Here is a 52,884-nt window from a genome sequence, read left to right as displayed (position 1 = left end):
AGCGGCACCAGCCGTTTCTGGTGTAAAAAGCGTTGTGCCTGCTGCACCAGCGCCTGCTCTTCGTCGGGTTGCAGTGAAGCAAAGATCGGCACTGCCAGCGCCTGTTCCCAGGGAAGCGGAGCAGAAGAAACCTTTTCTTTCCAGGGCCATTTGATCATCGCAATACTCATTCAGCGAAACTTTATTAACGGCGTACCATGCCGCAGCCTGAAAATTCTCGCAACCGTTGAACGCGTTAAAGCGGCGCACCGTCACAGCCTGATTGATCAGACACGGCGAAATTCAATCACCCACACCCAGGGATTTACCTCCCAGCTGGTGCCGCCATACTGTTTTTCCCAGGCCTTGCGATAGGCTTCTTTCGGCGCGATGGACTCGCTGTTCATGGTAAAGAAGTGATTCAGAAAGTGTGAATCGGTTTGCACGCCTTCCGCCATCACGTCGTCATCGCTGATCGCCTGGATACGTTCCGCCCGTACGCCGGTAATCAGCAGATCGATTCGGCTGGCCCAGCGCGGCATATGAATGCCGGTCTGCCAGCCAAAGGTTTCGCTCTCTTCATCATGCAGCTGACCCAGCTCGCGGCTGTCGGCGCGGTATTGGCAATATTTTGCCTGGCGAAAGCTGCCCGGCGAACGTTCATAGGCTTCCAGTTCGGCCGCCGGCACGATCGGGCCGCGCCAGGTTTCGCGAACCCACAGCCGGTCACCTGGCTGCCCGTAAGGGCACTGGTAATTCAGGCTGGTCATGCTCATCATTTTTTTGCCGTGTAAATAATTACTCGTTACATCAACGGCATAACAACCTTCATGATTATCCTGTCCTGGGCCAAAGGGCTGAGACTTCATAATTCGCCGGGTTTGGGTTTGCTGACCAGCCAACAGGGCGCGCACACGTTGTTCAGAGAACAGTATTGGCTTTTCTTTCATATCTACCTCGTTCTTCTTCTTTTCTTAAGTACCCGGTAATGACTGTATCAAACAGGCAATAAGATAAATCCTAACATTACTCATGATAAAAGGGGCAATCATTTGCACAATTATTGATGAGAACATCTTATGAAACGGGCGTCTGTTTCCTGAAACGCCCGTGGTGCCATTTCTCATCAAAAAGCATTACCGATTATGGAAAATGATATTCGTGTCTCATTGATTTATTGTATATTTTTACAGGGTGTTAAGACCCCGTAAAGTCTTCAGACGCGTTTTTAGTTAATAAGTTTGACTTAAGGCATAACCGCTTCAATATGGCATAAGCTGGTCGGACTTGCAGTACGCTTGTTGTCTGATTTATCGGTCATTCATTAATATTTATGATATTTAGAGATTTATCTGGATGAAAAGAGAGAAACTGCCTGTTGCATTTGTGTTGTAGTTTTGTTTGCAGGCGCTATAACTTGATAGAGATCCCACTTTTAAAAAAGTGCTTTCATAAATTGCAGCGGTGATGCACATCATCCGGCTGTCATATAACGACGGTATATCCGCAGAAGGAGCGATGACTCCTGTCCCGCACACGGCCCTGCCATTTAAGCGTGCTAATAATAAAAAGGAGAAGACGATGTCCCTGACTCTCTGGCAATCCCGTTTCGAAAACTGGCTACATGCCACCTGGCCACAAGATGATAAGGCGCATGACATCGCGCATCTGCGACGCGTCTGGCAAAGTGCGCAGCGCATTATGCAGGGCACCGAGGCCGATCCGCTGGTGGTGATGACCGCCTGCTATTTCCATGATGTAGTGAACTTGCCAAAAAACCATCCGCAGCGGCATCTTGCGTCCAGCAAGGCAGCGGTAGAAACGCGGCGAATTTTAAGCGAGGAGTTTCCTGATTTTCCACTGGGACTGCATGATGCCGTCGCGCATGCGGTTCAGGCGCACAGCTTTAGCGCAGGCATTAAGCCGGAAACGCTGGAAGCACGCATCGTACAGGATGCGGATCGGCTGGAATCGCTCGGTGCGATTGGGCTGGCGCGGGTGTTTTATACTTCCGGCGCGCTGGGCAGGGCACTATTTGACAGCGAAGATCCGTTGGGCCGCGATCGGCAGCTTGATGACACCAGCTGGACGCTGGATCATTTTCAGAAAAAACTGCTGCGCCTGCCCGATACCATGCAGACCGCTGAAGGGAAACGGCTGGCTCGTCATAACGTCGCTTTTTTGGTGACCTATATGGCAAAGCTCTGTGCCGAGCTGCAGGGCGATCTCGTCTCGCTGGATGAATCAGTACTGCGTGATTTCACGCCTGCATTGGGTGAATATTAAATTTTTGTGACAGTATGTTAAAACTCGTTCCTTTCCGCTACGTTGAGCCAAACAATCAGGAGGAACGGTATGACTGACACGGTTAGCTTAACGATTAAAATTGATCCTAATTTAAAGGAAACCTTAAAAACGCTGGCGCTGGAAAACCAGCTCTCGCTGAGCCAGGAAGTAAGCCAGCGCCTGCAGGCCAGCCTGTTTGCCCAGTCGCAGCCCGCCATCGACAGCCAGGATACCCAGGAAACAGAAAGCCAGGAAGAGGAAGCGCCGCAGCTGACCAGCAGCGAACTGAAGCAAATTCGTTCGCTGCTGAAGAAAAGTAAAAAGAAAAAATAATCTACAGGCTAAACTGGCGCACGCTGTGTGAAAGGCGCTGCGCCTGTTGAATAAGAATTTGTGAGGCGCTGGCGCTCTGCTGAGACAGCGCTTCATTATCTCCTACCTGCTGCGCCATCCGTGAAATTTCCGCCGCCAGCTTACTTACCCGCTGGCTTTGCGCCGTCGCGTTCTGTTCCAGCTCCGCCAGCAATACCACCACGCCGGAAACCTCTTTACGGATTTCATCATACAGTGCCTCCAGCGCCTGTACGCGTTCTGAACCGGTAGCAATATGTTGATGCGTATGCTGAATACGACGATCGATCTCGCGCGTGGAGTGACTGCTTTGATTCGACAGCAGCCCAATTTCTTTAGCCACAATAGAAAACCCGCGCCCGTAAGCGCCAGCGTGCGCCGATTCAATGGCTGCATTCAGCGCCAGCATACGCGTCTGTAGCGATAAGCCTTCCAGCAGGCTGACAATGCCCGCAATTTCGCCCGACGCCAGCACAATATCGCGCATATGCGTATCCACCTGGCTGACCATGGCGCCGCAGCGCTGCGTCAGCGCATCGGTTTGCTGAACCTGGCGCGTTGCATGCTGGGTAAAGCGGCTGCTGCTTTCCACTTCCTCGGCCATGCGCGACAGCCGGGCTGAAATCTGGATGAAGGCGCTGGTCTGCTCCTGATTACTCAAATTGAGTGTATCGCTGTGCCGGACAATGCCCTCGGCGCTCTGCATAACCGCGTCGGCAATGGCGTTAATTTCGCTGACAATATGCTGCAGGCCCTGCTGCATTTGCCGCATCGCCTGCCACAGTCGCTGCATTTCCTGAGAGTGGCGACCGACCTGAGAGAGCGGCTGAGTCAGATTGCCCGTTGCGATATGTTTTAGCTCAACCGCCGCCTGTTTCAGCGGCTGTAATACGCCGCGCAGCAGCAGCCGTCCGGCGACCATCAGCATCAACAGCAGCAATAAAGAAAAGCCTAACAGCAGATTGCGGCTTTCGGTTAAGGAGTGCAGCGTCGCCTGACTGGTGGCGTCCGCCTGCCGGTCAGCCTGCATCCGCGCGCTGCGCCAGGCATCGTTAAACTGCTGCTGAAAAGCTTCCATCGGCACCATAAAGAATCCGTCGATGCGGTTATCGTGCAGGCTTTTTAGCTGCTCCTGTAAGCCTTCCGCCAGCTGGGTAAAACTTTGCGCCAGCGGATCGTCGGCAGGCGCGCCGTAGCGGGAGAAGGCGGTCTGCGCCTGTTTCAGCGCCTCGGCGGCGCTGGCCGCCAGCGGCTGCCAGCTATCAACCGAACCGGTTTCTTTATCCTGCATAAACCAGATCCCGGCGCGATGGCTGTTATCGCTGGCGGTCAGCAGCGCAACGCGTGCGTTTTCCAGTCGCGCTTGACGTTCATGCAGCTGTTGCGAGGCGGCGACCGTGCCGTACGTATGGCTGACCGAAAGCGTAAGCATCCATACGCTGGCGCATTGCAGCAGGCAAAATAAAACCAGAAATAACCAGAAAGCGCCGCTCAGACTAAATAAAAAGGCGGGCAGATGAAGGCGAGGGCGCCTCAGGCGCAGCGGAAGCACTGAAAGTAACGACATAATCCTTTCCGTAAAAATAAAAAGGATTATTGGCGCGACTGATGTCAATTTTGTGACAGTCGCCGCGCCTGATGCGGTTTCGGTAGTTTTCGCGGTATTAAGACAAATCTCAGGAGAAGTCGGCGGCGTTAGCTCTCCTCGTCACCGTAGTATAAAACGCCCAGCTTGATTAACGGACGGCCCTGGGATTTACGGTGTAAATTGCTGTCGCGCAGGGAGTAGACGCAACCGCAATATTCCTGCTGATAAAAGCGTTCGCGTTTGCTGATTTCGATCATACGTGCGGAACCGCCTTTTTTTCGCCAGTTGTAGTCCCAGTAGCGCATTCCCGGATAAGGCGCCGCCGCGCGCTGGCCGCAGTCATTGATTTGCTGCATATTTTTCCAGCGGGAAATGCCCAGCGAACTGGAAATCACCTGAAAGCCATGCTCCCAGGCATAGAGCGCGGTGCGCTCAAAACGCATATCGAAGCACATGGTACAGCGCACGCCGCGCTCCGGCTCCCATTCCATACCTTTGGCGCGTTCGAACCAGTTATCGGTGTCGTAATCCGCATCAATAAAAGGAACGTTATGCTTCTCCGCAAAGCGGATATTCTCCTCTTTGCGCAGCAGATACTCTTTTTGCGGATGAATATTCGGGTTGTAAAAGAAAATAGTGTAATCGATGCCGGAAGCGTGCAGCGCTTCCATCACTTCACCGGAGCAGGGGGCGCAGCAGGAATGCAGCAGAAGCTTATCGGCGCCGTCAGGCAGCTGTAGCCTGGGACGTTCAGTTTCGCTCATGGTCGCTCTCCTGAAAGTTAAAAACGGTCAGTGTAGGCGGCGCGCGCTGGCTTGTCATCCCGCTCAGAGGAGAAATCCAGCGCGCTAATCCATAGAGCGCTGGGTCAAACAGGTGATACACTTGCGCCACTTTTCCCAAAACAGCATAGTTATGAGCGAATTTGACGAAGTGGTGCTTCAGCTGGCTCAGCAGGCGCAGGCCGATGAACAGCAGAAGCGGGTGGAGGATAGCCAGCTGCTGGAGCAGGTGCTGGCCGTTTACGATCGAAAAACCGTGGCGGCCTGTTTGCGGCAGCTCAACCAGCATGAATGGACGCGTGAATCGCTCAGCCGCTGGCTCACGGGCAAGGGCAGCCAGCGCGCGCTAACGGCCGCAGAAACGGCGCTGCTGCGCCAGATGCTCCCTGCGCCGCCCGCGCATCATCCCAACTATGCGTTTCGCTTTATCGATCTTTTTGCCGGTATCGGCGGCATTCGCAGCGGTTTTGAAGCGATCGGCGGCCAGTGCGTTTTTACCAGCGAGTGGAATAAACACGCGGTACGTACCTACAAAGCCAACTGGTATTGCGATGAAAAACAGCATCGCTTCAATCAGGATATTCGTGACGTCACGCTCAGCCAGCGAGCCGATATAGACGAGCAGACCGCCTGGCAACATATCAACGCACAGATCCCCGATCATGATGTGCTGCTGGCGGGTTTTCCCTGTCAGCCATTTTCGCTGGCAGGCGTGTCTAAGAAAAATGCGCTGGGACGTGCGCACGGTTTCGCCTGTGAAGCGCAGGGCACGCTGTTTTTTGACGTCGCGCGCATTATCGCCGCCAAAAAACCGGCGATTTTCGTGCTGGAAAATGTGAAGAACCTGAAAAGCCACGATAAGGGCAATACCTTCCGCATTATCATGCAGACGCTGGATGAGCTGGGCTATGAGGTTGCTGATGCCGATGCACCGTCGGGCGCCGATCCAAAGATTATCGATGGTCAGCATTTTCTGCCGCAGCACCGCGAACGTATTGTGCTGGTCGGTTTTCGCCGCGAGCTGGGGCTTAAGCCGGGCTTTACGCTGCGTGATATATCCCGCTTCTGGCCGCAGCAGCGCCGCACGCTGGCGGAATTGCTGGAGCCGCAGGTGGATGAAAAATATATCCTGACGCCGACGCTGTGGAAGTATCTCTATAACTATGCGCGCAAACATCAGGCGAAGGGCAACGGCTTCGGTTACGGGCTATTCGATCCCGCCAGCACGCGGGGCGTGGTGCGGACACTTTCGGCGCGCTACTACAAAGACGGTTCGGAAATCCTGATCGATCGCGGCTGGGATCGCGCGCTGGGCGAGGCGGATTTCGATCACCCGGAAAACCAGTTGCGCCGTCCGCGCCGCCTGACGCCGCGTGAATGCGCGCGTCTGATGGGCTTTGAAACGCCGGAAGGGAAAAAATTTCGTATTCCGGTGTCCGATACCCAGGCCTATCGTCAGTTTGGCAACTCGGTCATCGTGCCGGTATTCGCGGCGGTGGCGAAGCTGCTTGAGCCGTGGATTGCCGAGGCGGTGAAGAAACGCTGATGAGGGCGGAAGCGCGCTTTTCGCCTTAACGCCGCTTACGCGTCGCGCCTGCGGCCTGTTTACCTGGACGGCAACTTTTATTGCATTTAGCCAGCGCGCTACTCCACTGTTCGCCTGCAGTTTGCCGGTTTTCACCATCGGCACTTACACTGTTAACAGGTCACAAGGAGAAAAAATATGGCTGATGTGCATTCTGCCGCTGTGCGTAGCAAGAATATGCGCGCAATTCGCACGCGTGATACTGCCATTGAACAGCGACTGGGCAACCTGCTGACGGATCGCGGTTTTCACTTTCGGGTACAGGATAAAAATCTGGCGGGCAGGCCCGACTTTGTGCTGGACGAGCAGCGGGCGATTATTTTCGTGCATGGCTGTTTCTGGCATCACCATGACTGCTACCTGTTTAAAGTACCGGCGACCCGCACCGCGTTCTGGATGGGAAAAATCGGCAGCAACGTAGAGCGTGACTGCCGCCATATCCAGCAACTCACACAGCAACAGTGGAAGGTGCTGGTGGTTTGGGAGTGCGCGCTGCGCGGAAAACTTAAGCTGGATGATGAAGCGGTTATCTCGCGTCTTGAGGAGTGGATCCTTGCCAGCGACAGCAACGCGGCGATCGATCATCAGGGCATCCATCCGCTTACGCTGCCAACCGCCTGAAACGGCTTCCCGCCCGTTAGCAGGCGGGGCGAAATATTTACGCTTTGGCGCGTCAGCCTCAATGCTGACGTTTTCCTCACGCGCCGGGAACAGCGTTTTGCCCAGCGTCACCAGCACCACGGCGAAAATAATAATCGCCAGTGCCAGCCATTCTATTGGAGAAAGCGACTCGCCGCCGAAAGAGGTGCCGAGCAGCACCGCCACCACCGGATTGACATAGGCGTAGCTGGTGGCGACCGCAGGCGTAACGTTGCGGATAAGATACATATAGGCGTTAATCGCAATAATCGATCCGAACAGCATTAAATAGCCCAGCGCTAAAAAGCCCTGTAAATCAGGTATGGCGGTCAGCCGCTCTCCGCTAAACAGGCTGGCCAGCAGCAGCACGACGCCCGCCACCAGCATTTCAACTGCGCCCGCCATCGCGCCCTGCGGCAGGGTAATGCGCGATCCTAACACCGAACCAAATGCCCAGCTCAGCGCGGCAATCAGCACCAGAACGGCCCCCAGCGGATTGCCCGCCAGGTGGCCGCCGCTGTTTAGCAGCACGATGCCGCACAGCCCGACCAGAATACCCAGCCATTCGATTTTACGGGTGCGAATGCCAAACAGACGGCTGAAACACATGGCAAACAGCGGTACCGTCGCCACCATCACCGCCGCCAGGCCGGAGGGCACCTGCTGATGTTCGGCAAGCGTCACCAGCCCGTTACCGATAGCCAACAGCAAAATGCCAATCAGACAGGCGTTAATCACCGCCCGACGCCCAGGCAGCGGCTGGCCGCGCCAGATCAGCACGGCAAACAGAATTAAACCCGCGAGTAGAAAGCGCAGGCCAGCCATCATCAGCGGCGGCCAGCTTTCGACACCAAGACGAATCGCAAAATAGGTAGATCCCCAAACGATATACAGCACAAACAGGGCAAGAATTAAGGGCAGCGGCGAAGCGGCGGAGCGGGACATTTTTTCCATCCGGTTGTAACAGAAGGCGTTTAATCTGCCATGAAGCCCACAAAATTACCTGCTTTTTTAGTAAATCGTTATCAGCCTGTAACGTGAGCTGGCGCAAAGTTTGCTAATTCAGGCCATAATTGGTTAGATCGCTGTTTTAGCCTCATCGGTCCAGGAGGACAGCATGTCCAGCATAAAGCTTACGGTACGGCGACTTTACCAGCTCCAGGGCGAGCGCATGGTTAATACGCGGGCAACGGCGCGGGTTTACGTGGGAGAAACCCTGGTGGCGACGGAAGAGATCACCGGCATGACGGAAAGTTCGGTCAGTAAGTATTTGCATCATCACGTCGGCGACGGGCCGGTTCGTGTTGAGTGGGACTGTGAGGGCATTGCAGATATGACGGTCAGCGAGATACAGGTTTGCCCCTGTTGTCAGCATGATGAACTGTAAAAAAAGGAATCTAACTTGGCTGGAAGTAGCTTACTGACACTGCTTGATGATATTGCCACTTTACTGGATGACATTTCAGTAATGGGAAAAGTGGCGGCAAAGAAAACGGCTGGCGTGCTGGGCGATGATTTATCGCTGAACGCGCAGCAGGTGAGCGGCGTAAAGGCGAACCGCGAACTGCCGGTGGTATGGGGCGTCGCCAAAGGCTCGTTTCTTAATAAACTGATTCTGGTGCCGCTGGCGCTGGTTATCAGTGCTTTTGCGCCCTGGGCGATTACGCCGCTGTTAATGATCGGCGGCGCCTACCTCTGCTATGAAGGGGTGGAGAAGGTGATGCACAGCCTGCATCATGATAAGAATGCGGAAACGCCGCAGGCGCGTCAGGCGCGGCTGAAAAAGCTGGTGGAGCAGGATCCGGTCGGCTACGAAAAAAAGAAAATCAAAGGCGCGGTGCGTACTGATTTTATTCTGTCAGCGGAAATTGTCGCCATCACCTTGGGGATTGTTTCTGAAGCGCCGTTGTTAAACCAGGTATTGATCCTGGCGGGCATCGCGATTCTGGTGACCATCGGCGTGTATGGTATCGTTGCCGCTATCGTTAAGCTGGACGACCTCGGTTACTGGCTGAATGAAAAGTCATCGGCAATCGCCCGTGGCCTCGGCAAAATGCTGCTGGTGATGGCGCCCTGGCTGATGAAAATATTGTCGGTGGTCGGCACGCTGGCGATGTTTTTAGTGGGCGGCGGTATCGTGGTACACGGCATTCCGCTGCTGCATCACGCCATTACCCATTACAGTAAAGGTTTTCATGGCGTTATTGCGACGCTGCTGGAAAACGGGGCCAACCTGGTTATCGGCTTTATCATTGGGTCGATCGTGCTGTTGGCGGTAAATCTGATTGCGAAGCTGCGCGCTTAAGGTATAAAGGGCGGCGAAATTAGCTAACGGGAGCATGCCATGAACGACGATATGTTTGAATTTGACATTGATGCACAGCTGGAAGAGGCGCAGGCCAACGCTGAGAAGAAAGCCAGCGAGGTTCCTGCTGAGCTGAATGATGAAGCAGATTGCGAAGGCTGCAAAATCTAATCGTCAGCATTCTGCTGGATGACGCGCGGCGGAACGGCTTCCGTCGCGCTATTCAGCCGCTTCTGTCATCATTATCCAACGGACGCCGCGTCCGTTTTTTTACGCCTGTTTCCCCTCAAACGCTGATTTAACTTTTACGCGCTTTGTTTATTTTCCTTATTTTTCACTGGTTGCCAGCGGCTGACGCTGATTTTCTCACTGGCTTGCAGGAAATTTCTGAACGTGCCTGCTATACATAATGGGTGCTTTTTCACCTAACTATGGAGGCCGCATTATGTTTATCAGCGTCAGTGATGAAGTGAAGCATAAAGAGGATGGTCAAACGATGATTGTCACCGGCATTGCCAGCGGTATGGTGGAATGTCGTTGGTACGACGGTTACAGCGTACGACGCGAAGCCTTTCGCGAAGATGAAATTATGCCCACGCAGATCGCTCGCCAGCTCGCCAGCTAATCCCCTTATTCGATCCGTCAGTATTGACTGGCGGATCGGGATTTTGTACATTTGGTTCATTATTTTTCCATTTAGGCGTAATATTGCGCTAAAAGTGAACCAGGTGAACCATGTCAGAAGAAACTCTTCGTCACGCTTTCTCCGCACGGCTTATTGAAGCCTGCAATCGTAAAGGGCTGGAAGCGCACGGGCGCGGCGTGGCTCTCGCACGGGCGCTTTCGGTAACGCCGCGCGCCGTAAGCAAATGGCTTAATGGCGAAGCGCTGCCGCGCGACGGTAAAATTCAGGCGCTGGCCGACTATCTCGATGTCAGTCGGGAATGGCTTCAGCTTGGCAGCACGGCGCTGGATAATAACGTGCGTATGGTCGCGCAGGCGCCCGCCTGGAACAGCTACCCGCTGATCAGCTGGGTCAGCGCCGGTCTCTGGAGCGAAGCGGTCGAACCCTGGTCGCGTGCGGAAATCGATCGCTGGCCCGCGACCACGCGCCACGTCAGTGAAAACAGCTTCTGGCTGGAAGTGAAAGGGGATTCCATGACCTCGCCGGTTGGCCTGAGCATTCCGGAAGGGATGATGATTTTAGTCGATCCTGACCTTCCCGCTACGTCAGGGAAACTGGTGGTTGCTCGCCTGGTAGATGCCAACGAAGCGACCTTTAAGCGCTATATCGAAGATGGCGGACGCAAATACCTTAAGCCCTTGAATCCTGAATATAAAATGCAGGAAATTCACGATGACTGTCGTATTATCGGCGTGGTTGTCGAGGCAAAATGGGAAAATTTAGCTTAAGCGATTCCGTTAACAATGTGAACTAATTGTGCTTGTTATCAATGTACTTTTAGTTCATTATCATTCTATCCTTTTATCTCAGGAGAAGAGAGATGGATATGATAATGAACAGCGTATTGCTGGTGTTGGGTGTGGTAAAAGGTTGTATTACTCAACTGACGTTACAGGAGTGGGGCTACCTGCTTGGCGTAGCTTTTACCGTACTGCGCGGAATCGCAATCTGGCATGATAATCGTATTGAACAGCGGCGGCGTACCGCCATTTTTGAGCGTTATGCCAGCTAGCTGGCGAAGCGAGGCGTGCGTCAGGCCTGGAAGAAACTGCGTCACCTGGAAACCAGTCCACCGAAACGGCCAAAAAAGTAATCGCGTCGTCTGTCAGGCCAGCCTCTGGTCTGCCGCGACGGCAGTTTTTCTGGCTACACTGCTAAGAGACGTTTTACATCGGGAGTTCAGGCGTGATCATTAATCCGTTGCTTCGCCGCCTGAGATCGGAACGGCATCCGCACACTATTGTTCATCTCTGCTTTATTGCCGTGCTGCTTTTTTCTACCGTTTTGACCTAGCGTGAGGCGCTAATCCTTAAAGAAACCTATGAAACCGATCGGCAACTGGACCTCTCTGCTGCGGTCGTCGGACTTGAGCGACAGTTTCAGTACAGCCTCGATAGCCTGCTGTTCTATCGCAATATGCTGCAGTATGCGCTGGCGAATCCGCTTGATTCGGATAACAGCCGTAATGCTATTCAACTGTTCAACCAGCTGCGTCAGCAGCCTGCCTGGAGCCTGAATGCCAATACCCAGCGCAATATGCCGCTCAGCGGCGTATCGGATGCCTGGGTGCAGGCGCATCCGCCGCTCGACCGCAGCAACTGGCCGCGCATGCAGAAAGAGATCCGCGCCGCGCTGGAGTTCAGCTTTATTTTGCAGTTTAACGAGCCGCAAAAGGATTTCGAACAACGGCTCTGGTATATCTCACGCGCTGGTTATTTTGTCAGTTCGCTGCCTCCCGCCAATAAACAACAGACGCTGGATAGCTATCGTACCCTGCTGCAGCGCGGTTATTTTACCCATATGGCGCCAGAAGCTAATCCGCATCGACGGCTGCGCTGGACGGCCACTTATGACGGCATTCTGAATGAAGGTTCGATGGTGACCGTCAGCGTGCCGGTCGATAGCGAAGGCTACTGGTATGGCGTACTGGCGATGGATTTTACCAGCGATCGTATTCACGCCCATCTGCAACAGGCGATGCCGCATCAGGGCAGTATTATGCTGCTCGATCACGCCATGCATACGCTGGCGGTGTCCACCAATTCGTCGCGACAGGAGAACAGCAGCCTGAGCGCGGATGAGATGCGCCAGCTAAAAACGCTGATTAAGGAAAAACCGATTGGACAGCTGCGCGTCGGCAGCCGCTTCATTAGCTGGACGCGAATGAACGACTTTGATGGCGTGATGCTCAGCATTCAAACCCTGAAAGAGGGACTACAGGGTGAAACGGGGCGCGTTGCGATTATTCTGCTGCTGACCTGGCTGGTGTTTACACTGCTGCTGCTGCTCGCCTGGCTGACTATCTATCGTTTAATTGATCGCCTGTTAACGCTGCAGCGCTCGCTCTATCAGCGGGCAAACTACGATCCGCTGACGCAATTACTTAACCGTGGCGCGTTTTTTGAGCGGGCGCGTGCGCTGATTGTCCTCTGCCGCCGCTATCAGCATCCTGTGACGCTGATTCGGCTGGATGTCGATTATTTTAAAGGCGTTAACGATACCTGGGGACACCATGCTGGCGATCTGGCGCTGGCGCACGTTGCCGGATTGATTAAGCGACAACTGCGCGAAAGCGATCTTTGCGGGCGCATCGGCGGCGAGGAGTTTTGCCTGCTGCTGCCGGAAACGCGGCTGGAAGAGGCGGTGCAGGTGGCGGAACGTATTCGGCACCAACTGGCGGCGGAAGCGTTGGCAATTAGCGCTGAGCAACAGATTCTGCTCAGTGCCTCGCTGGGCCTGGCCAGCAGCGAAGAGCAGGGCTGTTATCAGATAGAACACCTGCAAACCATCGCTGACCGCAGGCTCTATCTGGCCAAGCAGAACGGACGTAACCAGGTCTGCTGGCAGGATTAAATCGGGCAGGGCGGTAAACCGCGCCTGCCGTCAGGGTTAAACGTGGCCTTCGTTATCTTCTTCCACCGCCTGGTAGATACGTTGCAAAATATCCGGGAAGGCAGACTGCACGCGGCTCCAGCTGGGAATAAACGGCTTATCGTTAGGCCGTTCCATAAAGGCCTGGCCTGCGTCGAGGATCGCCTGGGTAAACATCTCAACCGCCGCCTCTTCGCTGTGCTGATCGAAGCGCAGACCGTTCATGGTGGCCTCATGGCTGTAAATTTCCATCATATCCAGCGCATTACGATAGTAGGTGGCCTTCAGCACCCGGAACGAATCGCTGGTAAGGCTGACGCCCATTGTCGCCAGCTTACGCAACAGCGACTGCACAATATCGTTGCTCATGCGGCGCAGGCCGCCGGTGCCGTCCTCCTCCGAGAGCGGCTGATGTTTGTGATCGTAATTATGCGCGATCTCCACCTGGCAGCTCTGGCGCGTGGTGTAATTACGATAGATCTCCGACAGTACGCCGATTTCCAGCCCCCAGTCGCCCGGGATTTTAATATTGTTCAGCACGTGCGTCCGCATCGCGAATTCGCCGGAAAGGGGATAGCGGAAGCTGCTGAGATACTCAAGGTATTCGGAATGCCCATAAACCTGCTGTAGCGATCGCAGCAGTGGCCCCACCAGCAGGCGGCCCACGCGTCCGTTAAGCTTGTTATCCGCTACGCGCGCATAAAAGCCTTTACAGAACTCATACTGAAATGAGGGATTGGCCAGCGGATAGAGCAGGCGCGCCAGCATACCGCGTTCATAGGTGACAATATCGCAGTCGTGCAGCGCGACACAGGTGCTGCGATCGGAGGCCAGCGTATAACCGGTGCAGAACCAGACATTGCGCCCTTTACCCGGCTCGGTAGGCGACAGGCCCTCTTTATCCAGCTCGGCGTCCAGCGCTTTCAGACGCGGGCCATCGTTCCACAGAATGCGATGGCGCTGGGGCAGGCGTGAAAAAAACTCGCGGGCGAACAGAAACTGATCGCGATCGGCGCGATCGAGGCCGATGACGATCTCCTCCAGATAGGGCACTTTTGCCAGCTCATCGACAATATGGTTCAGAGCTGGCCCTTCCAGCTCAGAAAACAGCGAAGGCAGAATCAAGCCCATTTTGCGTTTACGCGCAAACTGAACCATCTCTTTTTCCAGCGCCTCCGTCGGACGCCCGGTCAGATTATGGAAATTGGTGATAACGCCGTTCTGGAAAAAATCACTCATATCTGGCTCCCCATAAGCAATCGGGCAAGAGTGCCGCGATTGGGTTATTCCTGCGCAATAAAATAGTCGAGGCCTTCGCTCCAGCCTGCCGGACCATATTCCATGGTTTGATAGACGTGCCGCTCATCGCGCCGCGTTAGCTCAACCGGATACTTGCTGTAGCCTTTGATCACCACGGCGTAATCGACGCTGTCCAGCATCGGCGCATCGTTTGGGCCGTCACCAAGCCCTACGGTAATGAAGCGTTTTCCGCCGTTGGTGGTCATATTTTGCAGTAGCCAGCGCAGCGCTTCGCCCTTGCCGCTACCTTTCGGCATTACATGCCAGAAGCGCCCGCCCTGTACCAGCATCAGCGATTGCTGCTCCAGTTGTTGTCGGAACAGCGCAAACTGCTCCTCGGTATCGCGCCAGACCAGCGCCTCCGAGGCTTCACGCATACGCGCCATTGCCGCATCAGCCGGCGGCAGGCCGGTAATATTTACCAGTTCCTTCTCCGTAAAATCAGCAAAGCCGGTGAAGCGAAACTGATACTGCTGTTTTAGCTGCTGCAGAGTATGGCAAATTTCGGCGTAATTTTTTCCGGCGTGATGGCGCACCATCTCGCCCTGGGCATCATCGATCTGCACCAGCGCGCCGTTTTCCGCAATAAAAGGCGCGCCAGGAAAGCCCAGCTGTTGCTGTAAAGGAATCACCTCCGCCGCCGTTTTACTGGTGCAAATTACCAGCGGGATATGCTGGTCGCGCAGTTGGGTAAGCCAGCGCTCTGCGGGCTGCCAGCTATAGGTATGATGGTCTAACAGAGAACCATCCAGGTCGGTGACAATCACTAACGGGTCGTGCAGATGCGGCATGCAAAAATCCTCATAAGAACGGAGGTCCGCTCCGATAAATGCTGATGCCTAAGTATAACGAGAGATGTTAATTATGACGGGAGATTGCTGTAAAAGGCGCAGGCGTGGATTGATCAGATTATTCTGAAAAAATAACCATTCTGAAGCGGGTTAAACGGGGATAAAACCGTGCCAGGTTAATGTTAAACCAGTAATTTAGGTTAACCAGCGCGACGGGCTGTATAAAAGATAATCGGGTTTATTTCGAAATGAGATTTTTCTTAACCTTAAATTAACGTACTCTGCGGGCGTTAGGGAATTTCCTGGTGTAACGAATTTCATTGACGACTCTGTCATCCCGGCCTGATCAGGTCGGGATTTTTTTGCCGTTTTAACGATTCATTTCGTTCACTGAGCAATCATGAATATCCAGTTCAAACGCCTCCGCCAGCTCCTGACCACGCTCCCGGCGCTGCGCTTCCCATTCGTCATCAACGTCCATTTTATCAAACAGCGCGTTATCGGGGCGGACTGAACGCTCAGAGATTGGGGGGTTGCCATGACTATTCTGGTTCATCATCGTCTCCGAAAAGCAGGCGGCCGCCTAAGTATAGGTGAAATGCGGCAACGTAAAGCCATCGGGATCGCAAAGCGGAAAAAAACAAAAAAAAGGCCCGCGCTGCGCGGGCAAAATCCTTGTTACTTTTAGGTTGACTGCGCCTATGGGGTTGGTGCAGTGGAAACAGTGTAGATAATCCCACTGTCAAAAGTCTCGCCATGAAACGTTAAGAAAATGAAAATTTCCCCGTCAGCAATCTACTTTTAGCCAACCTTATGCAGACACATTCACTAACTTTACCCAAGCTGACAGGCGCTAAATAACACTTCTGCTACACTTAACCGCTGGAAAAATGAAGAAAATAGGAGAGGTTATGGATTTATTGCGCATCATTATTGCCATTTTGCTACCGCCGCTGGGTGTATTTTTACAGGTGGGTTTTGGCGGCGCATTCTGGCTAAACATTCTGCTTACGCTGCTGGGCTATATTCCCGGTATTATTCATGCGGTCTGGGTTATTGCGCGTCGTTAATTCGCCGTTTATGCTCCGCTCTTATAGTAACGGCCTGATTAAGAGAGCATAAAAGATGAAAGTAAACGATCGCGTCACGGTAAAAACCGATGGCGGCCCGCGTCGGCCAGGCACTATTCTGGCGGTCGAGGATTTTAATGAAGGCACCATGTATCTGGTGGCGCTGGAAGATTATCCGCTGGGCATCTGGTTTTTTAATGAAACCGGCCATCAAGACGGCATCTTTGTTGAGCCGAGCGCGGACAACAAATAAAAAAAGCCCACCTCCGAAAAGGTGGGCTTTTTTATTGTCAGGCGTAATCCCTTCTCAATACGTTAAAAGGTTTCCCAGTTATCCGTTCCGGCCAGCGCCGGGCGCGGTTTTTCCACAGCCGGTGTTCTAGGTGGCGTCAGCGCTTTGGCAGGGGAGGCGCTCTCCTGCTGCGACAAGCGGAACGCGGCGACCGCCTGCGTCAGGCGTGCGGCCTGTTCTTCCAGCGAGGCGGCGGCGGAGGACGCTTCTTCCACCAGCGCGGCGTTTTGCTGCGTGACGTTATCCATCTCCGTAACGGCCTGGCTTACCTGCTGAATACCGCGGCTCTGCTCATCGGAAGCGGCGGCAATTTCCGCCATAATATCGGTTACGCGGCGTACCGCATCAACAATATCAGTCATGGTGGAACCAGCGTGGGTGACTTGCGCCGAACCCTGGCCGATCAGCTGCACCGATTCGGAGATTAACCCTTCAATCTCTTTCGCTGCCTGGGCACTGCGCTGCGCCAGACTGCGCACTTCGCTGGCCACGACCGCAAAGCCGCGTCCCTGTTCACCGGCACGGGCTGCCTCAACCGCCGCGTTCAGCGCCAGAATATTGGTCTGGAAGGCGATACTGTTAATGACTGTTGTAATCTCGGCGATTTTTTTCGAGCTGCCGGAGATATTGTTCATGGTATGAATCACGCCGCTAACAATATCGCCGCCTTCGCGCGCCTTGCCGGAGGCATCAGCCGCCAGCTGGCTGGCATGATGCGCGTTATCGGCGTTCTGCTTCACCGTCGCGGTCAGCTCTTCCATACTGGCGGCGGTCTGCTCCAGCGCGGAAGCCTGCTGCTCGGTGCGGGAAGAGAGATCGGTATTGCCGGCGGTAATTTCACCGGAACCCTGATAGATCGCCACGGCGCCTTCGCGCACTACGCCGACGGTTTGCACTAAGGCCTGCTGCATTGCCTGCAGGTTAGCGCTCAGCACGCCAATTTCTCCGCGTCCCCAGTGACGAGACGGTGCGGTAAGATCGCCTGCGGCAATGCGCGCAATGCGCTCGCCCGCCTGATGCAGCGGATGGATCACCACCCGACGTAAAAAGATAAAGGTCATCAGCGTCAGCACCAGCGCCACGGCGAACGCTGCGCCCATAATAATAAAGCCGAGATGCAGCTGCGCCGTCGCCTGCTGATTGATCGCTTCGGCGCGGGCGGTACGGATCTTAATCGCCTTTAATAATACTTCGTTATAGCTGTCGTCCAGCTTGCGGGTCACATCGGTTTCCTGCGCGATCACGCCCTCAAAGCTTCCCTGTTTGGCCGATTTCACCATTGGAACCAGCCCCTGATTAAGGTAGGCGTTGAAACGTTCTTTTAAGGGCGCATCGAGTTCGCTGTCGGCGGCACTTTTATTTGGGCGATTAAGGTAGGTATCAAAATTCTGCTGTGCCTGGCCGAGACGCTTTTCTACCGCGCCCAGAATAGAACGAAACTCATCCATTTCACCGATACGGGCGGCGGCGGCGGCATGAATAACCAGCAGGCGGGCAGTGCGCAGATGGTTGGAGCTATTCGATAAGCCCATGCGGACCTGGATTTCTTGTGTTGCCTCATCCAGCGAGCCGTTGCTCTGTAGCAAAAACCAGCCGGAAAGGCCGATGCACAGGGCAAACAACACTAAGATACCGGCAAATATGGTGGTAAACATGGGAACCAGGCGCAGATGTTGCCAAAAGCTGACGCGATCCTGGGCCTCATCAGGGGAGGTGGTTTTCATATCCTTTTGCTCTCTATAGGTAGGGTTAGCGATAGCCGATCTGATATAAGCATCGGCATCCCTGGCAAAAGGCTTAGCGGGATAATTGAGAGGCGTGTCGCAAAAAACAAAACAATTATGGCCGACAAGGTCGGCCATAATCATTATCTTACATTGACATAGATACCGGACGTCACATTATCCGTCAGGCGTACCACATGATAAATCACCTGTTTATTATGGGTTTTAATTTTGCGTTTAATATTGCCTTTATGGGACGAAACCGTCTTGGCTTTTATTTGCATTTTGTCGGATATCTGAATGGTATCGTGCCCGGACATCCACATTTTTAACATATTTGATTCAGTCTGGCTGAGCGTCAATGGATTCGCGTCAATGCCAGAGGAGATGCGTGTGTTAGCGCTAGCTTTCTTCTGTAAATAGCTGCTTAATAATTTATCCAGCGTGGCGGATTTTACCGACTTTGATGTAATAATCAGGTTCTTACGAACGTAGAGATATTCCTCAAAGTGGATATTAGCGATCGCCATAAAGATAAAAAATAACGTATCGGGATGCTGCAAAATAATATTGCGGATACGTTCACTGGAATCAGCTTCATGAATGAAGCACTCTTCGTTAATAAAGACGACGCCAGGTTTTAACTGCTGGCACTTAATTTGTAGCTGCTCAATATCGTTAACGGATGAGATATTTTTCTTTTTAATCCCTTTTGTAGCCATGTAATCCATTAAACCCAGACGTGTGTAGCTGCATGAATCCATAATAATCGTTGGCATGATAGCGACCCTCACCAATTTGTTATCCGTTAAATCAACGATGAATACGCGTTTGCGGTACGGGAAAGATTTCTATTAACAATCTTGTAATTTTACTCAGCTGTGCTGAATTCGAAACGAAGCATTGCTGAGGTCATCTTTCTTCCTTGTAAATACAGCAGGTTTTTCGCAGGGCAGCATAAAAGACTGCCTTAAGCGCAGCAGAACGCGAGCGGCAACCTGTCGGGATGACAATTTGCCCAGGCTCAGCGTCAGACGCAACTTTTGAGAACGTTTCCACTATCGCGCACAACTCAGATAATCCTGATAGGACAAATCTTAAAATCATTTGTTTTGCGAATGTGTATTGAACTCGGGAGCGTTGACAATGCCGTAAAAATCCATTTTAGACAAGAAAAAACAGCAGAAAAATTTTCCTTTCGAAAACATTCATTTGCGAACTTGTCTCAGACCAGACCCAACAATAAATCCGTTGCGAAGTCCGTTTTAAAATACGCGATGCGGCATTTTATGCGAATAATTTTCATCGCCAAACGCAATTTATCAGATTTTCCTCAGTGAAATTCTGATAAAAATGGTTCGAAAAGTACGCAGAAACATTGTGGTCGCTTAAGTATTGCTTTAGTGCGGCTTAAGAAATGTTGGAGTTTAGTTTTGCGGCATTTCAGAAAGTATGTCAGAAAGTAAATCAAATACTTCGCTGAACAGATACTCGCAGAAGGGGGCAAGAAGCGGCATAAGTATACCGATTGTTAAAATTCCGATCGATAAGGTTACAGGGAACCCTATAGCGAAAACGGATAGCTGAGGTGCAACACGGTTTAACAAACCCAGGGCCAGGTTAATCGTGAGCAATAAAATGATTAGCGGCAGTGCAAGTCTCATGCCGTTCAGGAAGATTAAACCCCCCGCTTTGGCAAGCGTCAGGAATGCATTGGCATTAAGGGGGTCTCCGCCAATCGGTAATGTATGAAAACTGTCCGCCAGCAGCGAAATTAACCACAAATGTCCGTTGAAGGTTAAAAACAGCAGCATCGCCAGCATATCCAGGAAGCGGGCCAGCACCGGCATATTGAGTCGGCTGCCGGGATCAAAGAAGGTAGCAAAAGAGAGCCCCATCTGTAATCCGATCAGTTCGCCCGCCATCCGTACGGCAGCAAAAGCAAACTGCATCGTAAAACCTAACGCAATGCCGATCAGGATCTGCTGAATCAGCAGCCAGAAGCCGCCCACGGAAAAGAGCGTGACCGTTGTGGGTGGCAATTGCGGTGCCAGAATCCAGGTAATCATTACCGCCAGGCCGATTTTGACCTTTTTAGAGACAGAACGTTCACTGAAAATCGGAGCGGTACTGAACAATGCCAGCAAACGCACCAGCGGCCAGAAAAACTGACCGATCCAGAGCAGAAGTTGGTTGCTGTCCAGCGTTAACATAACGATCTCTCAGGAATGGCGCGAAGCAGGGCCAGCCTTGCGGCTAGCCAATCATATAAGGCAGGTTGCTGAACAGGGTGCGGATATAGTCCAGCAGCAGGTTCAGCATCCACGGCCCCGCCACCACGACGGTGGCGGCAACGGCCAGAATTTTGGGAATAAAAGAGAGGGTTTGTTCGTTCACCTGGGTTGCTGCCTGCAGCAGGCTGATAAACAGACCGCTTACCAGCGCGGCCAGCAACAGAGGGGCGGCCACCATCAGGGCGACTTTCATCGCGTCGTGGCCAAGGACCATTACCGATTCTGGGGACATGATTTGCTCCGGGTATCAGGAATAAAAGCTCTGCGCCAGCGATCCGACCAGCAGTTGCCAGCCGTCCACCAACACAAATAACATCAGCTTAAAGGGCAGGGCGATGGTTGCTGGCGGGACCATCATCATCCCCAACGCCATCAATACGCTGGCAATCACCAGATCGATAATCAAAAACGGAATAAATACGGTAAAGCCAATCTGAAAAGCGGTTTTCAGCTCGCTGGTCACATAGGCGGGCAGCAGAATGCGCATCGGCACCGCTTCCGGCCCGGCGATCGGCGCGGTATTTGCCAGACGGGCAAACAGCGCAAGATCGGCTTCGCGCGTCTGGCGCAACATAAATTCGCGCAGCGGCTGCGCGCCTTTATCCAGCGCCACATCCATTGAAATCTTGTCCTGACTGAACGGCAAATAGGCATCCTGATAAATCTTGTCGAACACCGGCGCCATGATAAAAAAGGTCAGGAACAGCGACAGCCCCAGCAGCACCTGGTTTGGCGGCGCGGAGGGCGTGCCCAGCGCGTTGCGCAGCAGGCCAAAGACGATAATGATGCGCGTAAAGCTGGTCATCATCAGCAAAATGGCCGGCAAAAAGGTCAGCGAGGTAATAAAACCAGCGTCTGCACCGGCAAAGACCAGCTCTGACCGCCGTTCGGCAGCGGTTGAGTGACCAGGCCGCAACTGAGCGTGTACCTCTGGCGTTAACAGCAGCAGCGGCAACAACGGAAGCAGACGACGAATCATTGGGGTTTTCCGGGACGTTTCACTAACGTCTGTAAAATCTGACGGAAGTCAGGTGCCGCCTGAGCGGGCGGCGCATCCTGTTGTTCGGGATCTTTCGGCGGCAGCGTATGCAGATGGGTAATCTGCTGCGCGGTCACGCCCAGCACCAGGCGGGCATCTTCCACATCGACAATCACCACGCGCTCGCGCTGGCCGACCTGCACGCTGGCGCTGATTTTCAGCGCCTGCGGGCCGCCCAGACGTTTTGGCGTAAAGCCGAGACGTTTCGCCAGCCAGGCGAAGGCCAGGATTAGCAGTACGATCCCGGCCAGCACGCTGCTGACCTGCGTCAGCGCCGAGCCGGTAGAGAAGGCGGGCTGCGCGGTGTGTTGTGATGTTGCCTGCTGGGTGCTGTTATTCATTATTAACGGCTCAAACGGCGCATACGTTCAGACGGCGTAATGATGTCGGTAATGCGCACGCCATATTTATCGTTCACCACCACCACTTCACCCTGCGCAATCAGGTAGCCGTTAATCAGGATATCCAGCGGCTCGCCAGCCAGACCTTCCAGCGCCACCACTGAACCCTGCGTCAGACGCAGCAGTTCTTTGATGGTCATCTTGGTGCGGCCCAGTTCGACCGTCAGCTTGACCGGAATATCCATAATCAGATCGATGTCCTGCAACGATCCGCCGATATCTTTGCTGTCCAGCGACTTGAACACGCTTTCGGTGGATGACGCGCTCTCGGTCGAGGCTTGTTCACTCATCGCCTCAGCCCACAGATCGTCCGCAGAGATGCTGTCATCGGACGTTTTTTTGCTGTCACTCATCGGGCTGTTCCTCATTCAACGAATTCAATATCGGGTTAATCAAGTGTTCTACACGCAGCGCGTATTGTCCATTTTGGGTACCATACTGGCTGGTCAACACCGGAACGCCGTCCACGTGGGCGATAATGCGATCCGGTTTTTCAATCGGTAATACATCGCCGGGTTTCAGCTGCAAAATACGCGACAGGCGCAACGAGACATCGGCAAAGTTGGCGATCAACTCCAGTTCGGAGTGCTGCACCTGCTTCACCAGCGTTTCGCGCCAGTGCTTATCTTCCTGCCGCGAGTTCTCCAGCGGCGGGTTAACCAACAGTTCACGCAGCGGCTCGATCATGCTGAAGGGGATACAGATATTAAATTCCCCAACCAGGTTGCCGATCTCCACCTGAAACGGCGTGGTTACCACGATGTCGTTCGGCGAGGTGGTGATATTGGTAAATTTCACCTGCATTTCCGAACGCACATATTCGACATCCAGCGGATAAATCGCTTTCCATGCGTCGCTGTAGCCTTCCAGCGCCAGCTTCAGCATGCGGCGAATCACGCGCTGTTCCGTATGGGTAAATTCGCGTCCTTCTACCTTGGTCGGAAAACGACCGTCGCCGCCGAACAGGTTGTCCACCGCGATAAACACCAGGCTGGGCGAGAACACGAACAGGGCCGTGCCGCGCAGCGGTTTCAGATGGATCAGGTTCAGGTTGGTCGGCACCGGCAGGTTGCGGGCAAATTCATGGTACGGCTGAATTTTAATCGCCCCAACGCTAATATCCGGGCTGCGACGCAGCAGGTTAAACAGTCCCATACGGAACTGACGCGCAAAACGTTCATTGATAATTTCCAGCGCCTGCAGGCGCTCGCGCACCACGCGACGCTGGGTATTCGGATCGTAGGGGCGAATATTGTCATCGCCCACACTTTTGTTCTTATCATCTTCCGCGCTTTCACTGTCGCCATTGAGAAGCGCGTCAATCTCAGCTTGTGAAAGAATGCTATCGCCCATTAACTCACCTCAAAATGAAGGCGGTAAACAGTACATCGTTTACGACCTGCGGAGGTTGACCTTTAACCAGCGGCGGTGCCAGCGACTGCTTGATCTGTTCTACCAGCGCCTGCTTACCCTGTTCCGAAGCCAGTTTCAAAGAATCCTGGCGTGAGAGCAGCAGCAGTAACCGGCTACGAACTTCAGGCAGATAGTCGTTCATGCGGGCACGGGTTGCCTCATCGGGCAGACGCAGGGTAAAGCCTACGTACAGCACGCGATCGGGATCGTTATCCGCATTGACCAGGTTAACCGTAAATGTATCAAGAGCAAAAAAGACCGGTGCGGCAGGCGGTTCCACTTTCGCGGCCGCCTGATGACCGTCGGTTTTATTCATTATTCGCCAGACTGCATAGCCTGCCACGCTGCAAGCGGCCAGCGTTACAACCAGTAACACCGGGATCAGGATGGAACGTTTGCGGCCTTTGGCTTTCGCGTTATCAGACATTTTGCAGAAATACCCTGTGAATTATCTGGGGCAGGCCGTAGTGGCGAGCCGAGAGTGATTATCCCGCGTCTCTCGCCGATCAATGGGGGGAAAAGACGCGCCTTTTGCTTTTACCTTTGGCGTTTGTCGCCATCAGGCGAATGTATCTACTGCGCTACTGCCCGCCGCGCGCGCCTGTAAAGCGGCGGGAACGGCCAGCGGCGTTATCTCGTCATCCCGATCCGCCGTCAGCGAAAATCCGCTCTGCGGCTGGTCGCGGCGTGCTTCCTGTTGGCCGTTATTTTGGCTTTGCGGGAAGGCATCGCTGCTGACATTGCTCTGGGTCAGGTTGATGCCGCTCTCCGCCAGCGCGGTGCGCAGATGCGGCATGGCGGCTTCCAGCGCGGCGCGCACCTGGCTGTGGCCGGACACCATATTCAGCTGCGCCTGGTCGTTATCCAGCTTCAGGCTGATCTGGATGGCGCCCAGATCGTCCGGGTGCAGACGCAGCTCAGCGTTCTGCTGTCCGTTGCGGCTGAACATCAATACCTGCTGGCTTACCGCCTGCTGCCATTCCGGGCTGCCGAGCTGCGCGTTAATCTGCGACGTTACCGGCGTCATGGTCGTGGCTGACGCGGTGGGCGCGGCGGTTGCAGCGCTGGCATTATTCATTACCGCCGACAGCGCGCTCAGCGCGTGGGTCGGCAGGCTCTCTTTATTCTCGTTGCCCTCATCCTGACGCATGCCGTTCAGCAGGCTCTGGAAGCTGGCGGTCTGGCTGCCGTCATCGCTGCCGGTTGCTGGCGCGGCGGTAGTTGTCGCCGCCACGTTAAGCGATGCGCCCGTGGTCAGGCTCGGCTTCTCTGCGCCAGCGTCCGCTGTCGCGGCAGGTTGCTGAGCGGTTAACGCCGCCAGCGCGGCTTTCAGATTGCTGCTCTGGCCGCCAGCGGCGCTCAGCGCGACGCCGTCAGTCTGTAATTCATTACTTTTTGCTGCCTGCTGTACCAGTGGCGTTTGCGGCAGCATGGCGAACAGCGCCTGTAACGACTGCTGATCCGTCGCGCTTAGACTGTCACGTTTCAGCTCATCCTTATCATCGGCGGCCTTCAGGTTCTCTTTAGACTTTTCCGGCATTAACAGCGCATTAAGCGCACCCGGTTTGTCCAGCGCGCTCAGCAGCTGATTCAGTTCGGTCGTCGGAACATTGTCCGCCGTCGGCTTTTCCGTCACGCCGGGCAGCGCGGTTTTCGCATCGCCCTGTTTCGCCAGCGTCAACAGCCGGTTGCCGAGCAGGGTCAAAAACGCTTCCGGCAGCTGACCGCTCGTGGCGGCATCGCCACCGGTAGCGCCAGCGCTGATGCCGGCAGAAAGATCGTTAGCGCTCTCGACGCTGACGGTATTGACTGATGTGGGCAACTTAATCATTAGCCTTCCTCAAAGATGCCCGCTGGGCATACTCATCCATCCGTTTCTGATCGAGACGGTTTTCCTGTAGTAATTCATTAGCCTGCGAACGCGCCTGCAGCGTTTCCCAGGCGTGCAGCCGCTGCTGTTTGTTGCGCCAGACGTTAAGCGCCTGCTCCACTTTCTGTGTGCATTGCGACAGCTGGTGGCGGTGCTGCTCAATGGCTTTTTCCAGCGTCTGGATAAACTGGTGATAATTGGTCCAGCGCGAACTGGCGATCCCCGCTGACATGTTGTTATTCAGCTTGTTGCGATATTCATCCTGATAGTTGAGCAGCATATTCAGCTGCTCATCCGCCTGCTGTTGGGCGCGGCGCATCACGCCCAGCCGGATCGCCGCGTCTTCTACCTCTTTCTGCGCCAGGTCGCGCAGGGTTTCCATCGCACTGTTGGGTTTCGCCATCGTCAGGTGACCTCATTCCGTACGTCGAATATCAACCAAAAATCGCCTGCAGATGCAGGCAGGCATCGTCATAGCTGCTGCGCTCGAAAATGCCCTGCTGCAGAAAAGATTCCAGCATCGGCCAGAGCTTAATCGCCTTATCCAGCATCGGATCGCTACCGGCGGCGTAGGCGCCGACGCTAATCAGATCGCGGTTGCGCTGATAGCTGGAGAGCAACTGCTTAAACTGGCGCACGCGCGCATAGTGCGTTTCATCGATCAGCGCGGTCATTGCGCGGCTGATGGATGCTTCAATATCAATGGCCGGATAGTGGCCCGCTTCCGCCAGCCGACGCGACAGCACCACGTGGCCGTCAAGAATGGCGCGCGCGGAGTCGGCGATCGGGTCCTGCTGATCGTCGCCTTCGGTCAGAACGGTATAAAACGCGGTAATGGAACCGCCGCCGTCGATGCCGTTACCGGCGCGTTCCACCAGTGCCGGCAGCTTGGCGAAGACCGAAGGTGGATAGCCTTTGGTCGCTGGCGGCTCGCCGATCGCCAGCGCGATCTCACGCTGCGCCATCGCATAGCGCGTTAACGAATCCATAATCAGCAGCACATGCTGCCCGCGATCGCGAAAATCTTCGGCGATGCGCGTGGCGTAGGCCGCACCCTGCATACGCAGCAGGGGAGAAACATCCGCCGGGGCGGCAATCACCACCGAGCGCGCGCGGCCTTCGGTGCCCAGAATATTTTCAATAAAGTCTTTTACTTCGCGTCCGCGCTCACCAATCAGCCCGACCACGATAACGTCCGCTTTGGTGTAGCGCGCCATCATGCCGAGCAGTACCGATTTGCCGACGCCGGAACCCGCGAACAATCCCATACGCTGGCCGCGACCAACCGTCAGCAGCGCGTTAATGGCGCGCACGCCGGTATCCAGCACATCGGTAATCGGTGTACGTTGCAGCGGGTTAAAGGGCGGGGTGATCAGCGGAGCGCGATAGCCGGTTTCCGGCGCGGGCAGGCCATCCAGCGGACGACCGCTGCCATCCAGCACGCGGCCCAGCAGCTGCGGGCCCAGCATCAACTGTTTACCGCTCTGCGCACTGTCGCCGTTGCCGCGCGCAAACACGCGCGCGCCAGGCAAAATGCCTTCTACTTCTTCCAGGGGCATTAAAAAGAGTTTCTGACCGTTAAACCCGACCACTTCGCTTTCCACTTCCGCGATCTGTTTGCCGTCGTTACGTTCAATAACGCAGGTGGCACCCAGCGGCAGCTGCAGGCCGGTCGCCTCCAGCACCAGACCGGTGGCACGTGTCAGTCGGCCATAGCGGCGCACATTTGGCACCTCCGCCAGACGCTGTTCAAAGGCGTCCAGCGATCCCAGCCAGCGTGAAAGACGGGTGGTCATCAGAGTTCTCCCGGCGCCGCCAGGCGGCACAGTTCATGCCAGCGCGTCGCCACGCTGGCGTCCAGATCGCCATCTTCGGCGCTCAGCTTACAGCCGCCGGGATGCAGCGAGCTGTCGGCCAGCAAACGCCAGCCGTGCAGATCGAGCGTCGGGCCGAGCGTTTGTTCAATGCGTTGCAGATCGTCAGGATGGACGCGCAGCTGCGGCTTGCCGCTGAACATGGGCTCCTGTTGGATCATCTGCTGAATCTGACGCAGCAGGGCAGAGCCATCGACCGCCGTCGCCTGGCCGATGACCTGACGCGCCGCTTCCAGCGCCAGCTGCAGCAGCCGCGAAGCGATAACGCTATCCAGCGCCTCCAGCGTGTGCTGAAACTCAGTCACCAACTGCTGCATACGCGCCTGCAACGGCGCCTGCTGCTGCTGTGCTTCCGCCAGCCCCTGCTGAAAACCGGCATCGAAACCTGCCTGTTTACCTTCGTTAAAACCTTTCTGCTGACCTTCGGCGTAACCCTGCGCGTGAGCATCAAGGCGCGCCTGCATCTGCATCTGCTCCAGCTGCGATTGCTGGATTGCCTCTTCTGACATCTCGCTTTCATCAAAGCTGAAGTCAGGCTCGGCGGCAGGCTTCGGCTCAGGCTGATCGAAGCGCGCTAAATCGTCAGGCTGCCAGAGCTGCCACGGACGAGAAGAAAAGGCATCAGACATAGGTTTCCTCGCCGCCGCCAATGACCATTTCGCCGCTCTCCGCCAGACGACGGACAATCAGCAGGATCGCTTTCTGTTCGTTCTCTACCATCGACATACGTACCGGGCCACGGTTGGCAAGGTCGTCGCGCAGAATATCGGCCGCACGCTGCGACATGTTTTTGAGGAACTTCTCGCGCAGCGGCTGATCGGCGCCTTTCAGCGCAACCAGCAGCGACTCGGATTCCACTTCCTGCAGCAGACGCTGGATACTGCGGTCGTCCACATCCACCAGGTTTTCGAACAGGAACATCTCGTCGATAATTTTCTGTGCCAGCTCGCCGTCGAACTCGCGAACCGCTTCCATAACCGCTTCTTCCTGCTGCGTTTTCATCAGGTTGATGATTTCCGCCGCGGTTCTTACGCCGCCCATCTTCGCGCGCTTGAGGTTCTGACCGTCGAGCAGCGAGTTGAGGACTTCGGTCAGTTCCGCCAGCGCCGCCGGCTGGACGCCGCCGAAGGTGGCGATACGCAGCATCACGTCGTGACGCAGACGATCGTCGAACTGGGCCAGAATATCCGCCGCCTGAGAACGCTTCAGATGCACCAGGATAGTGGCGATGATCTGCGGATGTTCGTCGCGGATCAGATCGGCCGCCGCTTGCGGCTCCATAAAGTTGAGCGTTTCCATACCGGTAGTGGTTTCGCGCGTTTCCAGAATATCTTCCAGCAGCGTCGAGGCGCGCTCTTCGCCCAGCGCCTTGACCAGCACCGAACGCAGATACTCGTTGGAGTTCAGGCTCAGCGCAGCAAACTGCTCGGCATCCGCTTCAAACTCGCGCAGGACTTCCGCCAGCTGCTGGTGGGAGACCTGGCGCATATTGGCCATCGCCGCGCTGAGGTGCTGCACTTCGCGTGTGCTGAGGTGCTTGAACACCTCGGCGGCGCGGTCTTCACCAATCGTCATCAGCAGGACGGCGCTTTTTTCAGTACCGGTCAGACTCATAGTTCGTTACTCATCCATTGGCGGATAACCAGCGCCACAACGCGCGGATCGTTTTCAGACATATCGCGGATGCGCTGGCTCATCACTTCGGCGCTCACGCGATGTTTAGATTTACGTTCCTGCTCCAGCTCATCTTTGCTGAGCGAAACAGAGTAGGCTTCTTCTTCCTGGCGCTCTTTGGTCTGCTGAGCCGCCTGTTCGGTCGCCAGTTTGGCGATTTCCTGCTTACGTACCAGCTGCGGACGAACCAGCTTGCGGTAGAGGATGAAGGCGACCAGCGCGACCAGCAGCCAGCGTCCGGCATTCATCATCTGCTCGAAGAAGGACTGCTGCTGCCAGAACGGAAGGTCGCCGCCGGTTTCATCAGTCTGGGTAAACTGCGAGTTCACCACGTTCACGCTGTCGCCGCGATCGCTGGAGTAGCCCATCGCTTCACGTGTTAAATCTTCAATCTGCTTCAGCTGTTTCTCATTCAGCGCCACCGCTTTGCCTTTATCATCGGCGCGATAGTTCACCACCACCGCCACCGACAGACGCTTCACGCTTCCCACATTCATTTTGGTATGACGAATGGTGCGATCCAGCTCGTAGTTGGTCGTGTCGTCGTGATGCGTATTGGACGGCACCGGACGCGCGTTGTTGGTGCTGGCCGTCGTCGCGTTCGCGGCTGCGTTCGCGTTGTTACCGTTCGCCGCGTTCGCTTTCGGCTGTTCAATCGGCGCGTTATTGGCAGGGGCAGGCTGGTTAGAGAGCGCGCCCGGAACGCCGCCCGGATACTGGCCGCCCAGTTGCTCGCTGCTGCTGCTCTGACGTGAACGTACGGCGGCGTTAGCCGGGTCGCTGTTCGGTTTGTACTGTTCTTCAGTCTGTTCACGGGCGTCGAAATCGATCTGCGCGGTCACCTGCGCATGTACGTTGCCGTTTCCGACAATCGGCCCGAGGATCGCTTCAATACGCTGCTGATAGCGGCTTTCCACTTCGGTAGCGTATTTCAGCTGTGCGTCATTCAGATCGCGACCGGCAGCGTCGGAACGGGTCAGCAGGCGGCCGCTCTGATCGACCACGGTTACGTTGCCTGGCGGCAAACCGGCCACGCTGCTGGAAACCATATGCACGATGGCGCTGATTTGGCCTTCATCCAGCGCGCGTCCCGGTTGCAGGTTCAGCGTGACGGAAGCGGAAGGGGATTTTTGCTCGCGCACAAACAGCGTCGGTTTTGGCATCGCCAGGTGGATGCGCGCGCTTTTTACCGGACCGAGGGTTTCGATGGTACGTGACAGCTCGCCTTCCAGCGCGCGCTGGTAGTTAACCTGTTCGCTGAACTGGCTGATGCCGAACTTCTCTTTATCCAGCAGCTCAAAGCCGACGGCGCCGCCTTTCGGCAGCCCCTGCTGAGCGAGGCGCAGGCGCAGCTCATGCACCTTTTCTGCGGGCACCATCAGCGCGCCGCCGTTTTCCTCGAAGCGGTAGGGGATGTTCATCTGAGTCAGCTGCGTCACGATCGCGCCGCCATCCTCATTTGAAAGGTTGTTATAAAGGACGCGATAATCCGGTGCTTTCGCCCACAGCACCATCGCCACAATGATGGCGGTGGCGGCGGCTGCAGCGATGATCAGCGGGATCCGCGGATTGGCGCGCAGGCGAGCAACAAGGTCATTTAAGCCTTTCTTATTTGTTGTTTCCTGAGTTGCGGTAGCATTCATGACCATTTCCTGCCTGACAGTTGACCGGACTGTGTGTTAAGTGGTGACAAAACTGACTCCCTGATACGGCTTAGAAAAGTTCCACTTCTAATGGCTGCCATTATTTTCTGAATCCCAAATTTCGATGGGTGAATAAGCCATGTTTTTTGCTGTCATTTACACCCTTTGTCCTATTGACTTTGTGTTAAGTTTTACTCCGTCAACTAAGCGAGCCGCCAATAAAGAGGGTAAACATGGCAATCCAGGGGATAGAAAGCGTGATTCAACAGCTGCAGCTGGGTTCGCTGCAGGCCAGCAACAGAAGCACCGATAACGTTGCGCAGGCTGACTTCGCCGCGCAGATGAAAGCCGCGCTGAATAAAATCAGCGATACGCAAAACCATGCGCGCGCACAGGCACAAGATTTCGCGATGGGCAAACCGGGCATCCAGCTGAACGATGTGATGGTCGATCTGCAGAAATCGTCGATTTCGATGCAGATGGGCATTCAGGTACGTAATAAGCTGGTATCGGCCTATCAGGAAATCATGAATATGCAGGTGTAGTGGGGTAGGTTACTGAAAAATATTAAATAACTTGATCTGCTGTTCTCCTGTAGGGCATATGTAGGACAAATTCGTTCAACTTGGCGTTGAGAAGATTAACTTGCTCGTTATTATTCTCCGGCATCCACGCCCTGTACCTGGTAAACCATCTGGGAATTTGAGTGGCCCATTTGGTTTGCTGTAAGGTTCAGGTTAGCGCCTGGGCGACAAACCAATTATCCCATCGGCCAGCTGAGCAACGCGCCATCCTGCATCAGGGCAATTTTTAAATTTGCGACGCCAGACACATTTGACTGCTTAATGGTAAAAAGCCTTCCACTCCTCTCCATCATGAACAGAAAACGCAGTATTACATGCTGCAAAACTGCTAATGCCCGGGATTGTTGTTATGTTGCGTTGAGGTGTATCGGTCATGACAAAATTGATAAACAACTATTTAAATTCATGACATTTGCGCCGTGAATATATGATGCGTCTCTCTTTTTACGTTGAGCCAGCCACTTTTTTATTTTTCTATTTTAAAAATTACAAAAAACGGTAATTAAAATATTGGTTATTTATTCAACGTTAATTGCCTGAAATATAGCCGCTGGTAATGTTTATTGAGTCGAAAAGAACGACAGAATTATCGCCACAAAGTTAATTCATCTTCACTTCTTTTATTGATTTAAATCAGTAACACATTGGTCATTATTTTCCTACCTCTATGAATTTTCTGTTTCTATTGATGTATTCTTATTAGTGGTCAGCGTAAAAAGGTAATTTGTGAGTAATAGCACATCTCCCTTTAAATAATGTTGAGTAGAATCCGAACTGTCTTAGGGAATAGGCGAAGAATATTATGCACACGATTATTCTACCGAAAACGCAGCATCTCGTTATATTTCAGCAAGGCATTACAAGTAGTTCTGGCGCCCGACAGCCAGACTTGACGCAAGCGGCCATGAACAAAATCATTCAGGCTAATGAATGGCCTGACGTAGAGCAGGCTTTACGTAAGAAGCCGGGCATCACGCTTACCAGCGCAGAGCAAAACCTGCACATTCACGCTAATAAAAACCCGCCTCAATATATGTCGTTCTGGCGCAGCACTATGCCGCGCAAAATGCCAGTAGATGAAAGACGCTGGCATCGTTGAATAAATAAACAGAACGTTGCGGTTTTAACTTACCCGGCGGTTTTAATAACGCGCCGACGTTCAGGCTTTGTTTTAACAAAATGATGTTTAATGCTTAAAAGAGGAATTTATGCATATTACTTACGATCTCCCGATAACGATTGAAGATATTCAGGCCGCCCGTCAACGTCTGGCTGGCAAGATTTATAAAACCGGTATGCCGCGTTCGAATTATCTCAGCGAATGCTGCAAAGGCGAAATTTTCCTCAAGTTTGAAAATATGCAGCGCACCGGTTCGTTTAAAATTCGCGGCGCCTTTAATAAATTAAGCTCGCTGACGGACGCTGAAAAACGCAAGGGCGTGGTGGCCTGTTCCGCGGGCAACCACGCTCAGGGCGTCTCTCTCTCCTGCGCCATGCTGGGCATTGACGGCAAAGTGGTAATGCCGGTGGGCGCGCCGAAATCCAAGGTTGCCGCCACGCGCGACTACTCCGCTGAGGTGGTGCTGCACGGCGATAACTTCAACGATACCCTGACCAAAGCGAGCGAAATCGTTGAGATGGAGGGGCGCATCTTTATTCCACCTTATGACGATCCTTACGTGATCGCCGGGCAAGGCACTATCGGACTGGAAATACTGGAAGACCTGTATGACGTCGATAACGTGATTGTTCCGATCGGCGGCGGCGGCCTGATTGCCGGTATCGCCACGGCGATTAAATCCATTAACCCCACCATCAAAATTATTGGCGTGCAGTCGCAGAACGTTCACGGCATGGCTGCCTCATATTACGCCGGAGAAATTTTAAGCCACCGTACTACCGGTACTTTAGCCGACGGCTGTGACGTTTCCCGCCCGGGCATTTTAACCTTTGAAATCGTGCGTGAGCTGGTTGATGACATCGTACTGGTCAGCGAAGAGGAGATCCGCAACAGCATGGTTGCGCTGATTCAGCGAAATAAGGTCATTACCGAGGGCGCAGGCGCGCTGGCAACCGCCGCGCTGTTAAGCGGCAAGCTCGATCAATATATTCAGGGCCGAAAAACCGTCAGCATTATCTCTGGCGGCAATATCGATCTCACCCGCGTTTCACAAATTACTGGCTTCGTTAATGCATAAAAGGATCGCTTATGAGTAACTCAGAAAGCATCGCCGTCAGTCAGACGAAAGAGTCGTCCTGGCGCAAATTCGATACTACCTGGACACTTGGGCTGTTTGGGACGGCCATCGGCGCCGGGGTATTGTTTTTCCCCATACGTGCAGGCTTCGGCGGGTTAATCCCCATTTTGCTGATGCTGCTGCTTGCCTACCCAATCGCCTTTTACTGCCACCGCGCGCTGGCGCGTCTCTGTTTGTCCGGAAGCAATCCGTCGGGCAACATTACCGAAACGGTAGAAGAACACTTCGGCAAAACGGGCGGAGTGGTGATTACTTTCCTTTACTTCTTCGCCATTTGTCCGCTGCTGTGGATTTACGGCGTAACCATCACCAATACCTTTATGACTTTCTGGGAAAACCAGCTTCATCTGCCAGCGCTCAACCGCGGCTTCGTTGCGCTGTTCCTGCTGCTGCTGATGGCGTTCGTCATCTGGTTTGGTAAGGACCTGATGGTGAAAGTGATGAGCTTTCTGGTATTCCCGTTTATTGCCAGCCTGGTGATTATCTCATTGTCGCTGATCCCCTACTGGAACTCCGCGGTCATCGATCAGGTAAACCTGAGCGACATTTCGTTTATCGGGCACGACGGGATCCTGGTTACCGTCTGGCTGGGCATCTCCATCATGGTCTTCTCCTTCAACTTCTCGCCTATCGTCTCTTCTTTCGTGGTGTCACAACGTGAAGAATATGAAGGCGAATTTGGTAAAGCCTTTACCGAGCAGAAATGTGCCAAAATTATCAGCCGCGCCAGCATACTGATGGTGGCAGTCGTTATGTTCTTCGCCTTCAGCTGCCTGTTTACGCTCTCCCCGCAAAACATGGCGGATGCCAAAGCGCAGAATATTCCGGTACTTTCTTACCTGGCTAACCATTTTGCCTCGCTCTCCGGTACGAAATCGACCTTTGCCACCACGCTGGAATATGGCGCCTCGGTTATTGCGCTGGTCGCCATTTTTAAATCCTTCTTCGGCCACTATCTGGGCACGCTGGAAGGGCTGAACGGCCTGATCCTGAAGTTCGGCTACAAAGGCGATAAGCAGAAAGTCTCCGTTGGCAAACTTAATACCATCAGCATGATCTTCATCATGGGATCGACCTGGGTCGTGGCCTATGTCAATCCCAACATTCTCGATCTGATCGAAGCCATGGGCGCGCCAATCATCGCTTCTCTGCTGTGTCTGCTGCCAATGTATGCCATTCGCAAGGTGCCCGCGCTGGCGAAATACAAAGGCCGGCTGGATAACCTGTTCGTAACGGCGGTTGGCCTGCTGACCATTCTGAACATCGTCTACAAACTGTTCTGATTTAACGCTCAGGAAGAGTGGAGTCACGATATGACTGAATTTCCGGTTGTACTGGTAATTAACTGCGGATCGTCATCGGTGAAGTTTTCCGTACTGGATGTGGCAGACGGTGAGGAGCTGGTGACGGGCATGGCGGACGGTGTTAACACTGAAAATGCCTTTATCATCTTGAATGGAAGCGAGCCAGTCCCCCTGGCCCGCCGGGATTACGAGGGGGCGCTGGCCGCCATCGCCCTGGAATTGGAAAAGCGTGACCTGATGAGCAGCGTGGCCTTAATTGGCCACCGTATCGCTCACGGAGGGACGCTTTTCAGCGAGTCCACCCTGATTACTGCAGAAGTGATCGAGCAAATTCGTCAGGTTTCCCCGCTGGCACCGTTGCACAACTACGCCAATCTCAACGGCGTGGAGGCGGCCCAGCAGCGATTCCCGGGCGTGCGGCAGGTGGCCGTATTTGATACCAGCTTCCACCAGACCTTGCCGCCCGAAGCCTATCTGTACGGTTTGCCGTACCGTTATTACGAAGAGCTGGGCGTGCGTCGTTACGGTTTTCACGGCACCTCGCATCGCTACGTTTCACAACAGGCCCACAGGCTGCTGAGCCTTACACCGGACGACAGCGGTCTGGTGATTGCTCATCTCGGCAATGGCGCATCGGTCTGCGCGGTGCGCAACGGTAAAAGTGCGGATACCTCGATGGGAATGACGCCGCTGGAAGGGCTGATTATGGGCACCCGCTGCGGAGATATTGATTTTGGCGCTATGGTATGGCTTGCGCGGCAGACCGGTCAGTCGCTGGACGAACTGGAGCGAGTCGTTAACAAGGAATCCGGTTTACTCGGTATCTCGGGCCTCTCTTCCGATCTGCGTACGCTGGATAAAGCCTGGCATAGCGGCCACGGGCGCGCGCAACTGGCAATTAAGACTTTTGCGTACCGTATCGCAAGGCATATTGCCGGACATGTGGCCTCACTGCATCGGCTGGACGGCGTAATCTTTACCGGCGGCATCGGCGAGAACTCCGCATTGGTTCGCAAACTTGTGACGGATCGCCTGAAGGTGTTCGGCATTGAGTTGGACTACGCTAAAAATAATCTGCCGAACAGCGAAGGTGAACATGTCATTACCCCTTCTGCGTCGCGTACAGCCTGTGCGGTGATCCCTACCAACGAAGAAAAAATGATTGCGCTGGACGCCCTCCGGCTTGAGGAGGTGTGTCTGGCTGCGATCTGCTGATACGCAGGAATAATCATGAAGGCTGAGATCAATAGCCGCAGCGCACCTGATAAAACAAGCGAGCGGCTGGCGAATATATCGACAATGTGCAGCCTGATGATGGGCGGGCTACGGTGGCAAGGTGCGTGTGAAAGCTGTTAAGTTGCCTATACATTAGCAACGCCGGGCAGGAAATTTCTGCCCGGCATTATGGCGGTGCGAAGGCAGCTAAGGAAATAAAAGTTGTTAATATACTTAACCTGAAAAGTACATTGGGCATGAATTTAGATCATTTCATTAACAAGAGAAACCATATAAAAACTTATTGTAGACATGATGTTTTTAAAATTAATGCGCAGCCTTTAAGTTTTATCGGGCCGGATTCGCCCATTCATCGGTGTCGCGCTAATGCCACTTCGTTTCGGTGGGATTTTTATATTATTTAATAAAGCCTTATAAAAGGTGTCGGTAAATTTGGCGAGTTTAAGTGCAAGTGAATAAAATTAATTTCCTTAGAAACTAATAGCATGATTTTAATTTTAGCTGGGCGTTTTATTTTTAAATTAAAAATAAACTGCGTAACAGTGCCAATTAAAAATAAAGTATTAATTTTGATGTTTTTTTACAGCACTTTAAAATAGATTGGTACTTTTTTATTGATTTTACATTCTGCGCTACAAATTTTTTCTCTTTGAAACCCATCTGCTTTCTTTCTGTTGATCAAATTTCACGCTAAAAACGCATTCATATCAGGGGTTTTGGCTAATTATTAATGATTTTTGTTCAATGAATCGCCAGTATTTATTCAGGCCAGGGAAAATCTGAATTTATAAAAAATAGCCTGACAGGAAGAATTAGGGCCAATAGTGTCCTTTTATTCTTGATTTTGATCATGTTAAAAGTTGCAGCCATTCGTTAATAATAGCGGCCTTCTAAATTCAACAGATTAGAATTTATATATTGTTTTAATTACACAGCATATTACCAGGGGTATTTATGAACAGATTTAACTCAGACTGGTCACCGGAACGGATAAGCGCATTACTTAGCTGGATTGAAAAAAGGACGCCTGAAACCGTAACGCTGAATGCCAACGATTTTTCTTCTTTAATGCTTTATTGCGAACAGCTGCAAAAAAGCGAAGGTACCACGCTGCTAATGGAAAATGAAAAACTAAAACAAACTATTGCCGTGCAGGCTAAAAAAATAAGAATGATTAGTCAGGCACCGGGAAAAGCGAAGCGTCTTGCCGTGGCGATAGCGCGCATTCACAGCTATGCCGATGAAGCATTAAAAACCAGTGAGCCTAAAGTTTCTCTTTAGGCCAGAACTGCACCGGCGTGTATATTTTTGCCCGGCGCAAAGCCTGTACTGGAAAATCGAACTCAGCCAATGGTCACGCAAGCTGGCCATACAGAAACGAGCCTGGCCGAAATATTCAAAAATCCGGGAGCCAGGCCCATCGTTTTAACAGGATTGCGTTTTATTATAGGCTCACCGTTCAACAGCATGAAGACCTTTTCAGGAGGGCATAATGGATAAACGTTATATTGCGGTTGCGATAGCCGCTGCGGTACTGACCGGATGCAGCTCATCTTTTTCAGTTCCGGGCAGAGGCAACACGGAAACGTCGCAGCTTGTATATCAGTGCGAAGATGGTCAGCGGCTGGATATTACCTACTATAACAACGATCCCAACCGCCTTGCGGTAATAAAAAAAGCAGGTGAACCGGCAATCGTTATGGCAAATGTTATTTCAGGCAGCGGAGCCAAATATAACGGCAATGTATATCAATGGTGGAGTAAAGGGCGCAGCGGCAGCTTTAGCGATCTAATGAAAGACAAAACTACCGAATGTCAGGCGGTTAATTAAGTATTGACTATCGCAGCCGCAAAGCCGGATCTTTTCCTTTGTGGCTGCGTTAATATCTGTTGAGAGCCGCGCGCAACAACTTATCATTCAGCGCAGAGGTAATTCCATTGATCTTCTGCCTGTTTACTATTTTATTGCGTCTGATTTTTATCCATTAAACCGCTGCGGCTATTTGTTTGATCCTGTTTTACAGCCTAACGGCTCACGCCTGTTAAATCCCTGCTAATCTTTATTAAGCTAAGAGAAAAGGGGGAGACAATGAACAAACGCATCCTTTTTGCCATTCTGGCCGTTGCATTTTTGGCTGGCGCCGTTTTGCGACTAATGTCAGGCGCAACCGCTTTTGGGTTAATGTTATTATTCCTGGCCGGGGCTGCCGCCTGGTTTAGCCTCAAATCGAAACGGCAGTAATGCTTTTTGGACAAGACGTTCTGAAACGGTTTTATGCCAGCGCGGGAAACAAACATTATCGCCTGTGCCTATACGTTTCTTTACATATATAGCTGTCGGACCGCTTAGTTAGCGCTGCGTTTTTAATTTTCCCGCTATCAGAAAATAATTATAAAATAACGCTTGCGCTCAATGTGGTTCCATGAGTAAATAGCGCATCGGTTTGGAAGACAGACCTTATGAAAGCAGTTTTAGTAAAGCAGTCCTCATTTAAAGCGTTATCTCAGATACCCCTTCTTCTTGAGTCTTTTCTAAGTGCCCAGTAAGTATTCTCTGCAATACAGACCTTGTACGCCACAACAGCTGGCTCTCTACTATTAAGAAGGAAGTATCATGTCTAACAAAATGACTGGTTTAGTAAAATGGTTTAACGCTGAGAAAGGTTTTGGCTTTATCTCTCCTGAAGACGGCAGCAAAGATGTATTCGTACACTTCTCTGCTATCCAGAGCAACGATTTCAAAACCCTTGATGAAGGTCAGAAAGTGGAGTTCTCCGTTGAGAACGGCGCTAAAGGCCCTTCAGCAACTAACGTTGTTGCGCTGTAAGTCACTTTAGCCTGCATCAAGCCTTACGATAGCGATGACGGTAACAACCTGAGCAGTGAAGGCGTAATGATAAAGGTTATGGCTACAGGCAATCTTTCAGGCGACAGCTAATGTCGACTGAATAAAAAGGCTCACTTCGGTGAGCCTTTTTTTATGACTGCAATGTGAGAAAAATCCCGAGTCGAGCGGCTTCCAGCGTGATAACGGCGCGCAACTGTGACGGCGTAGACAAGAGAACAATTTGTACAGGGTCGGGCAATGTGGGTCACCTACACTTACTAAGCCCCTGTTGGGTTACTGGAGGTTAATATGTCAGAACGTCCTGATGTAAACGATCCGCTGGAAGATGATGAGCCTGTACCGCAAACGCCGGATGAGATCGCTGATGACGACGGTATCGATCCGCTGGAGGATGAAGATGATGCCGAGCCGCTGGATGATGATGACACCGGATCAAATTCCGGCACGGTGATTTAACCTAAAAAGAAACCGCCCGAAAGGGCGGTTTTGTCGTCTGGCAGAGCAGTTATTCGGCGACCAGCCACATATCCGCTTCGTCAAACATCTCTTCGACGATACGGATAATAATCGATTTGTCGCTTTTGCTGGCGTCGCTCTCAATAGCGTTACGCTGCATCGCTTTCGCTTTCACCTCAGCATCCGGAAAGGTGCGGTGGATACGTTTTTGCAGCTCTTCCAGAATAATTTCGTGCGCGCCAGGTAACCCGGCAACGTTGCGCTTGTCATAAATCAGTTCAACAAACATGGGTAGCAATCCTCTTGATTCCGCACCGCTCGAAGCGCTGGTTATCATACTGGATATGCAAACAGTATCAAATGCATTTTTGATGCCTGGCCATAAAATGTTTATAAGGTCTGGTCTTATAGAAAGAAGATATTTCGGCTGCTATTTTCAGCGTCCAAACAAACAGGGGATAACCATGAAGCATCTGGTCATTGATATATTGATGAAGCTGGCAAAAATGGATGTAGAGGCGAAAGAGATTACTGCGCAGGTAGAAGCGCAATCGCTGCTGCTGGCTGCGCTACTGTTAACCGCCGGGAAAGAGGGGTCGGACAGTATCGAAAAGAATATTAACCACGCCATTCTTGCCGCTACGCAGGCCACGCCCGATGTGGTTCAGTCCGATATTGATTTATTGCTGACTCATATTAACCGGCTGCTGGCGGTGACGCGCTACGTTGACGAGATGACAATCGCGCAGGGGAACAAAGAGTAAAATTAGCCTCTGGAGGTGGAAATCCAGCGACACTTCCAGAGGCAGTGCAAAGCACCATTCGTTCAAGGATAGTAGCGACTCGCGCCGCACCGGGAAAGTTATACAAAACTAAGCATCTTGTACAACTTTATTTCTGTCTGACGGACTGGTTGGAGCAGTCGGTCGGCGCGAGCGTGTAACTTTAGCCGCTTAAAGCTCATTCTTCTGACAAAATTCTTCCCACGTCATGCCCAGCGCGGCGGCATGTTCTTTGAGATAGGCTTCAATCGCCTGAATCGCCACTTCCTTATCCGGCTCCGCCAGCTGGATAGAAAACAGAATCGCATCCTGATTTTTAGCGCGCAAAAACGCAGCATAAAGCCGATCTGCCTGCATGCTGCGATATTGCGCCAGCGTCATTTTAAAACCGTCCGCCTCTTCCTGTGTCAGGCTATCCAGCGCAGCCTGAAAATCGGGATGCGCGGATAAAAACATGGAGCGGGCGATGGCGTAATACTCTTGAGGCGTTTTCATAGGGTTAACCTGTAAATAAAGATGGCTTTAAGTTTAACCCGCCGCCGCCTGGCTGTCAGGGCGGGGCGGCTTAACCGTCGTAAAGTTAATCATTCTGCGAGCCAGGCGCGCTGCATTACCGCTCCGGCGCCTAAGTATCTTGCGTTGACGGGGGAAAAAATTATAACGTAGCCGCCATCAAACGAAGGTTAGGGAGCCAGAATGAAAAAGTGGATGCTGTTAGGCGCATTGGCGCTGGCGGGTTGTGCGCAAATCACTCAATACCAGCAGGCGGTAAAAACGCCAGCGCCAGCCAATCTGCAGGGTTACTGGCAAACTAGCGGGCCGCAGCGCGGGCTGATTAACCCGCAGGCCATCGGCAGCCTGATTATTACCGCCGAAGGCGATACGCTGGACTGCCGTCAATGGCAACGCGTCATTGCCAAGCCAGGCAAGCTTACGCTGCTGAACGGTCAGTATGTGAATGTGAATAAGCAGATGCGCGTAATGCCGCTGGAGCTGGAAGGCAGCGAGCTGCACTACGATAAGCTAACGCTGAAAAAAGTTGACCAGCCGACGCTTGAATGCCAGCAGGCGCTGGAGCAGGTGAGCCAGCAGCCCGATGCGGCGGTTATCCAGAATATCGAGCCGCAAACGATGCGCGCCGTTTTTGCCGAGCCGGCGGCGCAAAGCCAGCCATAAACGCCATGATGACGCGCGTGCGCGTCATCACTGTTCTGGCGTTATCCGCGATCGGAAGGGTAGAGAATGTTGCCGGAAAGGCCGCTATAGGCGGAGGTAATATTTTTCTGCTGATTGCCCTGATTAACCAGCGTACGCAGCTCAACCATGCGATGGGTGAGCAGGTTTTTAATCAGGGTTTCGTTATCTAACAGCTGCCGGAGCAGCGGCCGAATCTGCGCCTGTAGCGCAGCGGACAAGTTACAACTCTCCGCCGCCTGCTTAACGCCTTCCACCGCCTGCAAATAGCCCATTTCATGGCCGATTAGTTCATCCCACTGGCTCTGCTTCGCCAGCGTCAACATGGTATTACTGAGCATCAGCAGTTGCTGATAGCGACGAAGCAAATCAATGTTGGATGACATCATCAGGCGTCCTGCGTAGCGTGCGCGTTCGGCCCGATCTCTTTCCAGGCGTCGGCAATATTGCTTAACAATCTTTCCACTTCGTCAATGGCAGCCACATCATTATGCAGATTGGCGTGCAGCAGACGACGCGTCATATAGTCATACAGGCCGTCAAGATTGGCGGCGATTTCTCCGCCCGCCTCATGATTCAGACCGGCGCGCAGGCCGTTGGTAATAATGTTGATCGCCTTAGAGAGCGCCTGGCCTTTGCCGGGAATATCGCCCTGTTCCATCAAAATGGCGGCTTTTTTCATGGCGCTTAGCGCGCCATCAAACAGCAGAACCACCAGCTGATGCGGGCTGGCGCTCATTACGGCACTTTCAACGCCGACCTGGGCGTAGGCCTGGATCCCCGATTTTCCGTACATGTTATTCCTCGAATTAACTCATCGCTGAGAACTGTTGGGTCAGGTAGTTGCCGGTTTGCGTCAGCGAAGAGACCAGGGTACTCAGGCTGGTAAACTGGCTTTTATAGCGTGCCATCGTCGCTTCGATCTGAGTAGTAACCTGATCGTACTGATCGGACAGACGCTTCAGCGTGGTATTGATGCCGTCTTCCGCACGCTGGATCGAACCGTCGGAAGCGAGCATCGATTCCAGCAGGTTACTGGCCTGCGTCGCGAAGCCGGTCGTTTTGCCGTCGCCCGACAGGAAGGTCACCACGCTGGCGGATTTTTCATCCAGCGCTTTATTCAGCTTATCGCTGTCGACCGTCAGCTTACCGTCAGTGCCTTGCGTCACGCCGATCTGCGACAGCAGCGAGTAGTCGCCGCCGGACTGTGACGTCGAGAGCATAGAACGCAGGCGCGTCTGGATATTGCGCAGCGTACCGTCGCCCAGCAGATCGCCGTTGCTGGTGTCCTGCGCGCCACTGCCCTGATCGACCGCGGTATATTTGGTCTGGTTAGCGATGGTAGTCTGCAGTGAGTTATAGGCATCGACATAGGCCTGCACCGCATCAACCATCGGCTGATTATCTTTGGCTACCGTCAGAGTTTCCGGGCTGCCGACGTTGGTTTTCGTCAGGGCCAGGGTCACGCCTTCCGGCGCATCGGTAATGGTATTGCTGCTACGCGTAATCGCGACGCCATTAAGCGTTAATTTGGCGTCCGCGGCGGCAACCTTTTCGCTCATCGCGTTGGTGGCTGACGATTTGTCATAGCCGATATACTGCGCCAGCGCGCTGTCGTTAGTGGTTACCGTCATTTCATTAGCGGTGCCGGTATCGCGCGAAGTCAGCGACAGATAATAGGTATTATCATCAGACTTAATAATGCTGGCGGTAACGCTGCCTTGTTGCTTGTTAATCGCATCGCGAATATCGGCCAGGCTGGTTTGATCCTGCGTCAGCGTTACGGTCATTGGATTTTCCTGACCGCTCTGCGCGATGGTAATGGTGCGCGAGGCCAGCGAGCTGTCGCCTAAGTCGGTATCTTTGCTGGTGGCCGCTTTAGAGAGCAGAGACTGCGCTGTCGCCAGCTGGCTGACTTCAACGGAGTAATTACCGGCCGCAGCATCATTTGCCAGCGTTGCGGTAAAGGCCGTGTTGGTGCTGGAGACCTTGGTCGAGGCGATTTTAGAGGTATCTTTTAACGCGTCGGATGCCGTCTGTAATTTTTCCAGCGAGGTTTGTACGATACCCCAGGCGGTCAGCTTCGCTTTATAGGAAGTCTGCTGCGTGGTGATCGGCGTCAAACGTGTATTTTCTGATGTCTCCAGGCTTTCATACAACGTTTGTAAATCGAGACTCGTACCCGCACCGAGGGAACTAATAGTTGCCATGTTGTAATCCTTGGTTGTTGACAATCACTGGGGAGGGTATCGGCAGCGTTTGGTAAAAGATTAGCCCCGGATAAAAAAATCAATGGGCAGATAAACAGCCCTTCTTTATTGCAGTTCCGGCTTTTGCCGTTTTGCTGGTTTTTCGCAAAAATTTTCTAAAGGTTGGTTTAGGGCTGTCGATAATGAGGTTGACGGTGATGAAGCCGTATAACAGATGCCTGAATCTGAACCAATTTTTAAAGGAAAACCATCATGGCAGTTATTAATACTAACACCCTGTCGCTGACCACTCAGAACAACCTGAGCAAATCTCAGTCTTCTCTGGGCACCGCGATTGAACGTCTGTCTTCTGGCCTGCGTATCAACAGCGCAAAAGATGACGCAGCAGGTCAGGCGATCGCTAACCGCTTCACCTCTAACATCAACGGTATGACCGTAGCGGCGCGTAACGCCAACGACGGTATCTCTCTGGCGCAGACCGCTGAAGGCGCGCTGAGCGAAATCAACAACAACCTGCAGCGCGTACGTGACCTGACCGTTCAGGCGCAGAACAGCACCAACTCTGCCTCTGACATCGACTCCATCCAGGCTGAAGTTAACCAGCGTATGGAAGAGATCAACCGCGTCACCAAGCAGACCGACTTTAACGGCACCAAAATTCTGGATAACGCGTCCAGCAAAGCGTTTTCTTTCCAGGTTGGCGCAAAAGATGGTGAGACCATCTCTATTACCATGAACGCCAGCAGCGGCTGGAACCTGTACGCTTCAGGCGAAACCGCTGGCGTGAGCGGTGCTAATATCGCTGCCAGCGATCGTACTGTGAAAACTCACGGCTTTGACGTACTGGCTAACTCCGGCGCGTCAGGCAGCACCGGCCCGATGGCGGTGATTGACGCAGCAATCAAAAACGTTGATACCCAGCGCAGCACCCTGGGTGCGTCCCAGAACCGTTTCGAATCAACGGTAACCAACCTGAACAACACGGTCAGCAACCTGTCCGCAGCGCGCAGCCGTATTCAGGATTCTGATTACGCAACGGAAGTGTCCAACATGTCCCGCGCGCAGATCCTGCAGCAGGCTGGCAGCTCCGTACTGGCACAGGCCAACCAGGTTCCGCAGACCATGCTGTCTCTGCTGCGTTAATCGCAAGCTCTACAATAAAGCGCCTTCGGGCGCTTTTTTTATGGCAAAAAAAGCACTGAAACAGCATCGCTGTTTAACGCTTTGATTAAGCGAAACTATCGGAAAATAGTAAGGAGAGCATTCATATCGCATTCAACGTCAGCGCTATTACAGGGCAGAGTAGATGAAAAAAATATTATTCAGCGTCGATGCGCTGGATCGTTTTGACGAACAGTCCACCTATATCATCAACCTTATTGATGAATTCATTACGGCAGGGCATTGGGTCGAACTCAATACCTGGCGCTGCAGCTGGAAAATACAGAAAGTACTCGTCAGCTGGCGTGATTCGGGCCGGCTGCAACTGACACAGGGCGACGAAGCGTTGGCGGAGCAGGTGTATGATGCCACGCTGATCTTTAAAGGCTACCTGTCCACTCCGGTTATTGAACGACTGGAGAAACAATCCTTTACCAGCCGTTTTTTCTTCCATCACTTCGATTTCAGTCGATTGAATGAAACCGAGTTGGATATGGCGCTGGAAAACAAGCTTGCCGCCGCGATTTTAGCCTTTAATCCATTAACGGAAGAACAGTTAAAAGCGGAAGGCGCAGCGTCGGATAAAGTACAGCAGCGGGCTTTTCTGCGTAATATTAGCGAACTTCCCGCTGCCTCGCAGCGCGAGAGCCTGGAGCGCGTATTAAGCCTGACGCCCAAATTTGATGAAAAACTACGAGCTGCCTGTCTACGGCAAGGTATTACGCTCAGCTGGATTAACAGCGATGAGCTGGCGGAGCGCATCACCGTTGCCGAGCTACTGGAATATGATGCCGTCATGACCAGTAGTCATTATGCGCAGCTGGCGTTTAGTAGCGGTATTCCGGTATTTATTTCCGATGGCGATCGTTTTCCTGGCTACCTTACTCAGCAAAATTATACGTTGCTGCATAAGGCTGGTTTTAAATGTCGCGCCGATCTTCCGGTGTTGACGGCAGAACAGTGCGCCAGCGCTCTGGTTTCCGACTGGGCGAAAGCGCATAAATGGTCACAAACGCAGCAGACTCTCTTTTCCTCATTTTCCTTTACGACAGAAGAATTTTTTCAGCCGCCGCTGCAACAGCCTCTTCTCAGCAGGAGCGAGCTGCGCCAGTTAAAGTTGCATAGTCGCATTTGCATCGGCAACCTCGCCGATAATTATAATATTGCCACGTGGCTGGAACAGCGCAGTAGCAGTACCGCACGCGAAACGATTATAAAAACTTTTCTCTCGTCGCTACCGGAAGAAGCCGATATTGGCGTCCTGATTCTGACCGACAATCATAAGCCAGCCGACGTGACTGATAGCTTGGCTTCGATCGCAGCGCAGCGCCTGCAGCCGGGCGTCATTTGTGTAGCCGACGCCACTGAACAATTTAAGCAAGCGCTGCCTGCGGAACAGGTTAATTTTCTGCCTTACGATAATTCCACTTGCCTGAATTTGCTGGCTGAAAGCGGCGCGATTAAACGGCTGATTGTTATACCTGCTGGCTGGAAATTATTGCCGCATGCTGTTCTGAAAATGGCGGAATATCATCTGCGTATGCCGCAGTGTCGCGCCTTTTATTGTGATGAAATCTGGTATAAAACGCCGGAAGAGCAGCAGGTCACCCTGCGTCCCAATGGTAACTTCGATCTGTTGCGCAGTTTCCCCTATATCGGTGCGGTGCTGTCGCTGGATATGCCCACAGCACGGGCAGTAGGCGGCTGTAGCGTGGGAGCGCGGCAGTTACCGCATTACGAACTGCTATGGAAGTCTATCGAACGTGAAGGGCTGGCTGCTTTTTCTGGGATCCCTGAAGTATTGGTGGAAGCGCCTGTTGATTTTTCCCAGTGGAAGGTTGAAGAGGCTATTCAGGCAGAAGCGGAGCTGCAACTCGTTGAACACTATAAGCGTTTTGGTATTAACGCAACGGTTGAACGCAACCCGGTAAAAGGCCTGCTGAAAAGTCGCTATGCCTGCGCTTATAACGAGTCGGTGACCGTTATTATCCCTGGACGTAACAAAGCGGCGCTGCTTAAAAACTGTATTAATAGCCTGATTGAGAAAACCCGCTGGCAAAATCTGGAAATCATTGTCGTAGATAACGGCTCTGACGAAGCAGAGATGCTGACGTATCTGGCTCAGCTTCGGGCGCTTGGACTGAATACGCTGCGCGTACTTGACTATCCTGGCGCATTTAATTACGCCGCGATGGTTAATTCGGCAGCGTCGGTAGCGCAGGGCAATTATTTGCTAATGCTCGATAATGACTGTGAAATTCATGATGCCGACTGGCTGGCCACGCTAATGAGCATTGCCCAGCGGCCTGAAGTCGGAGCCGTTGGCCCAAAATTGATCTTCCGGGACGGCAAGATCCAGCATGCTGGCTATCTTACCGGGATCCAGCAGGGCGCAATCAATCCTTTTGAATTTGCGCCAGCCGACAGTGATGGCTATCTGCATTATCTTAGCGCGACGCACAATGTCGCCGCGCTTTCCGGTTCCTGCCTGCTGACGCCTAAGTCACTTTTTTTACAGCAGGGCGGTTTAGATGAAAATGAATTCGCTATTTTCCTCGCTGATGTCGATTACTGTTTAAAACTGCGCGAAAGCGGTTACTTAGTCACCTGGACTCCCGATTGCGAAGTGATGCATATGGGCGGCGCAACGTTGTTGCTGTCGCAGGACAAAGATAGCGCGGCGGACATACAACATGGATCCCAGCTGGCGCTGTTGCGTAAGTGGCGGCAAAAGTTAACGCAGGACAGCCGCTACCATCCGCTGATGACTAAATATGGCAAGCCGTTTACGCTTTCCGAACAGATGGCGCGTATCCAGCCGCCGCTGCCACAGCAACCGCTGCCACGTATTCTTGCCACGCATTCAGGTTGGTATGGTTGCGGTAATCATCGGGTGATCCAGCCTTATAAGGCGCTGGAGGAAAATATTTTTACCGACGGTGGGCTGTACTTTGGCGTGCCTGGCCTGATGGAAGTGGCTGAAATGCAGCCGGACGCCATTCTGCTACAGCTGCCATCCGGTACGGGCTTTCCCGATCTGATAAAAAAATACCGCAGTCTGTGTTCAGCGAAAATCATTGTCGAATATGATGATTTTTTGCCCAATCTGCCGTTAAAAAATGCAGTCAGACACCATTTCCCTCAGCACATTATAAAAGCGTTGCGGCGGGTGATGGAGCAGGCGGATCGGGTGGTGGTGTCAACGCAGCCGCTTGCTGAGGCGTACGCGCCTTATCATCATGATATACGCGTGGCCCATAACCGGCTGGCCGTTAGCCAGTGGGGACATCTGTTCAGCCAGCGCCGCACAGGTAAGAAAGTGCGTGTCGGCTGGGCTGGCGGCGGCAGTCATACCGGCGATCTGGAAATTATCCAGCCGGTGATTAAAGAGCTGCAGGATAACGTGGAGTGGGTTTTCATGGGCATGAAGCCGGAAGGGATTAACTGCGAGTTTCATGCGGGCGTGCCTTTCGATCTTTACCCGGAAAAACTGGCCAGCCTCAATCTGGATTTAGCGCTGGTACCGCTGGAAATTAACCATTTTAACGAGTGTAAAAGTAATCTGCGGCTGCTGGAAATCGGAGCCTGCGGCGTGCCAATTATCGCCACCCGAATTGAACCCTATCAGGGAAGCCTGCCCGTCACGCTCGTAGACAACCGCTTTAAAGACTGGATGTCGGCGATCAAAATGCATCTCGCGGATATGGACGCTACCTCAAAAATGGGCGATGCGCTGCGTGCGGCAGTGCATCAGGACTGGATGCTACGTGAAAACGGCCTTGATGAATGGCGCACGGCCTGGTTGGACGCATAAATCTTTTTTGAGCAGAGGTAAGTATGCTTTTTAATAAAAAAGTAGGCATAGGAATTGTTACCTATAATCGCCCGGCAGGATTACGCAAGTTACTCGATTCACTTGCTGGTGCGCCGGTTGATGAAATCATTGTGGTTAACGATGGAAAAATTTACCAGGAGTTTGCCGATCTTGATGCCAATATTATTCATAATGAAAAAAACCTCGGTGTAGGAAAGAGTAAAAATATTGCGTTGCGTTATTTACAACAACGCAAGGTTGAGTACTTTTTCCTGATCGAAGACGATATTTATATAAAAAATATCGATGTCTTTCAGGAATATATTAAAGCGGCGCGCGTTTCCGGTATTCAGCACTTTAACTACAGCCAGCACGGCCCTAATAACCGCGATGAATATGGCGCAGCCGCACCCGCCACCACCATTAACTATGAAAAATTGTCGGTTCCTTTATATGGTTTTTGTGTGGGCGCGTTTTCTTTTTATACCCGTAAATGCCTGGATAAGGTCGGCCTTATGGATGAGGCTTATTACAATGCGATGGAACATGTGGATCATACTTATGAAATTATTAAAGCAGGTATGCATCCACCTTTTTGTTATTTTGCGGATATTGCTGACTCCGAAAAATACCTTGGCGATGAAGAGTGGAGCGAGGCACAGTCGACTATTTGCCGGAATGAGGGTTATAACCAGGTAAAAGCTACAGCAATCAATTACTTTATTGAAAAGCATGGCGAACATCCGGTTGATCTTGTTCGGAATATTACCCATGATCAGGTAGCGAAAATGGTAATCAAAATACGCAGTTTATATGGGGCGCCCGTGTTCAGGCTGCGTTGATAAAATTCAAATGATGATGATATATCATATGGAAAAATGAGAACCGGCTCTTGTCACAGCTAAGCTAATTAAAAGGCTGGGCGATACATACGGCAGCAAATGCTGCCGTATCCGTCAGCCAACCTTAATTTAAACCTCCCACATCGCCATCCATGGCGATGGTCCACATTTACGGCCTTCTGAACAGCACAATGCTGCGGCCTTCCAGTTCAAAATCCTTCTCGCGGGTAATCACCAGACCGCGTCGAGCGGTATCGGAAGTACTCAGCTCCAGCACCCAGCCGCCTTCGCCAAACTGTGGAATGCGGAACGGCACATTGCCTTCGAACGGGTTGATCAGCATCAACACATCATGCCAGATGCCTTCTTCTGCCTGCAGGTCCGGGCGGCCAAGGTAAACGCCGAGCGTAGAGCCTTCATCCCACTGTTCCGGCTGCTGAAAGCCGCCGCCCGCGTTGAACCACTTAATATCCATCCCGTCGCGCCAGCTTTCACGACGTAGCAGCGGCTGCTGCGCGCGCAGTTTGATGACCTGACGGGTGAACTCGCGTAGCGCATCGGCGCTTTCCGGCAGATTATCCCAGTGAACCCAGGAGATCTCGCTGTCCTGACAGTAGCCATTATTGTTACCCATCTGGCTGCGGCCAAATTCGTCGCCCGCCAGCAGCATCGGCGTGCCGTGCGAGAAGAACAGGGTGGCGAGGAAGTTACGTTTCTGGCGCTCGCGCACCGCATTAATACCGGCGTCGTCGGTGGGGCCTTCCGCACCGTAGTTGTAAGAACGGTTATCGTTGTGGCCGTCGTTGTTATCCTCGCCGTTGTCGTCGTTATGCTTCTCGTTGTAGGAGACCAGATCGTTCAGCGTAAAGCCGTCATGGGCGGTAATAAAGTTAACGCTGGACCACGGACGACGGCCGCGCAGGTCGTAGAGATCGCCGGAACCGAGCAGACGGGCGGCGAAATCAGTCGAAACGTTCACCCCTTTCCAGTATTCGCGCACCGTATCGCGATACTTATCGTTCCACTCCGCCCAACCCGGCGGGAAGCCGCCAACCTGATAACCGCCGGGGCCGATATCCCAGGGTTCGCCAATCAGCTTCAGCTTAGACAGCACCGGATCCTGCATGACCGCGTCGAAAAAGCCGCCGCGCTGGTCGAAGCCTTCCGGCTCGCGGCCCAGAATGGTGCCGAGATCGAAGCGGAAGCCGTCGATATGCATCGATTCGGCCCAGTAGCGCAGCGAATCCATCACCATTTGCAGCACGCGTGGATGCGAAGTGTTCACGGTATTGCCGGTGCCGGTATCGTTGATGTAGTAGCGATGCTGGTCGGGCAGGGTGCGATAGTAAGAAAAGTTATCGATGCCTTTAAAGGAGAGCGTTGGGCCAAGTTCGTTGCCTTCCGCCGTGTGGTTGTACACCACATCCAGGATCACTTCGATACCAGCATCGTGGAACGACCGCACCATATCGCGGAAGCCCTGAATGCCGTTCGGGCCGTAGTAGCGTGATGCGGGCGCGAAAAAACCCAGCGAGTTATAACCCCAGAAATTTTTCAGTCCTTTATCGAGCAGATGCTGGTCGTCCGGGAACCAGTGAACCGGCAGCAGCTCGACTGAGGTAATGCCGAGGCTCTTAATGTAATCCACCGTCGCCTTGTGGCCCATGCCTTCGAAGTTGCCGCGCAGCTCAGGCGGCAGGGCGGAATTCAGCTGGGTGAAGCCTTTTACGTGGGTTTCATAAACCACCGTCTGCGGCCAGCCAATGGTCGGACGGTTATCATCCTGCCAGTCAAAGTCGCGTGGATCGATCACCCGGCATTTTGGCGTAAACGGCCCGCTGTCGCGGGTATCGAAAGTCAGATCTTTATCTTCATGCAGCAGATCGTAGGCGAAATGCGCTTCATTCCACTCAATATCGCCCACCAGCTCGCGCGCATAGGGATCGATCAGCAGTTTATTGGGGTTAAAGCGATGGCCGTTTTCCGGATCGTAAGGCCCGTAAACGCGATAGCCGTAAAGCGCGCCCGGTTGCAGGCCTGGTACATAACCGTGCCAGATCTCATGGGTGTACTCCGGCAGATCCAGACGTGCAATCTCCGTTTGGCCGTCCGCATCGTATAAGCAAAGCTCAACGCGCTCCGCATGTGCCGAGAAGATAGCGAAGTTGACGCCTTCGCCATCAAAGTTAGCGCCAAGCTGGTGGGCAGAGCCTGCCGTGATTTCAAAAGCCTTACCGTTTGACATTCATATCTCTCCATCGAATAGCGTTTTTACGCACAACAGCGATTCATGATATTTTTATTTAATTAAAATCATGCGCTTACCAATATGACAAACGAACAGCAATCTGTTGATTCCAGACTGAACCTGTCAGTCAGCTGTTTTTCTTCTCCACTCAGAATGTCGCGATAACGGCGGTTAGCCAGCGGTGCTGGCAGCGGAATGTCGGTCTCTTCCCAGCGTGCGTTATTGGGCTGAGCCAGGCCCTGCAGCGCGCTGAAGACCAGGCGTGGCGCGATAATGATTAACGCTTTATCGTTGTCCGCCCTGGCAAAGGCGATAACGTTCTCTGCATGTTTGCCGTTGGCCGTCAACGCCAGGTAGTCGCCCCGGCGAAATAGCGACGGCATCTGTTGGCGCAGATGTAGCAGTTTGGCGGTCAGATGCTGTTTCAGTTTGCCGCTAAGCCAGCTCTCTTCGGTGGCGGATTCCGGTGTTTCATGGCCGTTCAGCATCGCTTCAAGGGCGCTGAAGTCGGGTTCACGACGGTTATCAGGATCGACCAGGCTGAAGTTCAGCGCTTCGCTGCCCTGATAAATATCCGGCACGCCGGGCGCCGTTAGCTTGATCACGCTTTGCGTCAGGCTGTTGACCAGGCCTGCCTGAATAAAAGGCCGCAGCGCAGCGGCGAAATCCTGCAAAAAGGTCTGGTTAGCGGGTGAGAGCAGATGCGCGGCGTAATCCTGCACCGCCTTTTCATAGGCATCATTGCTGTCGGCCCAGTCGGTACGCAGCTTCGCTTCGCGCAGTGCCTTTTCCACAAAGGCGAGGAAACGTTCCTCCAGCGCCTTCAGGCCCGCTTCATCCTGCGGCTGAAGCGTGGTGGGCCAGACACCCGCCAGCGCCTGATAGAGCATCCATTCCACCGCCGGTTTTGGTGCCGGGCCATCTTCCAGCACGGTGACTTTGGCGTGGTTCATCTGACGCCAGCGCGTCACGCATTCGGCCCACTGCTCCGGCGCTTCGGTCAGTGTATAGAGGCGGGCACGGGCATCTTCGCCGCGTTTGGTATCGTGGGTTGAGGTGCCGGAAAGTGCGTCGGGCTGACGTTCCAGCCGCGTTTTCATCTCCGCGTGGAAACGATCGACCGAGAAGGCGCGCGGGATCGGTTCGGCGCCCACTTCATTCAGCGCCAGCTCCATGTTCTGACGGAAAAAGAGCGTATCCTCTACCGATTTCGCCATCAGCGGGCCGGTCAGCTGCTGGAAACGGGTGCGGAAATGCGTCGCCTCGTCGCTGGCGGAGACCTCACCTGCCAGAATACGCGTAAGGAAATCGAGCGCGGTGGGATCGGGCGCGTTGGCGCTGGTTCTGACCTTTTCGGCCACCCGCTGCAGCATCTCGCTGCTTTCCGCTGGCATCCCCTGCGCATTGCCGTAGGTACGGTAAACCGGAAACGCGATAAGCAGCTCGCGCAGCGCCGTCTGCACCACCTCTTTTTCCAGCGCGATGCCATCGC

Annotated in this window: 54 protein-coding genes and 5 pseudogenes; 28 read left to right on the top strand and 31 right to left on the bottom strand. The window is 53.2% G+C overall.

What is annotated here, in order from left to right:
• Positions 1-158 (bottom strand): annotated as a pseudogene (locus tag P3C52_RS17385) (DgsA anti-repressor MtfA); the annotation flags it as partial.
• Between the two features lie 108 nt (positions 159-266).
• Positions 267-929, bottom strand: coding sequence for a hypothetical protein (locus P3C52_RS17380; RefSeq protein WP_275556191.1), 663 nt, complete (start codon positions 927-929; stop codon positions 267-269).
• A gap of 631 nt (positions 930-1,560) precedes the next feature.
• Here P3C52_RS17380 and P3C52_RS17375 point away from each other — a divergent pair.
• Together P3C52_RS17375 and P3C52_RS17370 are read left to right on the top strand one after the other, a co-directional pair.
• Positions 1,561-2,265 carry a phosphohydrolase gene (locus P3C52_RS17375; protein WP_275556190.1) on the top strand — a complete coding sequence of 235 codons (705 nt, stop codon included), beginning with the start codon at positions 1,561-1,563 and terminating at the stop codon, positions 2,263-2,265.
• Between the two features lie 69 nt (positions 2,266-2,334).
• The gene (locus P3C52_RS17370) at positions 2,335-2,598 is read left to right on the top strand and encodes a hypothetical protein (RefSeq protein ID WP_275556189.1); all 264 of its coding nucleotides are present in this window, start codon (positions 2,335-2,337) and stop codon (positions 2,596-2,598) included.
• Position 2,599: 1 nt separating this feature from the next.
• Here P3C52_RS17370 and P3C52_RS17365 read toward each other — a convergent pair whose 3' ends face one another.
• Together P3C52_RS17365 and P3C52_RS17360 are read right to left on the bottom strand one after the other, a co-directional pair.
• Complete coding sequence (locus P3C52_RS17365) at positions 2,600-4,183, bottom strand: methyl-accepting chemotaxis protein (protein ID WP_275556188.1); 1,584 nt, start codon at positions 4,181-4,183, stop codon at positions 2,600-2,602.
• Positions 4,184-4,311: 128 nt separating this feature from the next.
• Positions 4,312-4,968 (bottom strand): epoxyqueuosine reductase QueH, encoded by a 657-nt coding sequence (locus P3C52_RS17360; protein WP_275556187.1) that lies wholly within the window; start codon positions 4,966-4,968, stop codon positions 4,312-4,314.
• A 151-nt stretch (positions 4,969-5,119) separates the two neighbouring features.
• On the opposite strand from P3C52_RS17360, the gene P3C52_RS17355 reads away from it, so the two are divergent.
• The gene (locus tag P3C52_RS17355) at positions 5,120-6,532 is read left to right on the top strand and encodes a DNA cytosine methyltransferase (RefSeq protein ID WP_275556186.1); all 1,413 of its coding nucleotides are present in this window, start codon (positions 5,120-5,122) and stop codon (positions 6,530-6,532) included.
• 177 nt (positions 6,533-6,709) lie between these two features.
• The gene (gene vsr, locus P3C52_RS17350; protein WP_275556193.1) at positions 6,710-7,192 is read left to right on the top strand and encodes a DNA mismatch endonuclease Vsr; all 483 of its coding nucleotides are present in this window, start codon (positions 6,710-6,712) and stop codon (positions 7,190-7,192) included.
• 78 nt (positions 7,193-7,270) lie between these two features.
• Here the strand turns inward: vsr and yedA are convergent.
• Positions 7,271-8,155: pseudogene (yedA, locus tag P3C52_RS17345) on the bottom strand (drug/metabolite exporter YedA); the annotation flags it as partial.
• A 172-nt stretch (positions 8,156-8,327) separates the two neighbouring features.
• Between yedA and P3C52_RS17340 the strand changes: the two are divergent.
• From P3C52_RS17340 to dgcQ, 7 genes are all read left to right on the top strand, one after another.
• A complete protein-coding gene (locus P3C52_RS17340) occupies positions 8,328-8,597 on the top strand; it encodes a hypothetical protein (protein ID WP_275556185.1) in 270 nt (89 codons plus the stop codon).
• 15 nt (positions 8,598-8,612) lie between these two features.
• A complete protein-coding gene (locus P3C52_RS17335; protein ID WP_275556184.1) occupies positions 8,613-9,515 on the top strand; it encodes a DUF808 domain-containing protein in 903 nt (300 codons plus the stop codon).
• 39 nt (positions 9,516-9,554) lie between these two features.
• Positions 9,555-9,686: a hypothetical protein gene (locus P3C52_RS17330; RefSeq protein WP_275556183.1), complete on the top strand. Its 132-nt coding sequence runs from the start codon at positions 9,555-9,557 to the stop codon at positions 9,684-9,686.
• A 274-nt stretch (positions 9,687-9,960) separates the two neighbouring features.
• Positions 9,961-10,140, top strand: a complete 180-nt coding sequence (locus P3C52_RS17325; RefSeq protein ID WP_275556182.1) for a DUF2158 domain-containing protein — start codon at positions 9,961-9,963, stop codon at positions 10,138-10,140.
• Positions 10,141-10,250: 110 nt separating this feature from the next.
• Positions 10,251-10,928 carry a LexA family transcriptional regulator gene (locus P3C52_RS17320; RefSeq protein ID WP_275556181.1) on the top strand — a complete coding sequence of 226 codons (678 nt, stop codon included), beginning with the start codon at positions 10,251-10,253 and terminating at the stop codon, positions 10,926-10,928.
• 92 nt (positions 10,929-11,020) lie between these two features.
• The gene (locus tag P3C52_RS17315; RefSeq protein WP_275556180.1) at positions 11,021-11,212 is read left to right on the top strand and encodes a hypothetical protein; all 192 of its coding nucleotides are present in this window, start codon (positions 11,021-11,023) and stop codon (positions 11,210-11,212) included.
• A gap of 293 nt (positions 11,213-11,505) precedes the next feature.
• Entirely contained in the window at positions 11,506-13,053 is a 1,548-nt protein-coding gene (gene dgcQ, locus P3C52_RS17310) for a cellulose biosynthesis regulator diguanylate cyclase DgcQ (RefSeq protein WP_275556192.1), read from the top strand.
• Positions 13,054-13,089: 36 nt separating this feature from the next.
• On the opposite strand, the gene P3C52_RS17305 is transcribed toward dgcQ, so the two are convergent.
• The 3 genes from P3C52_RS17305 to P3C52_RS17295 all read right to left on the bottom strand — a co-directional run bounded on the left by P3C52_RS17305 (position 13,090) and on the right by P3C52_RS17295 (position 15,720).
• On the bottom strand, positions 13,090-14,310 hold the full coding sequence (locus tag P3C52_RS17305; RefSeq protein ID WP_275556179.1) for a glycosyl transferase: 1,221 nt from the start codon (positions 14,308-14,310) through the stop codon (positions 13,090-13,092).
• Positions 14,311-14,354: 44 nt separating this feature from the next.
• The gene (locus P3C52_RS17300; protein ID WP_275556178.1) at positions 14,355-15,161 is read right to left on the bottom strand and encodes a mannosyl-3-phosphoglycerate phosphatase-related protein; all 807 of its coding nucleotides are present in this window, start codon (positions 15,159-15,161) and stop codon (positions 14,355-14,357) included.
• A gap of 370 nt (positions 15,162-15,531) precedes the next feature.
• Positions 15,532-15,720 carry a DUF2525 domain-containing protein gene (locus P3C52_RS17295; RefSeq protein WP_275556177.1) on the bottom strand — a complete coding sequence of 63 codons (189 nt, stop codon included), beginning with the start codon at positions 15,718-15,720 and terminating at the stop codon, positions 15,532-15,534.
• Positions 15,721-16,072: 352 nt separating this feature from the next.
• Here P3C52_RS17295 and P3C52_RS17290 point away from each other — a divergent pair, with 352 nt between their 5' ends.
• Together P3C52_RS17290 and dsrB are read left to right on the top strand one after the other, a co-directional pair.
• Entirely contained in the window at positions 16,073-16,231 is a 159-nt protein-coding gene (locus P3C52_RS17290) for a YqaE/Pmp3 family membrane protein (protein ID WP_038625380.1), read from the top strand.
• Positions 16,232-16,286: 55 nt separating this feature from the next.
• Positions 16,287-16,484, top strand: a complete 198-nt coding sequence (gene dsrB / locus P3C52_RS17285) for a protein DsrB (protein ID WP_275556176.1) — start codon at positions 16,287-16,289, stop codon at positions 16,482-16,484.
• A 62-nt stretch (positions 16,485-16,546) separates the two neighbouring features.
• Here the strand turns inward: dsrB and P3C52_RS17280 are convergent, their stop codons facing one another.
• From P3C52_RS17280 to fliF, 15 genes and pseudogenes are all read right to left on the bottom strand, one after another.
• Positions 16,547-18,247, bottom strand: coding sequence for a methyl-accepting chemotaxis protein (locus P3C52_RS17280; RefSeq protein WP_275556175.1), 1,701 nt, complete (start codon positions 18,245-18,247; stop codon positions 16,547-16,549).
• A 143-nt stretch (positions 18,248-18,390) separates the two neighbouring features.
• Positions 18,391-19,026 (bottom strand): transcriptional regulator RcsA, encoded by a 636-nt coding sequence (gene rcsA, locus P3C52_RS17275; protein WP_275556174.1) that lies wholly within the window; start codon positions 19,024-19,026, stop codon positions 18,391-18,393.
• A 648-nt stretch (positions 19,027-19,674) separates the two neighbouring features.
• Positions 19,675-20,460, bottom strand: a complete 786-nt coding sequence (gene fliR / locus P3C52_RS17270) for a flagellar biosynthetic protein FliR (RefSeq protein ID WP_275556173.1) — start codon at positions 20,458-20,460, stop codon at positions 19,675-19,677.
• 43 nt (positions 20,461-20,503) lie between these two features.
• Positions 20,504-20,773 carry a flagellar biosynthesis protein FliQ gene (fliQ, locus tag P3C52_RS17265; RefSeq protein WP_275556172.1) on the bottom strand — a complete coding sequence of 90 codons (270 nt, stop codon included), beginning with the start codon at positions 20,771-20,773 and terminating at the stop codon, positions 20,504-20,506.
• A 15-nt stretch (positions 20,774-20,788) separates the two neighbouring features.
• Positions 20,789-21,517: pseudogene (gene fliP / locus P3C52_RS17260) on the bottom strand (flagellar type III secretion system pore protein FliP).
• A complete protein-coding gene (fliO, locus tag P3C52_RS17255) occupies positions 21,517-21,921 on the bottom strand; it encodes a flagellar biosynthetic protein FliO (protein ID WP_275556171.1) in 405 nt (134 codons plus the stop codon). The pseudogene fliP and the gene fliO overlap by 1 nt, the downstream one beginning before the upstream one ends.
• A 2-nt stretch (positions 21,922-21,923) precedes the next feature.
• Positions 21,924-22,334 carry a flagellar motor switch protein FliN gene (gene fliN, locus P3C52_RS17250; RefSeq protein ID WP_275556170.1) on the bottom strand — a complete coding sequence of 137 codons (411 nt, stop codon included), beginning with the start codon at positions 22,332-22,334 and terminating at the stop codon, positions 21,924-21,926.
• Complete coding sequence (fliM, locus tag P3C52_RS17245; protein WP_275556169.1) at positions 22,327-23,334, bottom strand: flagellar motor switch protein FliM; 1,008 nt, start codon at positions 23,332-23,334, stop codon at positions 22,327-22,329. Before fliM ends, fliN begins: the two co-directional genes overlap by 8 nt.
• A gap of 4 nt (positions 23,335-23,338) precedes the next feature.
• Positions 23,339-23,821, bottom strand: coding sequence for a flagellar basal body-associated protein FliL (gene fliL / locus P3C52_RS17240; RefSeq protein ID WP_275556168.1), 483 nt, complete (start codon positions 23,819-23,821; stop codon positions 23,339-23,341).
• 132 nt (positions 23,822-23,953) lie between these two features.
• Positions 23,954-25,225, bottom strand: a complete 1,272-nt coding sequence (locus P3C52_RS17235; protein ID WP_275556167.1) for a flagellar hook-length control protein FliK — start codon at positions 25,223-25,225, stop codon at positions 23,954-23,956.
• The gene (gene fliJ / locus P3C52_RS17230; protein WP_275556166.1) at positions 25,218-25,667 is read right to left on the bottom strand and encodes a flagellar export protein FliJ; all 450 of its coding nucleotides are present in this window, start codon (positions 25,665-25,667) and stop codon (positions 25,218-25,220) included. Before fliJ ends, P3C52_RS17235 begins: the two co-directional genes overlap by 8 nt.
• 31 nt (positions 25,668-25,698) lie before the next feature.
• Entirely contained in the window at positions 25,699-27,060 is a 1,362-nt protein-coding gene (gene fliI, locus P3C52_RS17225) for a flagellar protein export ATPase FliI (protein WP_275556165.1), read from the bottom strand.
• Complete coding sequence (fliH, locus tag P3C52_RS17220; RefSeq protein WP_275556164.1) at positions 27,060-27,767, bottom strand: flagellar assembly protein FliH; 708 nt, start codon at positions 27,765-27,767, stop codon at positions 27,060-27,062. The genes fliI and fliH overlap by 1 nt, the downstream gene beginning before the upstream one ends.
• Complete coding sequence (gene fliG, locus P3C52_RS17215) at positions 27,760-28,752, bottom strand: flagellar motor switch protein FliG (protein WP_275556163.1); 993 nt, start codon at positions 28,750-28,752, stop codon at positions 27,760-27,762. Before fliG ends, fliH begins: the two co-directional genes overlap by 8 nt.
• The gene (fliF, locus tag P3C52_RS17210) at positions 28,749-30,461 is read right to left on the bottom strand and encodes a flagellar basal-body MS-ring/collar protein FliF (protein WP_275556162.1); all 1,713 of its coding nucleotides are present in this window, start codon (positions 30,459-30,461) and stop codon (positions 28,749-28,751) included. The genes fliG and fliF overlap by 4 nt, the downstream gene beginning before the upstream one ends.
• Positions 30,462-30,688: 227 nt before the next feature.
• On the opposite strand from fliF, the gene fliE reads away from it, so the two are divergent.
• Complete coding sequence (gene fliE / locus P3C52_RS17205) at positions 30,689-31,000, top strand: flagellar hook-basal body complex protein FliE (protein ID WP_275556161.1); 312 nt, start codon at positions 30,689-30,691, stop codon at positions 30,998-31,000.
• Positions 31,001-31,022: 22 nt separating this feature from the next.
• Here the strand turns inward: fliE and P3C52_RS17200 are convergent.
• A pseudogene (locus P3C52_RS17200) lies at positions 31,023-31,200 on the bottom strand (integrase); the annotation flags it as partial.
• Between the two features lie 743 nt (positions 31,201-31,943).
• Here P3C52_RS17200 and P3C52_RS17195 point away from each other — a divergent pair.
• The 9 genes from P3C52_RS17195 to P3C52_RS17155 all read left to right on the top strand — a co-directional run bounded on the left by P3C52_RS17195 (position 31,944) and on the right by P3C52_RS17155 (position 39,141).
• Entirely contained in the window at positions 31,944-32,138 is a 195-nt protein-coding gene (locus tag P3C52_RS17195) for a hypothetical protein (protein ID WP_275556160.1), read from the top strand.
• A 109-nt stretch (positions 32,139-32,247) separates the two neighbouring features.
• A complete protein-coding gene (gene tdcB / locus P3C52_RS17190; protein WP_275556159.1) occupies positions 32,248-33,237 on the top strand; it encodes a bifunctional threonine ammonia-lyase/L-serine ammonia-lyase TdcB in 990 nt (329 codons plus the stop codon).
• 11 nt (positions 33,238-33,248) lie between these two features.
• Positions 33,249-34,580 (top strand): threonine/serine transporter TdcC, encoded by a 1,332-nt coding sequence (tdcC, locus tag P3C52_RS17185; RefSeq protein WP_275556158.1) that lies wholly within the window; start codon positions 33,249-33,251, stop codon positions 34,578-34,580.
• A gap of 30 nt (positions 34,581-34,610) precedes the next feature.
• Complete coding sequence (tdcD, locus tag P3C52_RS17180; RefSeq protein ID WP_275556157.1) at positions 34,611-35,816, top strand: propionate kinase; 1,206 nt, start codon at positions 34,611-34,613, stop codon at positions 35,814-35,816.
• Between the two features lie 975 nt (positions 35,817-36,791).
• Entirely contained in the window at positions 36,792-37,118 is a 327-nt protein-coding gene (locus tag P3C52_RS17175; protein WP_275556156.1) for a hypothetical protein, read from the top strand.
• A 211-nt stretch (positions 37,119-37,329) separates the two neighbouring features.
• On the top strand, positions 37,330-37,668 hold the full coding sequence (locus P3C52_RS17170; RefSeq protein WP_275556155.1) for an MliC family protein: 339 nt from the start codon (positions 37,330-37,332) through the stop codon (positions 37,666-37,668).
• 258 nt (positions 37,669-37,926) lie between these two features.
• Positions 37,927-38,079: a hypothetical protein gene (locus P3C52_RS17165; protein ID WP_275556154.1), complete on the top strand. Its 153-nt coding sequence runs from the start codon at positions 37,927-37,929 to the stop codon at positions 38,077-38,079.
• 372 nt (positions 38,080-38,451) lie between these two features.
• On the top strand, positions 38,452-38,664 hold the full coding sequence (locus P3C52_RS17160) for a cold-shock protein (protein ID WP_275556153.1): 213 nt from the start codon (positions 38,452-38,454) through the stop codon (positions 38,662-38,664).
• A 309-nt stretch (positions 38,665-38,973) separates the two neighbouring features.
• Positions 38,974-39,141: a hypothetical protein gene (locus tag P3C52_RS17155; protein ID WP_275556152.1), complete on the top strand. Its 168-nt coding sequence runs from the start codon at positions 38,974-38,976 to the stop codon at positions 39,139-39,141.
• Between the two features lie 49 nt (positions 39,142-39,190).
• Here the strand turns inward: P3C52_RS17155 and P3C52_RS17150 are convergent, their stop codons facing one another.
• Positions 39,191-39,430, bottom strand: coding sequence for a DinI-like family protein (locus P3C52_RS17150; protein WP_275556151.1), 240 nt, complete (start codon positions 39,428-39,430; stop codon positions 39,191-39,193).
• A 175-nt stretch (positions 39,431-39,605) separates the two neighbouring features.
• On the opposite strand from P3C52_RS17150, the gene iraP reads away from it, so the two are divergent.
• The gene (gene iraP / locus P3C52_RS17145) at positions 39,606-39,905 is read left to right on the top strand and encodes an anti-adapter protein IraP (protein WP_275556150.1); all 300 of its coding nucleotides are present in this window, start codon (positions 39,606-39,608) and stop codon (positions 39,903-39,905) included.
• 189 nt (positions 39,906-40,094) lie between these two features.
• Here iraP and P3C52_RS17140 read toward each other — a convergent pair whose 3' ends face one another.
• Positions 40,095-40,418, bottom strand: a complete 324-nt coding sequence (locus P3C52_RS17140) for a DUF6388 family protein (RefSeq protein ID WP_275556149.1) — start codon at positions 40,416-40,418, stop codon at positions 40,095-40,097.
• Positions 40,419-40,619: 201 nt separating this feature from the next.
• Between P3C52_RS17140 and yedD the strand changes: the two genes are divergently transcribed.
• Positions 40,620-41,099, top strand: coding sequence for a lipoprotein YedD (gene yedD / locus P3C52_RS17135; protein WP_275556148.1), 480 nt, complete (start codon positions 40,620-40,622; stop codon positions 41,097-41,099).
• A gap of 41 nt (positions 41,100-41,140) precedes the next feature.
• Here the strand turns inward: yedD and fliT are convergent, their stop codons facing one another.
• Genes fliT through fliD form a run of 3 tightly spaced genes read right to left on the bottom strand, consistent with a single transcriptional unit; the run spans position 41,141 to position 43,327 of the window.
• On the bottom strand, positions 41,141-41,506 hold the full coding sequence (gene fliT, locus P3C52_RS17130; protein ID WP_275556147.1) for a flagella biosynthesis regulatory protein FliT: 366 nt from the start codon (positions 41,504-41,506) through the stop codon (positions 41,141-41,143).
• Positions 41,506-41,913: a flagellar export chaperone FliS gene (gene fliS / locus P3C52_RS17125; RefSeq protein ID WP_275556146.1), complete on the bottom strand. Its 408-nt coding sequence runs from the start codon at positions 41,911-41,913 to the stop codon at positions 41,506-41,508. Before fliS ends, fliT begins: the two co-directional genes overlap by 1 nt.
• A 13-nt stretch (positions 41,914-41,926) precedes the next feature.
• Complete coding sequence (gene fliD, locus P3C52_RS17120) at positions 41,927-43,327, bottom strand: flagellar filament capping protein FliD (RefSeq protein WP_275556145.1); 1,401 nt, start codon at positions 43,325-43,327, stop codon at positions 41,927-41,929.
• A 252-nt stretch (positions 43,328-43,579) separates the two neighbouring features.
• On the opposite strand from fliD, the gene P3C52_RS17115 reads away from it, so the two are divergent.
• The 3 genes from P3C52_RS17115 to P3C52_RS17105 all read left to right on the top strand — a co-directional run bounded on the left by P3C52_RS17115 (position 43,580) and on the right by P3C52_RS17105 (position 49,144).
• On the top strand, positions 43,580-44,470 hold the full coding sequence (locus tag P3C52_RS17115) for a flagellin (protein WP_275556144.1): 891 nt from the start codon (positions 43,580-43,582) through the stop codon (positions 44,468-44,470).
• Between the two features lie 163 nt (positions 44,471-44,633).
• Positions 44,634-48,302, top strand: coding sequence for a glycosyltransferase (locus tag P3C52_RS17110; protein WP_275556143.1), 3,669 nt, complete (start codon positions 44,634-44,636; stop codon positions 48,300-48,302).
• A gap of 23 nt (positions 48,303-48,325) precedes the next feature.
• The gene (locus P3C52_RS17105) at positions 48,326-49,144 is read left to right on the top strand and encodes a glycosyltransferase (RefSeq protein WP_275556142.1); all 819 of its coding nucleotides are present in this window, start codon (positions 48,326-48,328) and stop codon (positions 49,142-49,144) included.
• 169 nt (positions 49,145-49,313) lie between these two features.
• Here P3C52_RS17105 and glgX read toward each other — a convergent pair whose 3' ends face one another.
• Together glgX and P3C52_RS17095 are read right to left on the bottom strand one after the other, a co-directional pair.
• Positions 49,314-51,389, bottom strand: coding sequence for a glycogen debranching protein GlgX (glgX, locus tag P3C52_RS17100; protein WP_275556141.1), 2,076 nt, complete (start codon positions 51,387-51,389; stop codon positions 49,314-49,316).
• 68 nt (positions 51,390-51,457) lie between these two features.
• Positions 51,458-52,884: pseudogene (locus P3C52_RS17095) on the bottom strand (malto-oligosyltrehalose synthase); the annotation flags it as partial.

It is taken from the genome of Mixta sp. Marseille-Q2659 (assembly GCF_940807255.1).
GTDB lineage: Bacteria > Pseudomonadota > Gammaproteobacteria > Enterobacterales > Enterobacteriaceae > Mixta.
The sequence above is the reverse complement of the archived record's forward strand: the minus strand, read 5'-3'. Positions and strand labels throughout refer to the sequence as shown.

Bases quoted from the DNA above. Each gene is read 5' to 3' on its own strand.
- fliI (WP_275556165.1), bottom strand. From the start codon at position 27,060: ATGACCACCCGTCTTTCACGCTGGCTGGGATCGCTGGACGCCTTTGAA.
- tdcD (WP_275556157.1), top strand. From the start codon at position 34,611: ATGACTGAATTTCCGGTTGTACTGGTAATTAACTGCGGATCGTCATCG.
- P3C52_RS17320 (WP_275556181.1), top strand. From the start codon at position 10,251: ATGTCAGAAGAAACTCTTCGTCACGCTTTCTCCGCACGGCTTATTGAA.
- P3C52_RS17290 (WP_038625380.1), top strand. From the start codon at position 16,073: ATGGATTTATTGCGCATCATTATTGCCATTTTGCTACCGCCGCTGGGT.
- P3C52_RS17175 (WP_275556156.1), top strand. From the start codon at position 36,792: ATGAACAGATTTAACTCAGACTGGTCACCGGAACGGATAAGCGCATTA.
- fliM (WP_275556169.1), bottom strand. From the start codon at position 23,334: ATGGGCGATAGCATTCTTTCACAAGCTGAGATTGACGCGCTTCTCAAT.
- P3C52_RS17115 (WP_275556144.1), top strand. From the start codon at position 43,580: ATGGCAGTTATTAATACTAACACCCTGTCGCTGACCACTCAGAACAAC.
- P3C52_RS17355 (WP_275556186.1), top strand. From the start codon at position 5,120: ATGAGCGAATTTGACGAAGTGGTGCTTCAGCTGGCTCAGCAGGCGCAG.
- fliS (WP_275556146.1), bottom strand. From the start codon at position 41,913: ATGTACGGAAAATCGGGGATCCAGGCCTACGCCCAGGTCGGCGTTGAA.
- fliG (WP_275556163.1), bottom strand. From the start codon at position 28,752: ATGAGTCTGACCGGTACTGAAAAAAGCGCCGTCCTGCTGATGACGATT.
- P3C52_RS17360 (WP_275556187.1), bottom strand. From the start codon at position 4,968: ATGAGCGAAACTGAACGTCCCAGGCTACAGCTGCCTGACGGCGCCGAT.
- P3C52_RS17155 (WP_275556152.1), top strand. From the start codon at position 38,974: ATGTCAGAACGTCCTGATGTAAACGATCCGCTGGAAGATGATGAGCCT.
- rcsA (WP_275556174.1), bottom strand. From the start codon at position 19,026: ATGCCAACGATTATTATGGATTCATGCAGCTACACACGTCTGGGTTTA.
- P3C52_RS17325 (WP_275556182.1), top strand. From the start codon at position 9,961: ATGTTTATCAGCGTCAGTGATGAAGTGAAGCATAAAGAGGATGGTCAA.
- P3C52_RS17280 (WP_275556175.1), bottom strand. From the start codon at position 18,247: ATGAAAACCACCTCCCCTGATGAGGCCCAGGATCGCGTCAGCTTTTGG.
- fliT (WP_275556147.1), bottom strand. From the start codon at position 41,506: ATGATGTCATCCAACATTGATTTGCTTCGTCGCTATCAGCAACTGCTG.
- glgX (WP_275556141.1), bottom strand. From the start codon at position 51,389: ATGTCAAACGGTAAGGCTTTTGAAATCACGGCAGGCTCTGCCCACCAG.
- P3C52_RS17340 (WP_275556185.1), top strand. From the start codon at position 8,328: ATGTCCAGCATAAAGCTTACGGTACGGCGACTTTACCAGCTCCAGGGC.
- P3C52_RS17295 (WP_275556177.1), bottom strand. From the start codon at position 15,720: ATGATGAACCAGAATAGTCATGGCAACCCCCCAATCTCTGAGCGTTCA.
- P3C52_RS17330 (WP_275556183.1), top strand. From the start codon at position 9,555: ATGAACGACGATATGTTTGAATTTGACATTGATGCACAGCTGGAAGAG.
- P3C52_RS17105 (WP_275556142.1), top strand. From the start codon at position 48,326: ATGCTTTTTAATAAAAAAGTAGGCATAGGAATTGTTACCTATAATCGC.
- tdcB (WP_275556159.1), top strand. From the start codon at position 32,248: ATGCATATTACTTACGATCTCCCGATAACGATTGAAGATATTCAGGCC.
- P3C52_RS17235 (WP_275556167.1), bottom strand. From the start codon at position 25,225: ATGATTAAGTTGCCCACATCAGTCAATACCGTCAGCGTCGAGAGCGCT.
- fliQ (WP_275556172.1), bottom strand. From the start codon at position 20,773: ATGTCCCCAGAATCGGTAATGGTCCTTGGCCACGACGCGATGAAAGTC.
- P3C52_RS17140 (WP_275556149.1), bottom strand. From the start codon at position 40,418: ATGAAAACGCCTCAAGAGTATTACGCCATCGCCCGCTCCATGTTTTTA.
- fliR (WP_275556173.1), bottom strand. From the start codon at position 20,460: ATGTTAACGCTGGACAGCAACCAACTTCTGCTCTGGATCGGTCAGTTT.
- P3C52_RS17305 (WP_275556179.1), bottom strand. From the start codon at position 14,310: ATGAGTGATTTTTTCCAGAACGGCGTTATCACCAATTTCCATAATCTG.
- tdcC (WP_275556158.1), top strand. From the start codon at position 33,249: ATGAGTAACTCAGAAAGCATCGCCGTCAGTCAGACGAAAGAGTCGTCC.
- fliH (WP_275556164.1), bottom strand. From the start codon at position 27,767: ATGTCTGATGCCTTTTCTTCTCGTCCGTGGCAGCTCTGGCAGCCTGAC.
- P3C52_RS17300 (WP_275556178.1), bottom strand. From the start codon at position 15,161: ATGCCGCATCTGCACGACCCGTTAGTGATTGTCACCGACCTGGATGGT.
- P3C52_RS17375 (WP_275556190.1), top strand. From the start codon at position 1,561: ATGTCCCTGACTCTCTGGCAATCCCGTTTCGAAAACTGGCTACATGCC.
- fliJ (WP_275556166.1), bottom strand. From the start codon at position 25,667: ATGGCGAAACCCAACAGTGCGATGGAAACCCTGCGCGACCTGGCGCAG.
- fliD (WP_275556145.1), bottom strand. From the start codon at position 43,327: ATGGCAACTATTAGTTCCCTCGGTGCGGGTACGAGTCTCGATTTACAA.
- fliO (WP_275556171.1), bottom strand. From the start codon at position 21,921: ATGAATAACAGCACCCAGCAGGCAACATCACAACACACCGCGCAGCCC.
- fliL (WP_275556168.1), bottom strand. From the start codon at position 23,821: ATGTCTGATAACGCGAAAGCCAAAGGCCGCAAACGTTCCATCCTGATC.
- P3C52_RS17150 (WP_275556151.1), bottom strand. From the start codon at position 39,430: ATGTTTGTTGAACTGATTTATGACAAGCGCAACGTTGCCGGGTTACCT.
- P3C52_RS17370 (WP_275556189.1), top strand. From the start codon at position 2,335: ATGACTGACACGGTTAGCTTAACGATTAAAATTGATCCTAATTTAAAG.
- iraP (WP_275556150.1), top strand. From the start codon at position 39,606: ATGAAGCATCTGGTCATTGATATATTGATGAAGCTGGCAAAAATGGAT.
- P3C52_RS17315 (WP_275556180.1), top strand. From the start codon at position 11,021: ATGGATATGATAATGAACAGCGTATTGCTGGTGTTGGGTGTGGTAAAA.
- P3C52_RS17165 (WP_275556154.1), top strand. From the start codon at position 37,927: ATGAACAAACGCATCCTTTTTGCCATTCTGGCCGTTGCATTTTTGGCT.
- P3C52_RS17110 (WP_275556143.1), top strand. From the start codon at position 44,634: ATGAAAAAAATATTATTCAGCGTCGATGCGCTGGATCGTTTTGACGAA.
- fliE (WP_275556161.1), top strand. From the start codon at position 30,689: ATGGCAATCCAGGGGATAGAAAGCGTGATTCAACAGCTGCAGCTGGGT.
- yedD (WP_275556148.1), top strand. From the start codon at position 40,620: ATGAAAAAGTGGATGCTGTTAGGCGCATTGGCGCTGGCGGGTTGTGCG.
- fliF (WP_275556162.1), bottom strand. From the start codon at position 30,461: ATGGTCATGAATGCTACCGCAACTCAGGAAACAACAAATAAGAAAGGC.
- P3C52_RS17380 (WP_275556191.1), bottom strand. From the start codon at position 929: ATGAAAGAAAAGCCAATACTGTTCTCTGAACAACGTGTGCGCGCCCTG.
- P3C52_RS17195 (WP_275556160.1), top strand. From the start codon at position 31,944: ATGAACAAAATCATTCAGGCTAATGAATGGCCTGACGTAGAGCAGGCT.
- fliN (WP_275556170.1), bottom strand. From the start codon at position 22,334: ATGAGTGACAGCAAAAAAACGTCCGATGACAGCATCTCTGCGGACGAT.
- P3C52_RS17170 (WP_275556155.1), top strand. From the start codon at position 37,330: ATGGATAAACGTTATATTGCGGTTGCGATAGCCGCTGCGGTACTGACC.
- P3C52_RS17160 (WP_275556153.1), top strand. From the start codon at position 38,452: ATGTCTAACAAAATGACTGGTTTAGTAAAATGGTTTAACGCTGAGAAA.
- P3C52_RS17365 (WP_275556188.1), bottom strand. From the start codon at position 4,183: ATGTCGTTACTTTCAGTGCTTCCGCTGCGCCTGAGGCGCCCTCGCCTT.
- dsrB (WP_275556176.1), top strand. From the start codon at position 16,287: ATGAAAGTAAACGATCGCGTCACGGTAAAAACCGATGGCGGCCCGCGT.
- vsr (WP_275556193.1), top strand. From the start codon at position 6,710: ATGGCTGATGTGCATTCTGCCGCTGTGCGTAGCAAGAATATGCGCGCA.